Genomic DNA, 56,492 nt, shown 5'->3' on the forward strand with positions numbered 1-56,492 from the left:
GTACCCCGGGATCCTCCCGGGTACGGCGGCGCCGGCGCTCGCGACGCGTATTCGGTCGCCTGTGGATCCACCTGGTGCGTGGCGCGGACACGCTGCTGTCCGCAGGAGCGGACCGCGGCGAGGGCAGCCACGGGTTCGGGGGGATGGCGACGACAGGCGGGAGCGGAGGGTCACAAGCGACCGAACAGCCGGTGACCTCGGCGCCACCCGAACGTGAAACTGTCCAGGTGACCAATCACGCCTCCCGCCCGGGATGGCAGCCGGAACACCGGGGCGACGAGCCGACGTACCGGGACGAGCCGTACCCCACGCTTCCGCTGCACCTGCCGGTGCCGCTGTCACCGGACCCCGGCCCCGATCCGACCCTGTCGTTTCCGGTCACCGCCGCGTACCCGCTCGCCGCGTATCCACCGTCGGATCCGCCGCTGCGCGGGGAACTCATGCCGGCGCCCGTGCCGCCGGTACCGATCGTGGTGGTCGTACCGCAGAAGTCCGCCGGCGCGGCGGTCGTCCTCGAGTTGGTCCTCGGATTCTTCGGCATCTTCGGCGTCGGCAACCTGTACGCCGGGCGAATCGCCACCGGGTTCCTGCTGATGATCTCGTTCTGGGTGCTCTTCTGGCTCAACGTGGTGCTGGTGTTCCTGGTCGTCGGCCTGGTAACCCTCCCCCTCACCTGGCTCACCTACCTGGTCATGGCACCGCTGCTCGCCGCCGGCGGCGTCAGTTCGCACAACGCCCGGGTCCTCGCCGGCCTCCGTCCCTGAGCGTCACCGCCACCGTGCGGTCAGGCCGGGCCGAGCAGGTCCCAACGGTTGCCGGCGATGTCCCGGAACACCGCCACCCGGCCGTACGCCTCGACCCGGGGCGCGGTAACGAACTCGACACCGGCGGCGACCATCCGGGCGTACGCGGCGGTGAAGTCGTCGACCCGGAGGAAAAACCCGACCCGGCCGGCCGCCTGTTCACCGACCGCGTCCTGCTGCCGCCGCCCGTCGGCGCGGGCCAGCAGGATCCCGGTCTGTCCGCCGGGCGGCCGGACCACCACCCACCGCTTGGGGCGGCCGTCGTTGGTGACCGACGGCGAGTCCTCGACCAGTTCGAATCCGAGGACGGTGGTGAAGAACTCGATCGCGGGGTCGTACTCCTCGACGATCACGGTCACCAGGTCGATCCGCATCTGACGCAGGTTACGCCGGTCGCGGAGTGGACGACACGGTGGGCCGGGACGGACCTCGGCGATAGGGATAGCCGAGGAGCCCCTCCGTCCCGGCCCTGTTGATCAGAGCGCTCCGGGGAGGCCCGGCGTTACACCTGACCGTCGGTCAGGCCTTGACCACGCACCGCACCAACCACCGGGACGGCCGCGATCGGCGATCCGCCGACGGTCCCGCCGGACCACAGCCGGCCACCCGGCCGGCGTCAGCCGGTCAGAGGCGGCAGGCGTGGATGTCGGTGACCAGGATCGCCCGGGCGCCGACCTCGTACAACTCGTCCATGATCCGGTGTACGTCGCGACGCAGGACCATCGCCTCGACCGCGACCCACCCCTCCCGGTGCAGCGGCGAGATCGTCGGGGACTCCATCCCCGGGGTCAACGCGCTCGCCTTCTCCAGCAGGTCGGCCCGGACGTCGTAGGCCAGCATGACGTACCGGCGGGCCACCAGCACGCCCTGCAACCGGCGGACGAGCTGGTCTACCCGGCTGTTGACCGGGGCACCGGCGCGGCGGATCAGCACCGCCGACGAGCGCAGGATCGGCTCACCGATGATCGCCAGGCCGGCCTGGCGCAGGGTGGCCCCGGTGGAGACCACGTCGGCGACCACGTCGGCGACGCCGAGGCGTACGGCGTTCTCCACCGCGCCGTCGAGCCGGATCACCTCGGCGTCGATCCCGTGCTCGGCGAGGTGCCGCTCCACCACCCCGGGGTAGGCGGTGGCGATCCGACGGCCGGCGATCTTGTCGACCGACGCCACCGTCTCCGGCCGGGCGGCGAACCAGAAGGTCGACCCGCCGAAGTCCAGGTCGAGCATCTCCTCGGCCGGGCTGGCCGAGTCGACCAGCAGGTCCCGGCCGGTGATCCCGAGGTCGAGGTCGCCGGAGCCGACGTAGGTGGCGATGTCCCGGGGACGCAGGTAGAAGAACTCGACGTCGTTGGCCTCGTCCCGGCAGACCAGGTCACGGTCGTCGCCGCGTTGGCGGTAGCCCGCCTCACGCAGCATCTGGGCGGCGGGCCCGGAGAGGGTCCCCTTGTTGGGTATGGCGATGCGCAGCATGTCTGGGTGCTCCTCGCGGTCAGCGGAATGGACTGCCGGTCGACTGGTTCGGACTACGGTCAGCGGAATCGGACTGACGCACGCGTTCCCGGCAACGGGAGGCGGCGGGGCACTCACAGATGTCGGTACACGTCCTTGAGCTCCAGACCGGTGGCGAGCATCAGCACCTGAGCCTGGTAGAGCAGTTGGGAGATCTCCTCGGCGGCCCGTTCCGGGCCCTCGTGCTCGGCGGCCATCCACGCTTCGGCCGCCTCCTCGACGACCTTCTTGCCGATCGCGTGCACACCGCGCTCCAGCGCGGCCACCGTCGCCGAGCCGGGGGTGCCGGCCGCGGCCTTGGCCTGCAGCTCGGCGAACAGCTCCTCGAACGTCTTCACGACATCGGATTCTCGCAGCCGGCCGGCCCGGCCCCGGCCGCCGGGTCCGGGTTCCGCCCACCAGGTGGACCGGCGGAGCGGGTCAGGCCCCGTCCACCGGTCCACCGCCGGCCGGCTCAGCGGACCGTCACCAGGTGGTCGTCGTGGTGCTGCTCGCTCCCGTCGGCCAGCGAGGTGGCGTACGCGGTCAGCGTGTAGCGCCCCGGCGGCAGGCTGATCCGCACCCGCTTCTCCCCCTGGGCCGGCCCGGCGACCGACAACGTGACGACCTGCTCGTGGACGGTCCGGCCGTCCTGCGAAACGCGCAGCTGGGCGGTCGCCTCCGGCAGGATGCCCGCCAGGTGCACCTCGAAGCTGCCCGCGACGGTGTCCCCGTGCTGCGGGGAGACCACCCACACCGGGGCAAGTACGTCGACCGCCGGCGCCCGGCGCAGCACCCCGGAGACGTCGACCCGGTTCCAGAGCCGGTCGACCGCGGCGCCGTCGAGTCGCAGCCGTACCCCGGTCACCCCGCGCACTGCGGTGACCGTCCAGACCAGCTGCTGTACGGCGAGCCGCGCCCCGACCCCGTCGGTCGGGTGCCGGGACACCCCGGCCAGGTCGACGGTGGCGACGCCGGAGCGGACCGTCACCGCGCGCAGGTCGGTTCCGACCGGCCAGCCCGTGCGGTAGTCCGGGTCGATGCCGGACGGACCGTCGAGCATGTTCCGCACCGCCGCGGTGACCCGGTCCCGGGCCGAACCGTCCCGCACCCAGAGCCGGTGGAACTCCCGGTAGAGCCGGGGCCGGTCGGCGGGGCCGCCCAGGTAGTAGACGGCGAGGTCGGCGCGGCGCCGGTCGGGTGTCGTACCGCTGCTCGGTGGCGCCGACGGCGTGACCGGTTCCACGGTGGCCGGATCCGACGGTGCCGGGGCCGGGTCGGCGGCGCCGGGCGGGCTCGGCGGCGGCTGCGGGGTGGCCGGGCCGGCGACCGGCGCGACGGTCCGCTCCGGCGGGAGCCCGACGGCGAGTCCGACCGCCAGCGCGGCCACGGTCACCGCGGCGACCGTCAGCACCCCGGCGGCCAGCGGTGACCAGCGCCGCCCGGCGACCGGTGCCCGCAGCCGGTCCGGTACCGGCCACCAGCCGGCTCGGCCGCCGCGGCGGCCGGCGCGGATCCGACGCTGGATCTCCGGCAGCGCGGTCGGCGCCGGCTCGATCCGCTCGGCGTGTGCGGCGAGGATGCGCCGCAGCACCTCCTCGTCGGCGGGTCGCCAACCGTCGACCGCCGGCCGGTCGCCGGCCGCCAGCCCGTTGTCGGGCCACCGGTTGTCGGCCGGTACTGTCCGGAACCCGTCCACCGGCCGTCCCGCTCCGTCGGCGCCGTCGGTGCCACCACCTGCTCGGATGTTCATCGCTGCGCTCCCAGGCTCTGTTTCAGCGCGGCCAGGCCGCGGAAGGTGTGGCTTTTCACCGCGCCCCGGCTGACCCGCATCAACTCGGCGGTCTCCGCCTCGGAGAGCTCGACGTAGTAGCGCAGGACGACCGCCTCCCGTTGCCGGGGCGGCAGGGCCCGCAACGCGGTGATCACCTCGTCGTGCCGGAGCAGGTCGAGCGCGCCGCTCTCCGCGCTGGGCATGTCGGCCCCGGGCCGGTTCGTCGCGACGTACACGGCGGCGACCCGGCGGTGCCGCAGCGCCGACCGGCACCGGTTGACCACGCTGGTCCGTAGGTAGCCCAGCGCCCGGTCCGGATCCCGCAGCCGGGACCACCGGTCGTGCAGCGCCACGTAGCCGTCCTGCACGATCTCCTCGGCCGCGCCCTGGTCGTGCAGGAGCAGGGTGGCGAGACGTACCAGCGGCCGGTAGTGGGCGACGAAGAGCCGGGTGACGGCCTCGTCCGCCGTCCACCCCGACGGAGGTCCGGGATGCGTCATGGTCCTCCCGCCGAGCGGGTCGGAGACCAGGTGGGTTGTCACGCAGAGGTGACGCACCAACACCCGTGGTGGTTTACCGCCCGCCGTGTCGTCTTCCGGTCCGCGCCGTCCTTCCGACCGGTGCGCTGCCGATGTCCTCCGGTGTACCGCCGTCGGTCAGCCGACACCACCGCACGGGCCGATACCCGACTAAACCCGGCCCCGTCCGGCAGATCACCCAGGTCTGCGAATATCAGGGATGAACCGATGAGGATCTATGGATGACCTCGACGTGTGCCTATGCTGTCGGCCATGGCTCGCCGATCTACGTCGCTCGCGTTCGCGACCGCCACCCTCCTGCTCGCGGCCCTCGCCGGCTGCGCGCCCGTGGTCGACCCCGCCCCGCCGCCCGCACAGCACAACGCCTGTACGAAGGAGAACCTGACAACCAAGACCCCCGGCAAACTCACCGTCGCCACCGACGAACCCGCGCACGCGCCCTGGTTCAGCGAGAACATGCCGTCCAACGGCAAGGGCTTCGAGTCCGCGATCGCCTACGAGGTGGCGGAGCGGCTCGGCTTCGCCCGGATCGACGTGCAGTGGATCCGGGTCAAGTTCAACAACGCGATCGCCCCCGGCCCGAAGGACTTCGACTTCACCGTCAACCAGTTCTCCATCAGCGACGAACGCCAGCAGGCGGTCGACTTCTCCTCGCCGTACTACCTGGTCCGGCAGGCGGTGATCGCGACCGGCGACTCGCCGATCGCCGGTGCGACCACCCTCGCCGGCTTGAAGGGTGCCAAGCTCGGCGCCCAGGTCGGCAGCACCAGCTACCAGGCGATCACCGACATCATCCAGCCGAGCGCGAAGGCGCAGGTCTACGACAACAACGACGACGCGAAGAAAGCCCTGCAGAACGGTCAGATCGACGGTCTGGTGGTCGACCTGCCCACCGCCTTCTACATCACGTCCGCCCAGCTCAAGGACGCGGTCATCGTCGGTCAACTGCCCCAGGTGGGGTTGCCGGAGACGTTCGGTCTGGTCCTGGACAAGGACTCGCCGCTGACCGGCTGCGTCAGCAACGCGGTCAACGCGCTCCGCGAGGCCGGCACCCTCGCCGAACTGGAGAAGACCTGGCTCGCCGACGTGGCGGGCGCCCGCGAACTCACGTGAGGTCGACCGACCACCCCCTGTCCCCGGTCGCACTGGAGCGGGCCGCCTACCGGAAACGGCAGACGGTCCGCTCCGTGCTGGTCGCCGCCGCCTCGACCGGCGTGCTCGGCACGCTGCTCGTGGTGACGGTGACCGGCGCCCCCGGCTGGGACCGGGTCCGGCAGTCCTTCCTCGACCTCCGGATCGCCCGGGCGGCGCTGCCGGAGATCGTCACCGGGCTGTGGCTCAACCTCCGGCTGCTGGTCTTCTGCGCCGTCGGCGCACTCGCCGTCGGACTGGTCGTGGCACTGCTGCGTACCCTTCGCGGCCCGGTCTTCTTCCCGCTACGGACGCTGGCCGCCGGCTACACCTACACGTTCCGTGGCCTGCCGCTGATCATCGTGCTCTACGTCTTCACCCTCGGGGTGCCCGGACTGCGGCTGCAGGGCATGCCGTCGGTGTTGGTGCTCGGCGCCGCCGCCCTGGTCCTCACCTACGGCGGCTACCTGGCCGAGGTCTTCCGGGCCGGCATCGAGTCGGTGCACCCGAGCCAGCTCGCCGCCGCCCGGTCGCTGGGCCTGACCCACCGGCAGACCATGCGGTACGTCGTCCTGCCCCAGGCGGTCCGCCGGGTCACCCCGCCCATGCTCAACGACGTCGTGGCGCTGCAGAAGGACGTCGGCCTCGTCTCGCTGGCCGGGCCGATCGACGCGGTACGGGCAGCCCAGATCGCGACCGCCGAAACCTTCAACTACACGCCGTACATCGTCGCGGGGGTGCTCTTCGTGCTGCTCGCCGTACCGTTGATCGCCGTCACCGACTGGGTGACGCTGCGCGCCGCCCGTCGGCAGGCGGCCCGATGACACCGCCGGTGCTGAGCTGCCGCAACCTGCGCAAGGTCTACGCCGGCCAGGTGGTGCTCGACGGGCTCGACCTCGACGTCGACGAACACGAGGTGGTGGCGCTGATCGGCGCCTCGGGGTCCGGCAAGTCCACCCTGCTGCGCTGCGTCAACCTGCTGGAGGAACCCGACGACGGCACCGTGCACCTCGACGGCGAGCACATCACCGCGCCCGGCATCGACCCCGACCTGGTACGACGTCGGATCGGCATCGTCTTCCAGGCGTACAACCTGTTTCCGCACCTGCGGGTGCTGGACAACATCACCCTGGCTCCGGTGCGGGTGCACCGGCGGCCCCGCGCCGAGGCCGAGGCGCAGGCCCGGGAACTGCTCGCCCGGGTCGGCCTGGCGGAGCGGGCCGACAGCTACCCGGACCGGCTCTCCGGGGGCCAGCAGCAGCGGGTGGCGATCGTCCGGGCCCTGGTCAACTCGCCCCGGCTGCTGCTGCTCGACGAGGTGACCTCGGCACTCGACCCGGAACTGGTCGGCGAGGTGCTGACAATGATCCGGTCTCTGAAGGCGGAGGGCATGACGATGGTGCTGGCCACCCACGAGATGGGTTTCGCCCGGGAGGTCGCCGACCGGGTCTGCTTCCTCGACGGTGGCCGGGTCCTCGAGCAGGGGCCGCCGGAACAGGTGCTCGGTGAGCCGACGCAGCCGCGAACCCGGCGGTTCCTCCGCCGGATCATCGAGGCCGGCCGGCTCTGACCGGCAGGCCCGAAGCTATCCCGCCCGCTCGACGGTGAAGGTGTAACAGCCCCAGGCGACGTTGCGGCTGTGCAGTTGGACGATCGCCGGGTCGCTGAACAGGTCGGCGATCGCCGTCTCCGGGTCGCCGCCGTCGTGCACCCGGGCGGTCCGGATCCAGCCCCGGTTGTCGTACGCGCGCAGGACCTGCTGGCGGCCGCGGAAGGCGGCGGGATAGCCGTCGCCGCCCGGGCCCGGACACGGCTCGGCGTGGGTGTACACCGCTCCGGTTTCCCGGTACGGGCTGGCCGGCATCGGTGGCCGGTAGCCGAACAACAGGATCGGCTCGTCCGGTTCGGCCAGCCGCAGGCAGCAGCGCAACTGTTCGCCGCCCTCGGCGGTCTGCCGCTCGACCGGGTGGCCGGAGGCGTCCCGCCCGCTGGTCCGTACCCGGTCCAGCTCGATTCCGGCGATGGCCCGCACCCTGAACGTGGTGGTGGTCGTGGTGGTCATGTTCCCGATCCTGCTCCGGCCGCCGACCGGATGCTGGCGGGAATCGGTCCTGGCGTCGGCTGTCCGCCCCGGCTGGTAGAACCGTCGCGTGATTCAGGTGACCGACCCGTTGGCTGGACTCGACGAGGTCGGGTGGGATTCGCTGTACCACGCGTACGGGCCGGCGGTCGACGTACCGGACCAGCTGCGGGGGCTGCGCTCGGCGGAGTCGGCGGTCCGGCACGCGGCGCTGTCGGAACTGTACGGCAACGTCTACCACCAGGGCACCCGGTGGGGAGCGAGTCGGTACGTGGTGCCGTTCCTGGTGGCCCTGGTCGACGACCCGGCCACCCCGGACCGGGCGGCGGTGGTCGGCCTGCTCCGTGCGGTGGTCCTCGGCGACCAGCGCGACGACGCGCTGCCGTTCGAGGCCCGCCGGGTCTTCGCCGCCGCCGAGGGGATCACCGACGAGCAGACGGCGCTTGTCGATCGGCATCTGCAGGCGGAGGACCTGTTCGACCACGAGGAGGTGGCGGAACTCGCCGACGGTGTGGCGGTGCGCTGGGCGGCCGACGCCTACGCCGCCGGGGCCCGGCACCTGGACCGGTACGTCGTCTGGCTCACCGACCCGGACGACCTGGTCGCCGCCCTCGCGGCCGAACTGGTCGCCTGGTTTCCGCCCACCGGCCCCGGGCTGGCCGCGCTCCTGGCCGTGCCCGGGACCCGCCGCGACGTGCGGGCCAGCGCGAACCTGACGCTGGCCCGCTGGCCGGCCGGCTCCATACCGGCCGGTCGGCCGCCCGCCGGATCGACGCCGGACACCCGACCCGACGGGTCACCACGGGTCGACTCCGTCCTCGAGGAACTGCTGACGGCCACCGAGCCGGTCGTCCGGGTCACGGCCGCGGTGGCGTTGGCCCTGCGCCTGGCCCGGCGGGACACCGACCGACTGCCCGACCTCGCGCTCGACGCGCTGACCGGAGCCCACGTCGACGACTACGACGCCGACGTACCCGGTTGGGACCGGCCGGTACGCGGCTTCGTCGCGATCGCCCTGCACACGCTCGGCCTCAACTGAGCCACCCCGGTCGACGCGACGGCCAATCAGGGCCGGACGTTGATCTCCCGGATCGCCACGGCGGCCTCCAGGGCCGCGACGGTCGCGGCCCAACCCTTGTCCTCGGCGGAGCCGGGCAGCCCCGCCCGGTCCCGGGCCTGCTCCAGGTTGTTGACCGTGAGTACGCCGTGCGCGACCGGGGTCGAGGTGTCCAACGCGATCCGGGTGAGCCCCTCGGTCACCGACTGGCAGACGTAGTCGAAGTGCGCGGTCGCGCCCCTGATCACCACGCCGAGCGCCACCACCGCGTCACAACGCCGGGCCAGCGCCTGGGCCACCACCGGCAGCTCCACCGAGCCGGCGACCCGGGCCACCACCACGTCGTCCACGCCGCACGCCTTCGCCGCGGTGACCGCCCGGTCCAGCATGTGGTCGGTGAGTTCACCGTGCCAGCGGGACGCCACCACCCCGATCGTGAGCCCCGACGCGTCCACCGTCGAGGCGTCCGGCTCTCCGAAACCCGCCATCGTCACGCCAACCTTTCCGTAACCTCGGTCAGTCCCGCCAGCCGCGCCGGACCGGCGGCCTGCCCCGCCAACTCCTCCACCGGCCGGGTCGACTGCTCCCCGTGCCGGGTCCGTTCCGCCGGTCGTACCGCGTCGGCCAGCCCGTTGCGCCCCTCCACCCTGACCGGCCCGTCCAGCTCGTCCAGCAGATGCCCCATCCGGTCCCGCTTGGTCCGCAGGTAGCGGAGGTTCTCCGGGGTGGCCCGGACCGGCATCGGCTCCCGCCCGGCCACGGTCAGCCCGTACCCCTCCAACCCGGCCCGCTTGGCCGGGTTGTTGGTCAGCAGCCGCATCGACCGGACCCCGAGGTCGTAGAGGATCTGCGCGCCGGTGCCGTAGTCGCGGGCGTCGGCGGGCAGCCCCAGGTCGAGGTTCGCGTCGACGGTGTCCCGGCCCTGGTCCTGCAACTGGTACGCCTGCAGCTTGTGCAGCAGGCCGATGCCGCGTCCCTCGTGTCCGCGCATGTAGAGGACCACGCCGCGCCCCTCGGCGGCGACCCGGGCCAGCGCGGCGTCGAGCTGCGGCCCGCAGTCGCAGCGCAGCGACCCGAAGACGTCACCGGTCAGGCACTCCGAGTGCACCCGGACGAGGATGTCCCGTCCGTCGCCGACCTCGCCGTAGACCATCGCGATGTGCTCGGCGGACTCGAACTCGGCGCGGTAACCGACGGCCCGGAACTCGCCGTACCGGGTTGGCAGCCGGGTCTCCACGACCCGCTCGACCTGCCGCTCGGTCCGGCGGCGGTACGCGATCAGGTCCGCGATGCTGATCAGCGTCAGCCCGTGCTCGGCGGAGAACTTCTCCAGGTCCGGCAGCCGCATCATGGTGCCGTCGTCGTTGACCAGTTCGCAGAGCACGCCGGCCGGCCGGAGCCCGGCGAGCTGGGCGAGGTCGAGGGCGGCCTCGGTGTGCCCGGCCCGGCGCAGCACCCCGCCCGGCTTGGCCCGCAGCGGTACGACGTGTCCCGGCCGGGTCAGGTCGGTCGGGTCGGTGGCCGGGTCGGCGAGCAGCCGGATGGTGTGCGCCCGGTCCGCTGCCGAGATGCCGGTGCTGACCCCCTCCCGGGCGTCCACCGCCACCGTGTACGCCGTACCGCGCCGGTCCTGGTTGGTGTGGTACATCGGCGGCAGTTCGAGCCGGTCCGCCTCCTCCTCGGTGATCGGCGCGCAGATGTAGCCGGAGGTGTGCCGGACCATGAAGGCCAGCAGTTCGGGCGTGGCCTTCTCGGCCGCGAAGATCAGGTCTCCCTCGTTCTCCCGGCTCTCGTCGTCGACGACCACCACCGGGCGGCCGGCCGCGATGTCGGCCAGGGCCTGTTCGATGCTGCCGAATCCCGTTGTCATGCCACGGCCTCCAGTCCGTCGGCCGGCAGTCGTCCACCGGTCGTCAGCAGTCGCTCCACGTACTTGGCGAGCACGTCCACCTCCAGGTTGACCGGCTCGCCGACCTGCTTGGCGCCGAGCGTGGTCGCCTTGAGGGTGGTCGGGATCAGCCCGACCGAGAACGTCTCCGCGTCCAGCGCGGCCACCGTCAACGAGATCCCGTCGACGGTGATCGAACCCTTCTCCACGACGTACCGGGCGAGACCGGCGGGCAGGGTGAAGGTCACCGTCTCCCACTGCTCGGCCGGTTCCCGCCGGACGATCGCGGCCACCCCGTCGACGTGTCCCTGCACCAGGTGTCCACCGAGCCGACTGCCCAGCGTGGCGGCCCGTTCCAGGTTGACCGGGTCGCCCGGACGCAGCGCCCCCAGCGCGGTACGCCGGAACGTCTCACCCATCACGTCGGCGGTGAAGACGTCGCCCTCGACGTCGACCACGGTCAGACAGACCCCGTTGACCGAGATCGAGTCGCCGTGCCGGGCGTCGGAGACGACCAGCGGACCACGGATGGCGACCAGGGCGGAGTCGCCGCCCGTGTCGGTCCGTCGTACCAGTTCGCCCAACTCCTCCACGATTCCGGTGAACATTCGCTCAGCCCTCCGTCTTCCGGGGAAACGCGGTGACCCGCAGATCGGGTCCAACCGGGGTGATGTCGGTGAACTCCAGGTCGATAACCTCGGAGATGGTCGTGGGGCCGGCGTCGGCCAGGGCGGCGGGGCCGGCGCCGAGCAGCTTCGGCGCCAGGTAGCCGACGACCTTGTCGACCAGGCCGGCGGCGAGGAACGCGCCGGCCAGGATCGGCCCGCCCTCCAGCAGGGCCGCGCGGACCCCGCGCTGGTAGAGGGCGGCGAGCAGGGCGGGCAGGTCGACCTTCCCGTCCGCGCCGGCGCCGACCTCGTCGGCGGTCGCCACCCAGGTGGGGGCGGCGGCGTCCCGGACCCGGGCGTCGGCCGGGGTACGTCCCTCGCTGTCCACCACGACCCGCAGCGGCTGGCGGATGGCGAGGCTGCCGTCGCGCAGGTTCCGGACGGTCAGCCGTGGGTCGTCGGCGAGAACCGTGCCGACCCCGACGATCACCGCGTCGACGGTGCCGCGCAGCGCGTGCACGTCGATCCGGGCCGCCTCGGACGTGATCCACATGCTGGTGCCGTCGGCCGCCGCGATCCGCCCGTCCAGGGTCGCCGCGTACTTCCAGATCAGGTAGGGGCGGTTCCGTCGTACCGCGGTCAGCCAGGCCAGGTTGCCGGCCTCCGCCTCGGCGGCCCGGACCCCGAGCTCGACCTCGACCCCGGCGGCCCGGAGCGTCTCGGCGCCGCCGGCGGCGACCGGGTTGGGGTCGGTGACCCCGACCACGACCCGGCGGACACCGGCCCGGATCAGTGCCTCGGTGCAGGGCCCCGTGCGACCGGTGTGGTTGCAGGGCTCCAGGGTGACCACCGCGGTGCCGCCCCGGGCCCGCTCACCGGCCTGGGCGAGCGCCACGATCTCGGCGTGCGGGCCACCGGCGTAGGCGTGGAAGCCCTCTCCCACGATCTCGCCACCCGAGTCGAGCAGCACGCACCCGACCAGCGGATTGGGACTTGTCGTACCCAGACCGCGGGCCGCCAGCACGATCGCCCGGCGCATCGCCTCGTCGGTGGAGACACTCCCCATGCCGATCCTTCTCCCTCTCCCTCGCGCGGTTTCCCGGTGCGCGCGGGCGGGGCGGGGAGGCTGCCGGCCGGTGGGCCGGGCGAACGGAGACGGGCAGGGGACGGCAGCAGCCGACCCCGGCGGACCACGATGGTCGGCGCGGCGAAGCCGCCCGACCGGGCCCGTCCGTCCCGCGCGCTGTCTCCCATCCGGACTGTCTGGGCGTGGGCGGATGCCCGCGCCCAACCGTCGGCCCCGGAGTCTCACCAGGTCCACCGGTCGGCCGTACGGCCGACCGGGTCGCGGGCTTACCGGGAGCTGTCGCCCCGGATCACCGCCGGTTCGGAATTTCACCGAGTCCCGCCAGCGCGTGGTGGGTACCGGTCGAGTGTTACACGAAACGGGGCGGCAAAGGTCAACGAGGCGACGGACTTCACAGCACAGTGACCCCGGTCACGTTCGCCCCGGGGCCGTCCAGGGCGGGACGACTCAGCTGAGTTCGCCACCACCGCGGGTCTTCGAGCCGCGCCGTCGGTCCATCGCGACGAAGGAGCCGGGCTGGCTCTTCGCCACCGTCTTCATCTCGGACGCGGCCGCGATCACCTCGAGCGGGTCGGTGAACCGACGCTCGGGCACCGAGAGCGAGACCCCGATGGAGAGGGTGACCAGGTGGGCCCGCTGGATGTTGCCCCGCCGGTCCTTGAGCTCGACGTAGCCGCGCTTGGCGTCCTCCGGGTCGTACAGTTCGTCGGCGGTCTTCTCGAAGTCGACGACGGCCCGTTCGGTGAGCGGCCGGACCTGCTCCGGGGCGCAGACGATGACAAAGTCGTCGCCGCCGATGTGTCCGAGGAAGGCCGGGGGCAGCCCCACCGAGACGACCGCCCGGTGCAGGCTGCGGGCCAGGGCGCTGATGAACTCGTCGCCCCGGACGAAGCCGTACCGGTCGTTGACGCTCTTGAACCGGTCGATGTCGATGTAACCGACCGCGTAGTCGACGCCGCTGCGTACCCGGTCGCCGATCTCCCGCCGGACCCGGGTGTTGCCGGGCAGCCCGGTCAACGGGGAAACCTCCCGGGCCTCCTTGTTGCGCCGCAGCGTGGAACTGACCCGGGCCACGAGTTCCGCGGTGTCGAAGGGCTTGACCACGTAGTCGTCCGCGCCGGCGGTGAGCCCGTGAACCTTGTCCACGGTCAGCCCCTTGGCAGTCAACATGATCACCGGCAGCGCGGAGGTCATCGGGTTGGCCCGCAGCCGCCGGGTCAGCTCCAGCCCGTCGATCCGGGGCATCCGCAGGTCGACGACGGCGAGGTCGGGACGGCGACGCTCGATCAACTCGAGTGCCTCCTGGCCGTCTCTGGCCTGCATCACCTCGAAACCGTGCAACTTTAGATTGAACGAGACGAACCGGACAATGTCCTCGTCGTCATCGACAACCAGGATCAGGTCGGGCCGCTCCTCGGTCTCGTCGACGCTCATGCCGGCACCCCGACACCGCACCAGCCGATTCGCTCGCTCCGCTCGCTCATGCCCGGGAGGCGGCGGTTTCGGCCAGCTGCCGCAGCCGGGTCACCGCCGCGGCGGGATCCGCGGCGCCGTAGACCGCGGTGCCGGCGACGAACGCGTCCGCGCCGGCCTCCGCCGCCTGCCCGATGGTGTCGGCCGCGATCCCGCCGTCGACCTCGATCCGCAGCTCCAGATGGCCGGCCGCGACGTGGCGGCGGGCGGTCCGGACCTTGTCGAGCAGTTCGGGGATGAACCGCTGCCCCCCGAAACCCGCCTTGATAGTCATGATCAGCAATGTATCGAAGCTGGGCAACAGGTCAAGGTACGGTTCGATCGGAGTGTCCCGGTCGATCGCCAGCCCCGCCTTGGCTCCGGCCGACCGCAGGTCCTTCGCGAGCGCCACCGGGTCGTCGCACGCCTCGGCGTGGAACGTGACGTTGTACGCCCCGGCGTCGGCGTAACTCGGCGCCCAGCGCCGCGGATCCTCGATCATGAGGTGCACGTCGAACGGCAGATCCGTCGCCGCCAGCAGGCTCTGCACCACCGGCAGCCCGACGGTCAGGTTCGGCACGAAGTGGTTGTCCATCACGTCGACGTGCAACCAGTCCGCGGCGGACTCCACCGCCCGGACCTCGTCGGCCAGCCGGGCGAAGTCGGCGGCGAGGATGCTGGGCGCGACGATCGGCGCTGCTACGGTCACCGCGCCAGTGTACGAATGTCGACTGCCCCGACGATCGCCGGATTCACCACCTGACCGAACGGAACCACCCGCTCACCGCACGCCGACCGCGGCTCGTGATGGCCCGCGAGGCCCCGCTCACCGCCCGCTCGGCACCGCCCCGTCGAGGAAGTGGTCCAGGCTCACCGGCAGGTCCCGGACACGTACGCCGGTGGCATGGTGGGCGGCGTTCGCGATCGCCGCGGCGGTCCCGACGATGCCCAGCTCGCCAATGCCCTTCGAGCCCATCGGGTTGACGTACGGGTCGTCCTCGGGCAACAGGTGCACCTCGACCGAGCCGACGTCGGCGTTGGTGGCGATGTGGTATTCGGCGAGATCGTGGTTGACCACGTGCCCGAACCTCGGGTCGATCACCGCCTGCTCGTGCAACGCCATCGACAACCCCATGGTCATCCCGCCGAGCAGTTGTGAACGGCCGGTCTTCGGGTTGATGATCCGCCCGGCGGCGAAGACCCCGAGCAGCCGGGGCACCCGGATCTCGCCGGTCTCCTCGTGCACCCGCACCTCGGCGAACTGCGCGCCGAAGGCGTACATCGACAGGCGCGCCATCTCCGGGTTCTCCGGCATCTCCACGGTGACCTCGAGCCCTGAGGCCGGCACCGTCCCGCCGTACTCGTCGGCGAGCCGACGGGTCAACTGGTGGGCCGCCTCGACCACGGTGGAGCCCCACGAGGTCATCCCGGACGACCCGCCGGCCGCCATCGCCGACGGCAGGTCGGTGTCGCCGATCCGCAGGTCGATCCGGTCGACCGGCACCGCCAACGCGTCGGCGGCGATCTGGGTCAGGCTGGTCCAGGTGCCGGTGCCGAGGTCGGCCGCGCCGATCAGTACCGCGTAGCGGCCGTCCGGCCCCAACCGGATGGTGGCCACCGAACCCGGCAGCCGGTAGACCGGGTACATCGAGGCGGCGACGCCGGTGCCGATCAGCCAGCCCGCCTCCCGCCGGCTGCGCGGCGCCGGGTCGCGCCCGGCCCAGCCGAACCGGCGGGCCCCCTCCTCCAGACAGGCGACCAGGTTGCGGCTGGAGAACGGCCGGTCCAGTTCCGGGTCGACCGCCGGCTCGTTGATGATCCGGAACTCGACCGGATCCCGCCCACAGGCGATCGCCATCTCGTCCATCGCCGACTCCAGGGCGTACATGCCGGGGGTCTTGCCCGGCGCCCGCATGATCGTCGGCGTCGAGACGTCGAGCCTGACCATCCGGTGCGTGGTACGCCGGTTCGACGCCGCGTACATCACCCGGGTCGGCGTCACGGTCTGCTCGGCGAACTCCTTGTTCCGGGCGGTGACCTGGACGGACTCGTGGGTCACCGCGACCAGCCGACCGCTGTCGTCGGCGCCGAGCCGGACCCGCTGGATCGACGGCGTCCGGTAACCGACCTGGGAGAACATCTGCTGCCGGGTCAGTGCCAGTTTCACCGGCCGGCCCGGAACCGCCATCGCGGCCAGCACCGCCAGACTGACGTCGGCGTGCGCGTGCAGCTTCGACCCGAACGCCCCGCCGACGTGCGGCGACATCACCCGGACCCGCTCCTCGGCGAGCCCGAACAGTTCGGCGACCGAGGTACGCAGCCGGTGCACCCCCTGACTGCCGACGTGCAGGGTGAGCCGGTCGTCGGCCCAGAGCGCGGTGGTGGAGTGCGGCTCGATCGGGTTGTGGTGGTAACGCGGGGTGGTGTAGACGGCCTCGTGCCGGACTGCCGCCCCGGCCAGCGCCGCCTCCGGATCGCCGCGTTCACTGTCGGTCGCGAAGCCGCCGTTGACCACCTCCGGGGCGTACCGCTGCGGATGGTCGAAGCGCAGTTCGACGTCGTGCGGCACCGGCAGGTATTCGAACCGGACGAGCGCGGCGGCGTGCCGGGCGACCTCCGAGGTCTCCGCGACGACCGCCCCGACGAGCTGGCCCCGGAACGTCACCTCGTCGGTCTGCAGGAGCGCGATCTCCGGGTCGTCCGAGGAGGCGACCCGGGTCGCGTTCCGGTACGTCAGCACCGCCAGCACGCCGGGCACCGCCTCCGCCTCGTCGGTCCGCACCCCGACGATCCGGCCGGCCGCGATGGTCGACTGCAGCGGGTACACGTAGGCGGGACTCTCCACCGGCTGTTCGAAGGCGTACCGGGCGGTGCCGGTGACCTTCGCCGGCCCGTCGAAGCGGTCCAACGGCGTACCGATGGCCCGCGCCTGCAGCGTCATCGTCGCCCTCCTCCGCCTCGACCGCCCGTCCCATCCCAGCTTTGCGCACGGAAGGGCCCCTTATGAACGTTTTCGGTAGAGGGCGCGCGCCTTCCTCACGTCTGCGCTCAGCCGCGCACCCGCACGCGCGCAGACACGCAGGCGCGCGCACGAACGGGCGGACGGGCGAACAGGCGTACGGACAGCCGTCCGGGCCGGTCGTCGACCCGGGAGTACGGCGACCCGGCTGCGACGGGGGACGGCTCAGTTGCGACGGAGTACGGCGAGGAACATCGCGTCGGTGCCGTGCCGGTGCGGCCACAACTGCACCGTCGGGCCGTCACCCAGACCCGGCATGCCGGCCGGCAGCAGCGGCCGGGCGTCGACGAAGTCGGCCGGTACCCCGGAACGTCGGGCCGCCTCGGTGACCGAGACGTGGGTCTCCACCACGTGCGGCGAGCAGGTCACGTAGCCGACCACCCCGCCGGGGCGTACCGCCCGCAGCGCGGCGCCGAGCAGTTCCCGCTGCAGCCGGGTCAGCGCCGGCAGGTCGGAGGGTTGGCGGCGCCAGCGGGACTCCGGCCGGCGGCGCAGCGCGCCGAGACCGGTGCACGGCGCGTCGACGAGGACCCGGTCGAACGCCTGCTCCGGCAGGTCGGAATCGCTGCCGACGGTCCGGCCGTCGGTGTGCAGCACGGTGACCGGCAGTCCCCGGGTCGCCTGCTCGACCAGCCGGGCCCGGTGCTCGGCGACCTCCACCGCGGTCAGCTTCGCGCCCCGCATCGCCGCCATCGCGCCGAGCAGCCCGGACTTGCCACCCGGGCCGGCGCACAGGTCGAGCCAACGCTCGTCCGGACCGTCCAGCTCGGCGGCGACAAGCGCGGCGGCGACAAGCTGGGACCCCTCGTCCTGGACGTGGGCCCGGCCGTCCTGCACCGCGGTCAGCTCGCCCGGCGCGCCACCGCCGGAGAGGTAGACCGCGTACGGGGAGAACGCCCCCGGGGCGCCGTCCACCTGCTCGGCCACCTTGACCGCGTCGGCCCGCCCGGGCCGGACGCAGAGGTGCACCGACGGGGGCTGGTTGTCCTCGATCAGCAGCCGGGTCGTCTCGCCGAGGTCGCCACCGAGTGCCTCGCTGAACGCCCGCACGATCCACTCGGGATGGCTGTAGGTGACCGCGAGGTGCCCGATCGGGTCGGTGTCGTAGGAGGGCGCCAATTCGGTCAGCCAGGTGTCGGCGTCCTTGCCGGCGACCTCCCGCAGCACCGCGTTGGCGAACCCGGCCGCGCCCGGGGCCAGCGAGCGCACCAGGTCGACGGTCGAGGAGACCGCCGCGTGCGCCGGGACCCTGGTGTACAGCAGTTGGTAGGCGCCGAGCCGCAGGGCGTCCCGGGGTTGCGGGTCGATCCGGGCGACGTCCCGGCCGGCCGCGGCCGACAGGATCGCGTCGAGGGTGCCCCGCAGCCGCAGGGTGCCGTACGTCAGCTCGGTGGCGAACGCCGCGTCCCGGCCGTGCAGCCGTCGGTCCCGCAGGATGCCGGGCAGGACGAGGTTCGCGTACGCGTCGTCCCGGTGCACCGCCTCGATCGCCTCGTACGCCGCGTGCCGGGGCAGGTCGACGGCGAGACGCCCGGGGCGGGGTGCCCGCCCGGCCCGGTCCCGACCGTCCCGACCGTCCCCGCGGCTCCGGTCCCGGCCGTCCCGGTCGGACCGGCCGCGGTCGACGCCGCGACTCCGGTCGGCGCCGCCCCGGGCCGCAGGGCCCCGATCCCGGTCGGACCGGCGCCGGTCGTCGCCCTGGTTACCGCCGACTGTCCGCATCCGTCCGCTGTCCTCGCTCACTCGAATCGCTCTCCGGCCGCCACCCGCAGCCCACGTGCCCAGTCCGGGGCCGGCATGGCTTTCTTGCCGGCAGCCCGAACCTCGCCCAGGACGACCGGGGTGGTCGCCGTCCCGACGAGTACCCGGGTACGTTCCACCAGCAGTTCGCCGGGTTTGAGTTCGGGTCCGTCGGCAACCGGCCGGACCGGGCCGAGCTTGACCCGGGCATCCCGGAACAGGGTCCACGCCCCTGGTGCCGGCGTCGCCGCCCGGATCCGCCGGTCGACGGCGAAAGCCGGGTCGGTCCAGCGGACCTGACCGTCGGTGGCGGTGAGTTTGGGTGCCACCGACACGCCCTCGGCGGGCTGCGGCACCGCCTCGGCGGTGCCCCGCCCGATCGCGTCGAGGACGGCGACGAGCAGCCCCGCCCCGGCCGCGGCCAGCCGCTCCAGCAGGTCGCCGGAGGTGTCGGTGGGCCGGATCTCCTCGGTCAGGGTGCCGAAAACCGGGCCGGTGTCCAGCCCTTCCTCGAGCTGGAAGACGCTCGCCCCGGTGAGTTGGTCACCGTGCAGCACCGCATGCTGCACGGGTGCCGCCCCGCGCCACGCCGGAAGAAGTGAGAAGTGCAGGTTGACCCAACCGTGGGTGGGGATCGCCAGGGCGACCGGCGGCACCAGGGCCCCGTAGGCGACCACCGGGACGCAGTCCGGTGCGAGGTCACGCAGCCGGTCGAGGAACTCCGGCTCCCGGGGGCGGGCCGGGGTCAGTACCTCGATGCCGCGCTCGTCGGCCCAGGTGCCTACCGGGGAGCGGACCAGTCCCCGCCCCCGCCCCGCCGGCGCGTCGGGTCGGGTGACGACGGCCAGCAGCTCGTGCGACGAGGCGGCGATCGCGTCCAGCGCGGGTAGGGCGACCGCCGGCGTACCGGCGAAGATCAGACGCACTCCGTCGTCACCGACCCAGGCCGAACGGGTTCGCCGAGCGGTCGGAGCCGAGCCCGAACCGGCTGGCCAGCGACTGGCGCCGGCCGGGCGGGGCGTCGTGCGGGCTCACCTTGACCACCGGCGGCGCGGCCTCGTCGTACCAGTCGGCCTGCCGGATGGCCTTCATCGCCTCCTTGCGCGCCTCCGGGTCCAGCCGGTCCAGGAAGAGGACCCCGTCGAGGTGGTCGGTCTCGTGCTGCACACAGCGGGCCATCAGGCCGGTGCCGACGATCTGCAGCGGGTCGCCGTGCTCGTTGAAGCCCTTGGCGATCACGTTGAGCCGGCGTTTGGTGTCGAAGTACAGCCCGGGGATGGAGAGACAGCCTTCCTGGCCGTCCTGTTCCTCCTCGTCCGGGAAGTGCAGTACCGGGTTGACCAGGTGCCCGACCACGTCGTCGACGTCGAAGGTGAAGACCCGCAGGCCGACGCCGAGCTGCGGCGCGGCGAGCCCGGCGCCGTTCTGCTCGCGCATCGTGTCGGTCAGGTCGGCGACCAGCTTGCGCAGCTCAACGTCGAAGTCGACGACCGGTTCGGCCGGGGTGCGCAGCACCGGGTCGCCGAAGAGACGGATGGGCTGGACGGTCACGCGGGGTGGCTCCTTCACGGGTGGCGGAAAACGGCGGTGCCGTACCAGTCTACGGGCGGGACGGCGGTGACCAGGTCACCGCCCGACGCCAAGCGGCGACCGCCGGGACCGCGGCTCCGGGCCGCGCGACCCCGGCCTGGAGATCCGGGTACGACCGCCGGCGCGCCCGGTCACGCCGAGGGAGCGGCTCCGGGCTACGCCGAGGGGCAGCCGGGGTCGCCGGCCAGTACGGTGTCGGTACGGTCCAGGATGTGCTCGGGAAGCGGCAGCTGGGTGCCGTGGGCGGCGTCCCAGTCGTAGATCACGCTCAGCCCGACCTCGGCCCGGAAGTAGTCGATCGCGCTGAGTCCACCGACCACGGTCTCGTCGCACTCGGCGACCAGCCGACCGGGGACCAGTTTGAAGCCGTTGCGGAGCGCCGCGCTGAGCCGTCGGTGGCCGTCGACCACGAAGAACCGCTCGCCGGTGTACCCGATGCTCAGCGGCTCGAGGGCCTCCTCGCCGGCCTGCCCGACCTGGGTGACGAACTCGTCGGAGTCCCAGAGGCCGCGCAGCGACTGGATCTCCACGGTGGGGTAGATCCGGCTTGGGTCGAGCAGCAGCAGCGGGGGCGACTCGCGGAGGATCTCCTGGCCGAAGGTGCCGTCGTACGCGGCGATGACGTGCTCCACCACCTCGAGCGCGGACGCCTTGGTGGTGTCGCAGATCAGGTCGTAGTTGCGCAGCTTCGCCTTGTCGACGCCGTACCGGACGAGGAAGCGGTTCCGTTCGCTGTCGCTGCGCTCCTGGAGTTTGTCCCTCGCCTCCTCGATCGACGAGTAGCTCTCGGCCGGGCCGGACGGCCGGGCGAGGACCCGGCGGGCCGCCTCGGTCGGCTCGGTGATCATGTGGATCTTGAGAGCGTGTTTGAAGAAGTGCCAGGCGAGCCGGCTGTCGACGATCAACTGTTCACCGGAGTCGGCGATGTCCTGCTGGAGTTGGTCGACGTAGCCGTCGACCGCCTGGTCGAGTTCCGCGTGCAGGTTGAGCTGCAGCGCGGTCATCTGCCGCTGTTGTGCCATTTCCCGGTAGAGATCACCGACACTCACCCGCCGCAGGCCCAGCCGCTTGGCGAGTTCGATCGAAACGGTGCTCTTGCCGCTACCAAGATCGCCATTCAGGACGATCGACTGCCGACCGGTCACGACCTACCCACTCCTGATCCCGGGCTCGTCAAGATCAATAGCTTGAGCGCCGAACCGGCGCGATCACTCACCGTTACGCAACCCCGCGTGCAGCATGAGGGGCGATGGTATCACCCGTATCCTGGCCATCCGGTCGGACACCAAGTCCGTCCCCCCTCGGATACCCCGGATCACCCACAGAGAAAACAACTCTCCGTGAGGGAGATCTCGCAACAGGTGAACCTGATTCAGACCCCGGGGGGGTCGGCGACGACGCCGGCTCCGGGATGACAGCCGGTCAGAAGATGGCGTTCGGGTCGACCTGGACGCGTACCGGCTGGTTCGCCTTCCGGGCCGTACGCACCGCCGCCGCGATGTGCAACGCGGCGGCGAGGGCGGCGGCGCGGGACCGGGGCACCCGGACCAGCATCCGTTCCTGCCCGTCGCCGGCCGGCACCGGACCGAGCAGTTCCGCCCCCTCGGGCAGCCGGGCCGCCTCGAGCAACTCCGCCACCGCCGGTGCCGTACCGGTCAGACTCGCCATCCGGGCCGCTGGCGGGAAGCCCAGCTCACGTCGTTCGGTCAGCTCGCGGGCGGCGAACCAGACCGGATCCCAGCGCAGCAGCGCCTGCACCGGCGCCAGCCCGCCGTCGGCGACCACCACCACCCGGCCACCGGCCGGACCGGGCCGGGCCAGCGCCGCCGCCGCCAGCCAACGCCGCAACGCCTCCTCCCCGGCCCGCAGGTCGGCCCGGGTGAGCAACGCCCAGGAGTCGAGCAGCAGGACGGCACCGAACCCGCCCGCGGCGACCGGCTCGGCCCCGGGAGTGGAGATCACCAGTCCCGCGCCACCGGGTACCTCGTCCAGCACCTCCTCCCGGCCCGAGGTCCGCACCGGCACTCCGGGGAACGCCCGGCCGAGTTCCTCGGCGGTACGTCGGGCGCCCACCACCGCCGCCCGCAGCCGCCGACCTCCGCAGTGCGGACAGGCGTACCCGGCGGCGACCCGGGCGCACCACCGGCAGGCGGGGGGCGCACCCGCCGACCGCAGTCCGAGCGGACCGGCGCAGTGCGGACACCGGGCCGGCGCACGGCACTCGGCGCAGGCCACCGACGGCAGGTAACCGCGTCGGGGCACCTGGACCAGGACCGGGGTGTCGGCCTTCAACGCCGTCCGGGCCGCCTCCCAGGCGAGACTGGGCAGACGGGCGGATGCGGCGGCGGGGTCGCGGGCCAGCTGCGGATCGTCCCCGGTCGGCGTCACCCGGGGCGTACGGGACCGCAGGGTCGACCGGTCGGCGACGATCTCCCTCGCCCATCCGGTCTCCACCAGCAGTTGCCCCTCCACCGTCCGGGCGTGCCCGGCCACCAGGGCGGCGGCGTTGCCGAGCTGGGCACGGGTCAGCAGCACCTCCCGGGCGTGCGGGTACGGTGCCCTCGGCTCGGCGTGCAGATCGTCCCCGTCGTCCCAGATCGCCACCAGTCCGAGGTCCGCGACCGGGGCGAACATCGCCGCCCGGGTCCCGATGACCACCGGCACCCGGCCTCGGCAGGCGGCCAGGAAGGCCCGGTACCGCCGGGCCGGGCCGAGCGCCGCGGAGAGCGTGACGTGCCGGCCGGGACCGAGCTGTCGGGTCAGCGCGGCGTCGAGTCGTCCGAGGTCGCGCGCGTCGGCGACCACGGCGACCACGCCCCGCCCGCTGCCCACGGTGGCTGCGGCGGCCTCCGCGAACCGTTCCGCCCACGCCTCGCCGGGCAGGGCGTTCCACACCGCCCGTGGGGCCCGCCCGTCGGCGAGGGCGCGCAGGAACCCCGGGCCGGCCGGATAGTTCCGCCAGCCCGCCCCGTCGCCACCGGACTCCCCGACGCCCACCGGCCCACCCGGCTCCCCGACGCCGGCGGTCACGTCGGCAACCGCCCCGCCCACCGGCCCACCGGGCTCGCTGGCACCGGCATCGACCGCGGCAGCGCCGCCGGACACCGGCCCACCGTCGACCGCCGGCGCGTCAGGAACGTCGGCGACGTCCCCGGCGGCAGCGGCGGGACCGGGATCCGGCGCCTCGCGTTCCACCCGGGCGTGCCGCGGCGGCACCGCCAGTCGTAGGACGTCGGCGAGGTTGCCGGCGTACCGGTCGGCGACCGCCCGGGCCAACCGGGCGACCTCCGGGGTCAGTACCGGCTCCGGGGAGACCAGCCGCTCGAGATAGCTCAGCCGGCCGTCGTGCGCCGACACGTCGGCGCGCTCGATCAGCCAGCCGTCCACCAGCTGGCCGGCGAACCGGACCCGGACCCGGGTGCCGGGCCGGGCCTGCGCGGACAGTTCCTCCGGCACCAGGTAGTCGAAGAGCCGGTCGAGGTGGGCCAGCGGCACATCCACACAGACGCGAGCGACCGGCAGCCCGCTGGCGGGCTGCCGGTCGCTGCGCTTGCCGCTGGTCAGGCTCCCGCGGCCGACTTGAGGTCGGCGGCGCGGTCCGTGCTCTCCCAGGTCAGGTCGGGCAGCTCACGGCCGAAGTGGCCGTACGCCGCGGTCTGCCGGTAGATCGGGCGGAGTAGGTGCAGGTCCCGGATGATCGCGGCGGGGCGCAGGTCGAAGACCTCACGCACGGCGTGCTCGATCCGGTCGACCGGGACGTTCTCGGTGCCGAAGGTCTCGATGAAGAGGCTGACCGGGTGTGCCTTGCCGATCGCGTACGCGACCTGCACCTCGCAGCGCTCGGCGAGCCCGGCCGCGACCACGTTCTTCGCCACCCAGCGGGTCGCGTACGCCGCCGACCGGTCCACCTTCGACGGGTCCTTGCCGGAGAAGGCGCCGCCGCCGTGCCGGGCGTACCCGCCGTAGGTGTCGACAATGATCTTCCGACCGGTCAGCCCGGCGTCGCCCATCGGGCCGCCGATCTCGAACCGGCCGGTCGGGTTCACCAGCAGCCGGTAGCCCTCGACCTGCAGGCCCAGTTCCTCCAGCTCCGGCTCGATGACGTGCTCACGGATGTCCGGGGTGAGCAGCGACTCCAGCGAGATGTCGGCGGCGTGCTGGCTGGAGACCACCACCGTGTCCAGCCGGACCGGGCGCAGGCCGTCGTACTCGATGGTGACCTGGGTCTTGCCGTCCGGGCGCAGGTACGGGATCGTGCCGTCCTTGCGGGTGGCGGCCAGCCGGCGGGCCAGCCGGTGCGCCAGCGCGATCGGCAGCGGCATCAGCTCGGGCGTCTCCGAGCAGGCGAAGCCGAACATCATCCCCTGGTCACCGGCACCCTGCGCGTCCAGCGCACTCTCCGACGAGCCGGAGCGCAGCTCCAGGGCGCTGTCCACACCCTGGGCGATGTCCGGCGACTGGGAGCCGATCGAGACACTGACCCCGCAGGAGGCCCCGTCGAAACCCTTCTTCGACGAGTCGTAGCCGATGCCGAGGATCGTCTCCCGGACGATCGCCGGAATGTCGGCGTACGCCTTTGTGGTCACCTCGCCCGCGACGTGCACCTGGCCGGTGGTGATGAGCGTTTCGACCGCGACCCGGCTACGCGGGTCCTGGTCCAGCAGCGCGTCGAGGATTCCGTCGCTGATCTGGTCAGCGATCTTGTCCGGGTGGCCTTCCGTGACCGACTCGGATGTGAACAGGCGGCGTACCACGGTGCTCCTAAAAGGCTCGAATACACGTTTCGCGGCAGTTTAGTCACCCGCCGCCCTGACCAGTGCACTACAACGTCGCGCCGCGACGTGACGATCCGGTTAAGCGCGTTGTTACCAGATCCCAGACGGCATCGGCGAGATCTTCCTTGGATTGCTCGGAAAAAGCTGTCGTCGACCCGTCAGCGCCCAGTACGACCGCCGTATTGGTGTCGGCCCCGAAGACCTTGTCCGGCCCGACCTCGTTGACGACGATCAGGTCGGCCTTCTTCCGGGCCAGCTTGCCCCGGGCGTTGGCCTCGGCGTCACTGGTCTCGGCGGCGAAGGCGACCAGTACCTGCTCCGGCCGTCGACGCTCGCCGAGCTCGGCGGCGATGTCGGGGTTGGCCACCAGCTCGACGGTGAGCGTGTCGCCCCGGTCCGACTTCTTGATCTTATCGGAGGCGTACGTCGCCGGCCGGAAGTCCGCCGGCGCCGCCGCCATCACCACCGCGTCGGCCGTCTCGGCCGCCTCGAGGGTCGCCTTGCGCAGTTCCTCGGTGGTGCCGACCCGGACCACGTCCGCGCCGGCCGGATCCGGCAGGGAAACGTTCGCGGCGATCAGGGTGACCCGGGCTCCCCGGGCCAGCGCGGTACGGGCAAACGCGTAACCCTGCTTGCCGGACGACCGGTTGCCGAGGAACCGCACCGGGTCCAGCGGCTCGCGGGTGCCACCGGCGGTGACCACCACCCGTCGACCGGCCAGGTCCCGGGGGGCATCCACTCCCCGGGCCAACACCCGGCGGGCGACCGCGAAGATCTCGGCCGGGTCGGGCAGCCGGCCCTTGCCGGTGTCCACCCCGGTCAGCCGGCCGGTCGCCGGTTCGAGCACCAGGACGCCACGCCGACGCAGGGTCGCCACGTTCTCCACGGTGGCCGGGTGCTCCCACATCTCGGTGTGCATCGCCGGCGCGAGCACCACCGGGCAGCGGGCGGTGAGCAGGGTGTTGGTCAGCAGGTCGTCGGCGAGACCGTGCGCGGCCCGGGCCATCAGGTCGGCCGTGGCCGGGGCCACGACCACCAGGTCGGCGCCCTGACCGAGGCGGACGTGCGGCACCTCCTGCACGTCGGCCCAGACGTCGTCGGCGACCGGCTGCCCGCTCAGCGCCGCCCAGGTCGGGGCCCCGACGAACCGCAGCGCGGCGGCGGTCGGCACGACCCGGACCCGGTGGCCCGACTCGGTGAACAGCCGCAGCAGTTCGCACGCCTTGTAGGCGGCGATCCCACCGCCGACCCCGAGTACGACCGAGGTCATCTCCGACGTCCCGGCCGCCGCTACGGCTGGTCGGTCGGCTCTGCGGTGAGCAGACCCGCGTTGATCTCCCGCATCGCGATCGACAGCGGCTTCTCCTGCGGGGTGGTCTCCACCAGCGGGCCGACGTACTCCAGCAGGCCCTCGCCGAGCTGGCTGTAGTAGGCGTTGACCTGGCGGGCCCGCTTGGCGGCGAAGATCACCAGGGCGTACTTGGAGGTGGTCTTCTCGAGCAGCTCGTCGATCGGCGGGTTGGTGATGCCTTCGGGACTGGCGATGGATCCCACGGGAGAAACCTCTGTGTCTGCGCGACCACCCGAGGGCGGTCAGGTCGGAGTCGTTCTGGAGAGCGGTCGTGCGGGACTGCGGTCGTTCTGACGTTCGGTGTCCTGAAGTTCGGTGGTGCTGAAGTTCGGGGTCCGTTCAACGTTGCGTCAGCTCGACGTCAAGTGGCACGAACCGAGCAAGCCTACCAGTTCGTCGGCGGCCCGCTCGATGACGTGGTTGACGACCGTTACGTCGAATTCCCGACCAACGGCGCGGACGTCGACTCCCGGCGGGGCGAGGTACACCAACCGGGCCTCCGGCATCGCCGCCCGGACCTGGCGGGCACCTCGGAGGTCGATCGTCAGCAGCACCGGGCGGCCGGCGGAGAGCCGCATCCGTACCGGACCGCTCGGCGTACCGTAGCGGTGAACGCCTATTTCCGACCACTCCAGCAACTGTCCGTCATCGAGCAGACGGGCGAATTCCGCCCGGTCGACGAAACGGTGGTGCACGCCGTCGATCTCGTGTTCCCGACGGGGGCGGGTGGTCAGCGGGACCGATCGCCACAGCCCCGGCGATCGCGTCCGGACAAGTTCCGTCACGCTGTCCTTGCCGACCCCGGAGGGGCCGGCAAGGACCGTGAGACGAGCCGACTGGCGGACATCGTCATGCGTACTCACTGCTTGTTTCTACACGGCGACTGGAACTAGTTCGCCGAGAACTCTCCAAGCAGTGCCTTGCGCTGCTGCTCACCGAGGCCACGCAGGCGACGGCTGTCGGCAATCTTGAGCTTCTCCATGATCTGGGTAGCCCGGATCTTGCCGATTCCCGGCATCGCCTGAAGGACGGCGGAGACCTTCAGCTTGCCGACGACATCGTCCGCCTCCGCCCGGTCGAGGACGGCGGCCAGGGTGGTCTTGCCCTGCTTCAGCTCTTCCTTGAGCTTGGCACGGGCTTTGCGGATCTCCGCAGCCTTTTCCAGCGCGGCGGCACGCTGCTCGGGGCTCAGTTGGGGGAGCGGCACCAGTTCTCCTCAGGTCCCTATCGCGACGGGCGGAACGCACCGCCGCATCTGTGAAACGTGGTGTGCCTGGGAACCAAAGGGGTACGTGGTTCCCAGCGCCGGGAAAACTAGCGGTCAACGGAGCTTTCGGCAACGTGGGCGCGCCATGATCATGTCAGCGTGACCACAAGATCACTGACCGGCGGCGGTCAGCGCGGACCGGCAGTCGACCAGAACACGGTCCGCCGCGGCCCGCAACGCGGCCGGATCCGGGCCCGCGCCGAGCACCTCCCGGGAGTACGACGGGAGCACCGTGGAGAGCTCGTCGCCGAAGACCGTACGCAGGTCGGCGGCCCGTCCGCCCTGCGCGCCGAGGCCCGGCGCGAGCAGTGGCCCATTGACCTTGGACAGGTCGTGGCCGGTCTCCCCGATCGTGGCGCCGACCACGAGACCGAAGCTGCCCAGCGGCCGCGCACCCTCGTTGAGCTGGGAAATCTCGTCGATGACGGTCTGCGCCACGGTCCGGCCGTCCGCACTGCGGGCGCGCTGCACGCTCGCGCCCTCCGGGTTCGAGGTGAGCGCGAGCACAAAAACGCCGCCGCCGTGCGCGCGCGCCGCGTCGAACATCGGAGCGAGCGCGCCGACCCCCAGGAACGGGCTCGCGGTCACCGCGTCGACATGGAGAGGACTCGATGGATCAAGGTACGCGTCGGCGTACGCGGCGACCGTCGAGCCGATGTCGCCGCGCTTGACGTCGAGCAGAACGAGGGCACCGGCGGTCCGCAACTGTCGGATAATTGACTCAAGTACCGCGAGTCCCTGCGACCCGAACCGCTCGAAGAACGCGGACTGCGGCTTGACCACCGCGACCCGGTCGCCGAGCGCGTCGACCACGGTCCGGCTGAACCGGGTCAGCCCGGCCAGGTCGTCCGAGAGGCCCCACCGGGCCAACAGGGCCGGGTGGGGATCGATGCCCACGCAGAGTGGTCCCCGCTCCGCCATGGCCCGGTGCAACCGGCTGCCGAAGGTCTCCATCGTCTTCTCCTCTCCCCCGGGCCGCCCGGATGGCGACCCGTCAGCCGGCCGCGGCGGCGGCGCCGATCGCCGTACAGATCCGGGCCAGGTCCTCGTCGTCGGTGACGTACGGCGGCATCGTGTAGATCAGGTCCCGGAACGGCCGCAGCCACACCCCGTGCGCAACCGCAGCGGCGGTCGCCGCCACCATGTCGACCTCGTGGTCGAGCTGCACCACTCCGATCGCGCCCAGCACCCGGACGTCCGCGACCCCGGCAGCGGCCCGCAACGGCGTCAGACCGGCTTCCAGCCCCGCCCGCACCCTGGACACCTCCCCTGCCCAGTTTCCGGCCCGTAGCAGCCCGATGGAGGCGTTTGCGGCCGCGCAGGCGAGCGGGTTGCCCATGAACGTCGGGCCGTGGGCGAGCACGCCGGTCGCCGAGATGCCGTCGGCAATCGCCGGGGTGCAGAGCGTGGCGGCCATGCTCAGATAACCGCCGGTGAGCGCCTTGCCGACGCAGAGGACGTCCGGCGTCACCCCGGCGTGGTCCGCCGCGAAGAGCTCACCGGTCCGGCCGAACCCGGTGGCGATCTCGTCGAAGATCAGCACGATGTCGTGCGCGGCGGTGACCTCGCGCAGCACCCGCAGGTAGGCCGGATTGTGGAAACGCATCCCGCCGGCCCCCTGCACCACCGGCTCGACGATCACCGCGGCGATCTCGTCGGCGTGCCGCCGCACCGCGTCCACCAGGGACGCCGCGTACGCCTCGTCGACCGGGGCGTCGAAGCCGGCGGGGGGCAGGTCGGCGAAGACCTGCCGGGGCAGCACGCCGGTCCAGAGCGAGTGCATCCCGCCCACCGGGTCACAGACGCTCATCGGGTGGAACGTGTCGCCGTGGTAGCCGCCCCGCCAGGTGGCCAGCCGGTGCCGCCCCGGTCGACCCCGGCCCCGCTGGTACTGCAACGCCATCTTGACCGCGACCTCGACCCCGACCGAGCCGGAGTCGCAGAGGAAGACGTGCTCCAGACCGGACGGGGTGATCTCGACCAGGGTCCGGGCCAGTTCGACCGCCGGCTCGTGGGTGAGCCCGCCGAACATGACGTGGCTCATCCGGCCCAGCTGGTCGGTGACCGCCGCGTCCAGCGCCGGATGCCGGTAGCCGTGGATCGCCGCCCACCACGACGACATCCCGTCGACCAGTTCCCGGCCGTCGGCCAGGCGCAGCCGTACCCCGGCCGCGCTGTCCACCACGTACGGGTCGGTACGGGCCGGCATCGGGGCGTACGGGTGCCAGACGTGCGCCCGGTCCGCCGCGACGATCTCCTCGGGCGTCATGCCCGCCCGGCCCGGCGCCACCGTCTCCACGCCCATCGCCGTCCGCCTTCCGTGGTCAGTTCCGCGCCGCCCTGGCGAGTCCGCGGACCAGCCCCGGCCCGCGGTAGACGAACCCGGTGTAGAGCTGCACCAGCTCGGCGCCGGCGTCCAGCAGGGCGGTGCCGTCGGCCGGGTCGAGGATGCCGCCGACCCCGATCACCGGCAGCCGTCCCCCGGTCTCCCGGTGCACGAACGAGACCACCTGTCGGGCCCGGGCGGTCAGTGGTCGGCCGGAGAGCCCGCCCGCCTCGCCGGCCCGGGGCAGGTCGACCGGGGCCAGCCCGTCCCGTGCCAGCGTGGTGTTGGTGGCGATCACCCCGGCCGCGCCCCGGTCCAGGCAGACCTCCAGCAGCTCGGCGACCGCCGCGTCGGTCAGGTCCGGTGCGATCTTCACCAGCACCGGCTTCTCCCCCACCAGGGCGGTCAGCAGCGCGTCCAGGTGCGACCGGTCCTGCAGGGTCCGCAGCCCCGGCGTGTTCGGCGACGACACGTTGACCGCGAAGTAGTCGCCGTACGCGTACAGCGCCCGGTAGGAGGCGAGGTAGTCCTCGACCGCCTCCTCGATCGGGGTCACCTTGGACTTGCCGAGCGAGATGCCCAGCGGCACCCCCAGCGGCCGGTCCAGGACGGCCAGCCGGGCCGCCAGCGCCGCCGCGCCGGCGTTGTTGAAACCCATCCGGTTGATCACGGCGCCGCTGCTCGGCAACCGGAACAGCCGGGGCCGGGGGTTTCCCGGTTGCGCGTGCGCGGTGACCGTGCCGACCTCGACGAAACCGAAGCCGAGGGCCGGCCAGGCAGGCAGCGCCCGGCCGTCCTTGTCCATTCCGGCGGCCAACCCGACCGGGTTGGGGAAGTCGAGCCCGAAGACGGTACGCGGGGCGTGCACCGCGTACCGGGCCCGGAGCGCGGCCAACAGCGCCGGCCGCCGGGAGACCCCGGCGAGCCGGCGCAGCGTCCACTCGTGCGCCGCCTCGGCGTCCCCGCCGCCGATCCGGAACAGCGCCGGCCGGACGACCCGGTCGAACAGGGTCGGCGCCGCACCGGCCGGGCCGCCGGGCGTGGTGGTCGGCGCGGTCACTCGCCGGCCCGCAGCACCGCGTGCAGCTGCTGCAGCGGTCGGACCGTCATGTCGCCCCGGATCAGGGCCTCGATCCCCATCACCGCCGCCGCCGCACCCGGCACGGTGGTGATGCACGGGACGTCGGCGCCGACCGCCGCACTGCGGATCTCGTACCCGTCGGACCGGGCGCTGGCCCCCGAACCCTGCGGAGTGTTGATCACCAACCCGACCTCGCCGGCCGCGATCAGCGACACCGCGTCCGGGCCGTCGCCGTCCTCCTCGTAGTGCTTGCGGATCAGCTCGCAGGAGATGCCGTACCGGCGCAGCACCTCACCGGTGCCGACCGTGGCGACGATCTCGAAGCCGAGGTCGGCGAGACGCTTGATCGGGAAGATCATCCCCCGCTTGTCGCGGTTCGCGACGGAGACGAAGACCTTGCCCCGGGTCGGCAGCGAACCGTAGACCGCCGCCTGCGACTTGGCGAAGGCGTGCCCGAAGGCGGTGTCGATCCCCATCACCTCGCCGGTCGACTTCATCTCCGGTCCGAGCAGCGAGTCGATGCCCTTGCCGGTCGGGGTACGGAACCGCTTGAACGGCAGCACCGCCTCCTTCACCGCGACCGGCGCGTCGACCGGCAGTGAACCACCGTCCCCGGTCGGCGGCAGCAACCGCTCGGCCCGCAGCTCGGCGACCGTGGCACCGAGCATGATCCGGGCCGCCGCCTTGGCCAACGGCACGGCGGTCGCCTTCGAGACGAACGGCACGGTCCTGGAGGCCCGGGGATTGGCCTCCAGGACGTAGAGGACGTCGTCCTTGAGCGCGTACTGGACGTTCAGCAGACCGCGTACCCCGACACCGCGGGCGATCTCCACCGTGTAGCGGCGGACCGCCTCCAGGTGGGAGCTGGCCAGGGTGATCGGCGGCAGCGCGCAGGACGAGTCGCCGGAGTGGATGCCGGCCTCCTCGATGTGCTCCATCACGCCGCCGATGTAGACCTCACCGTCGGCGTCGCAGAGCGCGTCCACGTCGATCTCGATCGCGTCGTCGAGGAACCGGTCGACCAGGACCGGGTGGTCCGGCGAGATGTCGGTGGCCCGGGCGATGTAGTCGCGCAGCGTCGGGTCGTCGTAGACGATCTCCATGCCCCGGCCGCCGAGCACGTACGAGGGCCGGACCAGCACCGGGTAGCCGATCTCCTCGGCGATCGCCCGCGCCTCCTCGTACGAGGTGGCGGTGCCGTGCGCCGGCGAGCGCAGCCCGGCCGCGTCGAGCAGCGCGCCGAACGCGCCCCGGTCCTCGGCCAGGTGGATCGACTCCGGCGAGGTGCCGACGATCGGCACCCCGGCGTCCTTGAGCCGCTGGGCCAGCCCGAGCGGGGTCTGCCCGCCGAGCTGGACGACCACCCCGATCACGCCCGGCCCGCCGGCCGCCTTGCCGGAGCTGTCCTCGGCGTGCCAGACCTCCAGCACGTCCTCGAAGGTGAGCGGCTCGAAGTAGAGCCGGTCGGCGGTGTCGTAGTCGGTGGAGACGGTCTCCGGGTTGCAGTTGACCATCACCGTCTCGTACCCGGCGCTTCGCAGCGCCTGTACGGCGTGCACGCACGAGTAGTCGAACTCGATGCCCTGTCCGATCCGGTTCGGTCCGGAGCCGAGGATCAGCACCTTCGGCCGGTCCGACCCGGTCACCTCGGTCTCGTCGTCGTAGCTGCTGTAGTGGTACGGCGTACCGGCGGCGAACTCGGCGGCGCAGGTGTCCACGGTCTTGTAGACCGGGCGCAGCCCGAGCCGGTGCCGCAGGGTCCGGACCCCGTCCTCGGCGGCGAGTTCCGGGCGGAGCGCGGCGAGCTGCCGGTCGGAGATCCCGGCCCGCTTCGCCCGGCGCAGCAGTTCCTCGTCGAGGACGGCCGCGCCGACGATCTCGGCGCGCAACTCGACCAGGCCGGCGATCTGGTCGACGAACCACGGGTCGATGCCGCCGGAGGCGGCCGACACCTCGGCCACCGAGGCGCCGAGCCGCAGTGCCCGCTCCAGCGTGTAGAGCCGCCCGTCGTGCGGGGTGGCCAACGCGGCCAGGGTGCGCTCCAGGGTGACGCCGTCGGGGTCCGGCGTCGTCCAGAAGCCGGCCTCCTTCGTCTCCATCGAGCGCATCGCCTTGTTCAACGCCTCGGTGAAGTTGCGGCCCAGGCTCATCGCCTCACCGACCGACTTCATCGTGGTGGTCAGTTCCCGGTCGGCGGCCGGGAACTTCTCGAAGGCGAACCGGGGGATCTTCACCACCACGTAGTCCAGGGTCGGCTCGAACGCCGCCGGGGTCTGCAGGGTGATGTCGTTCGGGATCTCGTCCAGGGTGTAGCCGATGGCAAGCTTGGCGGCGATCTTCGCGATCGGGAAGCCGGTCGCCTTGGAGGCCAGCGCGGACGACCGGGAGACCCGGGGGTTCATCTCGATCACGACCAGCCGGCCGTCGCGCGGGTTCACGGCGAACTGGATGTTGCAGCCGCCGGTGTCCACGCCGACCTCGCGGAGCACCGCGATGCCGAGGTCACGCAGCCGCTGGTACTCCCGGTCGGTGAGGGTCATCGCCGGGGCGACCGTGACGCTGTCGCCCGTGTGCACACCCATCGGGTCGACGTTCTCGATCGAGCAGACCACCACGACGTTGTCGTTGCGGTCCCGCATCAGCTCGAGCTCGTACTCCTTCCAGCCGAGCACACTCTCCTCGATGAGGACCTCGTGCACCGGGCTCTCGGCCAGACCGGCGCCGGCGATCCGCTCCAGGTCCTCGTCGGTGTGCGCCATCCCGGAACCGAGGCCACCCATCGTGAACGACGGCCGGATCACCACCGGCAGGCCCAGCTCGGCCACGGTCTCCCGGACCTCGTCCATCGAGTGGCATACCCGGCTGCGCGGGGTCTCGCCGCCGGCCCGGGCGACGATCTCCTTGAACAGCTGGCGGTCCTCGCCCCGGCGGATCGCGTCGATGTCCGCGCCGATCAGCTCCACGCCGTACTTGGCGAGCACCCCGGACTCGTGCAGCGCGACCGCGGTGTTCAGCGCGGTCTGCCCACCGAGCGTGGGCAGCAGCGCGTCCGGGCGTTCCTTGGCGATGACCAGCTCGACGAACTCCGGGGTGATCGGCTCGACGTACGTCGCGTCGGCGAACTCCGGGTCGGTCATGATGGTCGCCGGGTTGGAGTTGACCAGGCTGACCCGCAGCCCCTCGCTGCGCAGCACCCGGCAGGCCTGGGTGCCGGAGTAGTCGAACTCGCAGGCCTGCCCGATGACGATCGGGCCGGAGCCGATCACCATCACGTGCTTCAGGTCGCTCCGCTTAGGCATGCTTGCCGCCTTCGATCAGTTCGGCGCCGCGTTGGCCCCTTCGTTCCACAAGTTCCACGAAACGGTCGAACAGGTAGTCCGCGTCATGCGGGCCGGCCGCCGCCTCGGGGTGGTACTGCACGGTGAACGCCGGCACGTCCTTGGCCCGCAGGCCCTCGACCACGTTGTCGTTGAGGCAGACGTGGCTGACCTCGACCCCGCCGAAGTCGGTGTCGATCACCTGGTCCGGCACCACCAGCCCCGCACCGGCGCCCGGCACCTCGACCGCGAAGCCGTGGTTGTGGCTGGTCACCTCGACCTTGCCGGTGGTCCGGTCCAGCACCGGCTGGTTGATGCCGCGGTGGCCGTACCCCAGCTTGTAGGTGCCGAAGCCGAGCGCGCGGCCGAGGATCTGGCTGCCGAAGCAGATGCCGAAGAGCGGGATCTGCCGCCGCATCACCTCCCGGGCCAGCCCGACCGGGTGGTCGGCGGTGGCCGGGTCACCGGGACCGGGCGAGAAGAAGACCGCGTCCGCGCCGGTGGCGACCAGGTCGTCGATGCTGGAGTTCGCCGGCAGCACGTGGGTCGTGACGCCGCGTGCGGCGAGCCGGCGCGGGACGTTCCGCTTGATGCCGAGGTCCAGGGCGGCGACGGTGAACCGGTGCTCCCCCTCGGCCTCGACCGTGTACGGCTTGGCCGTGCTCACCTCGGCCGACAGGTCCGCGCCGACCATCTTCGGCGCCTCGCGTACCCGGGCCAGCAGCGCCGCCGGGTCGACGTCGAGGCTGGAGACCCCGACCCGCATCGCGCCGCGGTCCCGCAGGTGCCGGGTCAGGGCGCGGGTGTCGACCCCGCTGATCCCGACCACACCCTCGCTGGCGAGCCGGTCCTCCAGACCGCCGGTGGCCCGCCAGTTCGAGCCGACCCGGGCCGGGTCCCGGACCACGTAGCCGGCGACCCAGATCCGGCCGGACTCGTCGTCCTCGTGGTTGACCCCGGTGTTGCCGATGTGCGGCGCGGTCTGCACCACCACCTGCCGGTGGTACGACGGGTCGGTGAGCGTCTCCTGGTAGCCGGTCATCCCGGTGTTGAAGACCGCCTCGCCGAAGGTCTCCCCGACACTGCCGTACGACTCGCCGCGGAAGGTCCGCCCGTCCTCCAGGACCAGGATCGCTGGTCGCCTTCTGTTGCTCACCACAGGCCTCCGATCCGGGTCGTGGGGTTGCGGAACTCGGTTCGGATCACTTCACGGCCTTTCCGTCCAGCACCGTCGGCTCGCCGCGCAGGAAGGTGGCGACGATCCGACCGGGCAGTGTGATTCCCGCGTACGGGGTGTTGCGGCTGCGGCTGGCCGTCTCGTTCGGGTCGATCGTCCGGCGGGCCGCCGGGTCGACCAGGGTCAGGTTGGCCGCCACGCCCGGCGCCGGGTCCCGACCGTGCTCGGTCAGGCCGGCGATCCGGGCCGGGGTACGGGACATCCGCTCGGCGATCAGGTCCCACCGCTCGCCGACGACGCTGAGCAGCACCGACAGCGCGGTCTCCAGGCCGAGCATGCCGGGCCGGGCGTACGCCCACTCGCACTCCTTGTCCTCCAGCGCGTGCGGGGCGTGGTCGGTGGCGACGATGTCGATGACCCCCTCGACCAGTGCCTCGCGCAGCGCGGTGACGTCGGCGGCGGTACGCAGCGGCGGGTTGACCTTGAAGACCGGGTCGTACGTCTCGGCGCGGGTGTCGGTGAGCAGCAGGTGGTGCGGGGTGACCTCGGCGGTGACCCGTACCCCACGGGCCCTGGCGTGCCGGAGCACCTCGACGCTGCCGGCGGTGGAGACGTGGCAGACGTGCAGCCGGCTGCCGACGTGTTCGGCGAGCAGCACGTCCCGGGCGATGATCGCCTCCTCGGCCACCGCCGGCCAGCCGGTGAGGCCGAGCCGGGTGGAGACCTCACCCTCGTGCATCTGGGCGCCCTCGGTCAGCCGGGGCTCCTCGGCGTGCTGGGCGATGACACCGTCGAACGCCTTGACGTACTCCAGCGCCCGGCGCATCAGCCGGGGGTCGGCGACGCAGTGCCCGTCGTCGGAGAAGATCCGGACCCGGGCGGCGGAGGAGGCCATCGCGCCGAGTTCGGCGAGTCGCTCGCCAGCCAGTCCGACGGTGACCGCGCCGATCGGCTGCACGTCGACCAGGCCGGCCTCGCGGCCGAGCCGCCACACCTGCTCGACCACGCCCGCGGTGTCGGCGACCGGGGAGGTGTTCGCCATCGCGCAGACGGCGGTGTAGCCGCCGAGCGCGGCGGCCCGGGATCCGGACTCGACGGTCTCGGCGTCCTCCCGGCCCGGTTCGCGCAGGTGGGTGTGGAGGTCGACCAGGCCGGGCAGGGCGACCAGCCCGTCGCCGTCGACCACGGCGGCGCCCCGGGTGTCCAGGCCGCGGCCGACCTCGGCCACCACGCCGTCGCGCAGCAGCAGGTCGGTCGGCTCGGCGCCGAGCACCCGGACCCCCCGGATCAGGTACGACTCGCTCATCGGTTCATTCCCCCCAGCAGCAGGTACAGGCAGGCCATCCGGACGGAGACCCCGTTGGTGACCTGTTCGACGATGGTGGACCGGGGTGAGTCGGCGACCTCCGGAGCGATCTCCATGCCCCGGTTCATCGGCCCGGGGTGCATCACGATCGCGTGGTCCGGCAGCCGGCGCATCCGGGGTCCGTCCAGCCCGTAGCGGCGGGCGTACTCCCGGGCCGACGGGAAGTAGGAGTCGGCCATCCGTTCCCGCTGCACCCGCAGCATCATCACCACGTCGGCGGTCGGCAGCACGGCGTCCAGGTCGTACGAGACCTCGGTGCCCGGGGCCAGTGCCGGCCCGATGTCGACCGGGATCAGGGTCGGCGGCCCGACCAGGGTGACCTTGGCCCCGAGGGTGGCCAGCAGCAGCACGTTCGAGCGGGCCACCCGGCTGTGCAGCACGTCCCCGACGACCGCGACGTGCAGGCCGGCGATCCGGCCGAGCCGGGACCGCATCGTGTACGCGTCGAGCAGCGCCTGGGTCGGGTGCTCGTGGGTGCCGTCGCCGGCGTTGAGCACCGAACCGTCCACCCAGTTGGCGAGCCGGTGCGGGGCCCCGGAGGCGGGGTGGCGGACCACCACCGCGTCGGCCCCCATCGCCTGCAGGGTCAGCGCGGTGTCCTTGAGGCTCTCGCCCTTGGAGACGCTGGAGCCCTTCGCCGAAAAGTTGATCACGTCGGCGGAGAGCCGCTTGGCCGCCGCCTCGAACGAGATCCGGGTCCGGGTGGAGTCCTCGTAGAAGAGGTTGACCACGGTCCGACCGCGCAGCGCGGGAAGCTTCTTCACCTCGCGGCCGGCGACGGTGGCCATCTCGGCCGCGGTGTCGAGGATCCGGGTGGCGGTGGCCGCGTCGAGGTCGGCTCCGGAAAGTAGGTGTTTCATTGGGGTGCGGTACCTCCGATGAGCCGGACCTCGTCGCCGCCGTCAGTCTCGGCGAGGGTCACCTTGACGCTCTCGGAGAGCGCCGTCGGGATGTTCTTGCCCACGTAGTCGGCCCGGATCGGCAGTTCGCGGTGTCCCCGGTCGACGAGGACGGCGAGCTGGACCGAGCTCGGCCGGCCGATGTCGTTCAGCGCGTCCAGGGCGGCCCGGGCGCTGCGGCCGGAGAAGAGGACGTCGTCGACGAGGATGACCCGCTTGCCGTCGATGCCACCGGAGGGCACCTCGGTCGGGCCGACCGCCCGGACGGCGTGCCGCCGGAGGTCGTCACGGTAGAGAGTGATATCGAGCACACCCACCGGTACGTCGATTCCCTCGAAGGCACTGATCCGCGCCGCCAGTCGGCGGGCCAACGGGGCTCCCCGGGTCGGGATACCGAGCAGTACGGTGTCGGCGGCGCCCTGGGTCTTCTCCAGGATCTGGTGGGCGATCCGGTCCACCACCCGGGCCAGCTCGACGCTGGTCAGGATCACCTTCACGGACGGTGGTGGGGCTGGCTGCGGCTGGGCAGCCTGCGGGTACGCCACGGCGGACCCCCTTCCCCGCCTCACGGGACGGGTCGTTAAAGGACGTCGGATTTCCGGCGCTCGCCATGGCGGCACGGGCCGGGGCTCCAGCCACGTTACCACTGGCCACGGGGCCGACCACGACCGGTGGCTGACCGGGCGGTCAGCTGACCGAAACCGGCACTTGGAACAGGATCTTTGGAATAGGTAGGTAACTAGCACTTGACCCCGTGTCGCATTCCCCGTACCGTCACGCTCCGTAGCGATCGCTGGGGAGATCCCCGACCAGCAACCAGCACTGGGAGTGCCGAATGCCCTCTGAATACGCCAAGTCGTTGGGCGCGCGTCTGCGCTCGATCCGTCAGCAGCAGGGACTCTCCCTGCAGGGGGTGGAGGAGAAGTCGAACGGGCGGTGGAAAGCCGTTGTCGTCGGCTCGTACGAGCGGGGCGACCGGGCCGTCACGGTGTCGCGCCTCGCCGAACTTGCCGACTTCTACCGGGTGCCCGTATCGGAGCTGCTGCCCGACGGCAGCGGGGTTCGTCATGAGCCGACGAACAAGATCGTTCTCGACCTGGAGCGGCTGTACGACGAGGCCTCCGAGGACCTCGCCTACGTCGCCCGCTATGCCCGGGCCATCCAGCAGCAGCGGGGTGACTACAACGGGCGGGTGCTGTCGATTCGCGCGGACGACCTGCGGGCGCTCGCGATCGTGTACGACTCGTCCCCCTCCGGTCTGATCGAGCGGCTCACCGAGCACGGTGTGCTCGTCGCCGACCCCCGGGCGCTCTTCGCGTCCTGATCCGCCCCTGACGCGGGGCCCGTACCTTCCGGTACGGGCCCCGCGTTCGTATCCGGAGTCGACCGGTCTGGGCCGACGGTGCCCTGCTGGGCGGGGATGACCGGATCACGGCCGGCCCCGGCTGCGGCGGGCAGCCGGGGCGGAAGAAGGGCCCTGACCCGTCAGCGGGTCGCGTACTCGGCGATCCGGCCCAGGATGCCGTTGAGGAAGCGCGGCGAGTCGTCGGTCGACATCTGCCGGGCCAGCTCGACCGCCTCGCTGATCGCCACCGCGTCGTCGATCTCGTCGACGTGGAGCAGTTCGTAGATGGCGATCCGGGCGAGGTTGCGGTCGACGACCGGCATCCGGTCCAGCGTCCAGCCCTCGGCGTAGCTGTCGATCAGCTCGTCGATCCGGGCCTGGTGTGCCGCGACGCCCTCGACCAGCCCGATCGCGTAGCCCATGTGCTCCGGACGGGGTTGTTCGAGCCGCTGCAGATAGCCGGCCAGCACCTCGACCGCCGGGCGGGACCGCAGGTCCGCCTCGTAGAGGACGTCCAGTGCCCGTTTGCGCGCCTTACGGCGGGCCGGCATCTGCTGCTTGGGGCCCTCGGCCATCAGGCTCGGCCGAGGTAACGACCGTCGCGGGTGTCGACCTTGATCTTCTCACCCGTGGTGATGAAGAGCGGCACCTGTACGGTCGCACCGGTCTCGACGGTCGCCGGCTTGTTGCCGCCGGTGGACCGGTCGCCCTGCAGGCCCGGCTCGGTGTAGGTGACCTCCAGCACGACGCTGGTCGGCAGCTCGATGTAGAGCGGCACGCTCTCGTGGGTGGCGACGATCGCCTCCGCCTCGGGCAGCAGGTAGTTGGCGGCCTCGCCAACGGTGCCGCCGGGGACGGTGATCTGGTCGTACGTCTCCAGGTCCATGAAGACGTAGTCCTCGCCGTCGGCGTAGAGGTACTGCATGTTGCGCTTGTCGACGGTGGCCGTGTCGACCTTGGTGCCCGCGTTGAAGGTCTTGTCGACGACCTTGCCGGAAAGCACGTTCTTGAGCGTGGTACGGACGAACGCGCCACCCTTGCCGGGCTTGACGTGCTGGAACTCGACGACGGCCCAGAGTTCACCGTCGAGGTTGAGAACCAGGCCGTTCTTGAGGTCGTTGGTGGTGGCCATTTCCTGCCTTGATCTTCAGGTCGGCGGACAGACCCGGCAAGTCTACAAGCCGCGTCCAGTTGATCTTGTCCTGGTGCGTCCGACCACCTGATGAGGCAAACCGCGACCGGGCGAAACGCGACCCTCCGTGGCGGCCGAAGATCAGCTCCACCTGGCGGCCCGGCGGCCGGAGATCAGCCCCGCCGGCCCGCCAGGTGGAGCAGGGCCAGCCGGTAGCCGTCCACGCCGAGGCCACAGATCACCCCGGTGGCGATCGCGGAGACCACCGAGTGGTGCCGGAACTCCTCCCGGGCGTGGATGTTGGAGATGTGCACCTCGACCAGCGGGCCGCGCAGCATCGCGCAGGCGTCCCGGACCGCGTACGAGTAGTGCGACCAGGCGCCCGGGTTCAGCACCACCGCCGCCTCCTCGTCGGCGGCGGCGTGCAACCAGCCGAGCATCTCGTGCTCGGCGTCGGTCTGCCGCACCTCGACGTCCAGCCCGAGTTCCCTGCCGGTCGCCTCGCAGCCCGCCACCAGGTCGGCGTAGCTGGTCACCCCGTACACGTCGACCTGGCGGGAGCCGAGGCGGCCCAGGTTGGGCCCGTTCAGCACGTACACCCTCACGCGACGACCTCCTCCGCGACCGCCGCGTACGCCTCGCGCAGCAGGGTGTCGTCCGGGCCGTCCAGGATGGCGGTCCGGGCCAGCCCGTCGAGCACCACGAACCGCAGCCGGTCGCCCCGGGCCTTCTTGTCCACCCGCATCGCGGCCAGCAGGTCCGGCCAGGCGTCCGCCCGGTACGAGGTCGGCAGACCGAGGATCGTCAGCAGGCGGCGGTGCCGATCGGCGGTCGGCTCGTCCAGCCGTCCGGCCCGGCTGGCCAGCGCGGCGGCGTAGACCATCCCGACCGAGATCGCGTGCCCGTGCCGCCAGCGATAGCCCTCGACCTTCTCGATGGCGTGCCCGAGGGTGTGCCCGTAGTTGAGGATCTCCCGCTGGCCGGCCTCGCGCAGGTCACCGGCGACCACGTCGGCCTTCACCCGGATCGCGCGCTCGACCAGTTCCCGGACCACCGGGCCGGCCGGGTCGACCGCCGCCGTCGGATCCGCCTCGATCAGCTCCAGGATCACCGGGTCGGCGATGAAGCCGCACTTGACCACCTCGGCCAGCCCGGCGGTCAGGTCGACCGCCGGCAGCGAGTCGAGCATCGCCAGGTCGCAGATCACCCCGGCGGGCGGGTGGAAGGCGCCGACCAGGTTCTTGCCGGCGGCGGTGTTGATCCCGGTCTTGCCGCCGACGGCGGCGTCGACCATGCCGAGCAGCGAGGTCGAGACCGGCACCCAGCGGACCCCGCGCAGCCAGCAGGCGGCGACAAAACCGGCCACGTCGGTGACGGCGCCGCCGCCGATCCCGACCACCGCGTCGGTACGGGTGAAGCCGGCCGCGCCGAGCTGCTCCCAGCAGCGGGCGGCGACCTCGACGTTCTTGCCGGCCTCAGCGTCGGGCACCTCGACCGTCAACGGTCGGATGCCGGCGGCGCCGAGCCGTTCGGCCAGGTCCTCGGCGTGCGCCTTGAGCGGCGGGGCGTGCAGCACCGCGACACGGTCGGCGCCGTCCAGCAGCGGCGGCAGGCCGGCCAGCAGGTCACGCCCGACGAGTACGTCGTACGGCCGCTCGCCACCAACGGGAATGCGGGTCAGCTCGGTCATCGATGCAGAGCCTAGAGGATTTCCGGCACGTCCCCGCACACCCGGGCCGGTGATACCGGGGACCGGTCAGGGGCGGCCGGCGTCGACCTCGGCCTGGACCAGGTGGATCAGCTCGACGATCGTGGTGGCGACCCGTTCCCCGAACGGGGTGAGGCTGTACTCCACGTGCGGCGGGATGGTGGTCTGCACGTCGCGGCGGACCAGTCCGTCGCGTTCCAGCCCCTGCAGGGTCTGGGCGAGCATCTTCTCGCTGACCCCGTCGACCCTGCGCCGCAGGGCGTTGAACCGGTACGACCCCTCGTGCAGGGCGGCCAGGGCGAGCATGCCCCACTTGCCGGCGATGTTCTCGACGATCCGACGGGACGAGCAGTCCTTGGCGAAGACGTCCGCGACCATCGTGTCGTCGCCGTCGTACCCGTCTGCCGGGATCCCCTCCGCCATGGCCCTTACGGTATCCGGCACCGCCATACTTACCGTTGTGATGGCACTCACCATAGCGTTGCACTTTCGAAAAGTTAGTGCAGTCTTGGCGGAAAGCGCGGAGAACCGCCGAAGGAGCTGAGCATGATCGTCGTCACCGGAGCGACCGGCCACTACGGGCCGCTGGCCATCGAGGAACTCCTGGCCCGGGGCGTACCCGCCGGTCAGATCGTCGCCATCGCCCGCGACCCGGGCAAGGCCGCCGGCCTCGCCGAGCGGGGTGTCCAGGTGCGCCAGGCCGACTACACCGACCCGGAGAGCCTGGCCGCCGCCTTCGCCGGCGCCGAGAAGCTGCTCTTCGTCTCCGGCAGCGAAGCCGGCCAGCGGATCCCCCAGCACCGCAACGTCGTCGACGCCGCCCGCGCCGCCGGGGTCCGGCTGATCGCCTACACCGGCATCCTCAACGCGGACACCACCACCATGGTCCTGGCCGGCGAGCACAAGGCCACCGAGGCGATGATCCGCGAGTCGGGGCTGCCCTACGTGTTCCTGCGCAACACCTTCTACCTCGAGGTCTACACGGCCAACCTGGGCCAGGCGGTCGAGCACGGCGCGATCGTCGACGCCGTCGGCGACGGCCGGATCTCCGGCGCCACCCGGGCCGACCTCGCCGCCGCCGGCGCGGTCGTGCTGACCACCGAGGGACACGAGAACCAGGCGTACGAGCTGGGCGGCGAGCCGGCCTTCACGCTGACCGAACTGGCCGAGGAGGTGAGCCGGCAGTCCGGCCGGACGGTCGCCTACCGCAACCTCTCCCAGCCCGAGTACACCGACTTCCTCACCAGCGTCGGCCTGCCCCGGCCGGTGGCCGAGATCTTCGCCGACGCCAGTGTCGGGGCAAGCCGGGATGAACTCTTCACCGACAGCGGCGACCTGCCGCGCCTGCTCGGCCGCCCCACCACCCCGCTCGCCGACGCGGTCGCCGCCGCCCTCAAGGGCTGACCGCCGGGTCTGCTGCGTACCCACGTTCCCCGGTCCGTCCCGGTGCTCGGGACGGACCGAAAACAGGCCGGCCAGACCGGGAACAGGCCAGACCGGGAACAGGCCGTCAGGCGATCGCCTCTCCGGGAGCGGCGTCGCGAACCGCGTCCGGCACCGGGTCAGCGCCGGTCCGCGTAGCCGGCGAGCCGGGCGGCGTACGCGCTGACGGCGTCGCGCAGTTCGCCGGGGCGTACGACGGTGAACGCCCAGCCGAGTCCGGCGAGCATCTGTGCCATCCCGGTCAGCTCCTCGGCCCGGGTCCGCAGCAGGACGCCGTCGGCGGTGCCGGTCAGCTCGGCGACGCTCGGCGGGATCCGCTGCCGGGCCTGGGCGAGATCGGTTTCCAGCAGCACCTCCACCTCCCAGCGGTACGCCACGCCGGCCAGTGACCGGGTGACGTGCCCGACCGGGTCGAAGTCCTCGGGTGCCTCGAAGGTCACCGAGCCGGGCGTGACCGAGGTGATCCGGTCGAGCCGGAAGGTCCGCACCTCGCCTCGCCGGTGGTCGTGGCCGGCGACGTACCACCGGCCGGAGTGGAACACCAGCCCGTACGGGTCGACGTCGCGCACCGACGCCTCACCGGCCCACGATCGGTAGCCGACGGTGACCCGGCGTCGCGCCCGGGTCGCCTCGCCGAGCGCCAGCAGGGTGGCGGTGGCCGGCCGGGGCGCCTCGGCCCGGGGCCGCAGGCTGAACCCGAGGGTCTGCTGTACGGCGGCGAGCCGCTCGGCGAGGGGCGCGGGCAGCACCCGACGGATCTTCGCCTCGGCGAGTCCGGCGGCTGGCGCGGCGGTGCCGAGCCCGAGCTGCTCGGCGGCGACCAGGCCGAGCATCACCGCCACCGCCTCGTCGTCGGTGAGCATCAACGGCGGGAGTTTGTAGCCGGGCTGGAGTCGGTAGCCACCGTACCGGCCCCGGGTGGCGAGCACCGGAATGCCGAGGTCGACCAGGGTGGTCGCGTACCGCCGTACGGTCCGTTCGTCGACGCCGAGCCGGGCGGCGAGGTCGGCGCCGGTGAGCCGGCGGTGGGCCTGCAGCAGTTCGAGCAGACCGAGCACCCGAGTGGCCGGATGTGGCACGGGTCACCATTCCAATCCGGGCGGAAGCTGTCCGGATTCAACCCTACCGTTCACGGCACATCGGCACGACGGAGGAAAACAGATGGCCACGTACGTACTCGTTCCCGGATTCTGGCTCGGCGCCTGGGCCTGGCAGGAGGTGACGGCCGGGCTGCGGGCGGCCGGTCACGAGGTCCACCCGGTCACCCTCACCGGACTCGCCGACCGGGCGCACCTGGCCGGTCCGGACGTCGGCCTGGAAACCCACACCACCGACATCGTGCGGCTGGTCGAGGAGGCGGACCTGCGGGACGTGGTACTGGTCGGACACTCCGGCGGGGCGATGCCGGTCCAGCAGGCGGCGGAGCGGATCCCGGACCGACTGTCCCGGGTGGTCTATCTGGACAGTGGGCCGCTGCCGGACGGCATGGCGCAGTTCGACACCCACCCGCCCGAGGAGCAGGAACGGCTCCGGAAGTTGATCGGTGACGGGCACCTGCTGCCGCCGCCGGCCTGGGATCCGGCCGAGGATCCGGCCAACCTCGCCGGACTGGACGACGAACTGCTCGACGTGCTGCGGACCCGGACCACCGGTCAACCGCTGCGCACCGCCACCGACCCGGTCCGGGTCGGCGGGGGCCGGGCAGTGCCGACCGCACTGGTCGTCTGCACGTTTCCGGTGGAGTTCGTCCGGGACATGGTGGCCCGGGGCAACCCGTTCTTCGCCGGGCTGGCCGGGGCCGAGCTCCACGGCCTGCCGACCGGACACTGGCCGATGCTCAGCGAGCCGAGGGCGCTGACCGACCTGCTGGACCGGCTCGGCCGGAAAGCCGTGCCGGTCGGCTGATCCGGTCGGAGCTATCCCGCGTCGCTGGCGAGACCCGCGAGGATCTCGTCGGCGACCTGCTCGGGGGTCCGGCCGTCGGTGGAGACCGTCCAGGTGGCCACCTCCGCGTAGAGCGGCCGGCGTTGGTCGAGCAACTGCTTGAGGGTGGCCCGGGGGTTGAGCGCGAGCAGTGGGCGTCCGGCGCCGAGGCCGACCCGCCGCACCGCGTCCGACAACTCCACCGACAGGTGGATCACCCGGTGCCCGGCCAGCGCCGCCCGGGTCTCCTCGGCCAGGATCGCACCGCCGCCGAGGGCGAGCACCCCGTCGAACGACGCCAGCGCCGCCGCCACCGCGGTCCGCTCCAGGGTACGGAAGTACGCCTCCCCCTCGTCGATGAAGATCTCGGGGATGCTCTTCCCGGCCGTCGCCTCGATGTCGCCGTCGGTGTCCCGGAAATCGACGCCGAGCCCCTTGGCGACCAGCAGCCCGGTGCTCGTCTTACCGGCCCCCGGAGCACCCACCAGTACGCAGACCGGCGCCATCAGTGGATCACCAGGTTGTCGAGGTAGCCGGCGAGGTTGCGGCGGATCTCGGCGACCGAGTCGCCACCGAACTTCTCCGTCGCCGCCTCGGCCAGCACCAGCGCGACCATCGTCTCGGCGACGATCGCGGCGGCCGGTACGGCACAGACGTCGGACCGCTGGTTGATCGCGGTCGCCGGCTCACCGGTCGTCACGTCCACCGTGGAGAGGGCGCGGTTCAGCGAGGAGATCGGCTTCATCGCGGCCCGGACCCGGAGCGGCTCGCCGGTGGTGATGCCACCCTCGAGGCCACCCGCCCGGTCGGTGACCCGACGCACCCCGGTCGCGGTCGGGACGATCTCGTCGTGCGCGACCGAGCCACGGGACCGGGCCTGCTGCCAGGCGTCACCGATCTCCACACCCTTGATCGCCTGGATCGACATCAGCGCGGCGGCGAGCCGGGCGTCGAGTTTGCGGTCCCACTGGACGTGACTGCCCAGACCCGGCGGAACCCCGTACGCCAGCACCTCGACGATGCCGCCGAGGGTGTCGGCGTCGGACTTGGCGGCGTCGACCTCGGCGACCATCCGGGCGCTCGCCTCCGGGTCGAGGCAGCGCAGCGGGTCGGCGTCGATCCGTTCGGCGTCCTCCGGGCGGGGCTGCAGGCCGGGCTTGGCGGCCACCGACCCGAGTTCGACCACGTGCGAGACGATCTCGATGCCGAGCGCCTGCTGGAGGAACGCCCGGGCGACGGTGCCGACGGCGACCCGGGCGGCGGTCTCCCGCGCGCTGGCCCGTTCCAGGATGGGCCGGGCGTCGGTGTGGCCGTACTTCTGCATGCCGGCGAGGTCGGCGTGCCCGGGTCGGGGCCGGGTCAGCGGGGCGTTGCGGGCCTGTCCGGCCAGCACCTCGGGGTCGACCGGATCGGCGGACATCACCGTCTGCCACTTGGGCCACTCGGAGTTGCCGACCCGGATCGCCACCGGGCTGCCCAGGGTGACGCCGTGCCGGAGCCCGCCGACGATCTCGACCTCGTCCCGTTCGAAGGACATCCGGGCGCCCCGGCCGTAGCCGAGCCGACGCCGGGCCAACTGTCGGACGATCTCCTCGCTGGTCACCTCGATCCCGGCGGGCACCCCCTCCAGGAGCGCGACGAGGGCGGGACCATGGGACTCTCCTGCGGTCAACCAGCGCAACACGAACCTAACCCTCTCCTCGCCGCGGCCGGGTCGGCCGGTCGCGGGTCAAGTTTGGCACGGACCGGGTCGGTCACCCCGCCCCGCCCGCACCGTCCCGCTCTGCGGACCCGGACTGGTCGCCGGGTTCGGGTTCGGCAAGCAGGTCGGCGAGCCGCCGCAGGTGCGGTGCGGCCCCGATGATCTCCCGGCGGGCCGGCCCGTCGAGCCGGTCCAGGGCCCGCAGCAGCAGGTCGCGACGTGCCGCGGTGACCTCGGCGATCCGCTCGTGCGCGGCCGGGGTGAGTCGGAGCCGGACCAGGCGCCGGTTGTCTGGGTCCCGCTCGCGCTCCAGCAGACCGGCGGTGACCAGGTCACCGACGAGGGTGCTGACCGTGTTGGCGGCGGTGCACAGCCGCTCGGCCGTCTCCTTGACGCTGATCCCGGGACGCCGCTCGACCAGCCGCAGCACCTCCACCTGCGCGTCGGGCAGCGGCGGACGGCCGAGCCGTCGGCTCATCGAGCGACGCAGAACCCGCTGCACCTCGGCCAGGCCGGTGCCGAGCACGGCGACCGCCTCGGACGTCGCCTCGTCCGCCATCTCGTCTCCCCTGTCCTGTCGACCGCCGGGTCCGCGCTGTCGTGGGTCCCTCACGCTGTCGGTGGTCCGACCGGCGCACCACCCCGGCTTGCCTTCCCCCGGCGCGACGGCGTCTACTTCACATCGCAATAGCTCTGCCAACAGAGCTAATGTCTCCGTTCGATGACAGAGCCTAGGGGGACGTCGTGGACGCACCACGCCCGGTAGCGCCGACCGGTCGGGCCGCCGTCGGCCTGCTGGTACTGCTCGGCATCCTCACCGCGGTGGGTCCACTCTCGCTGGACATGTACCTGCCGGCGTTTCCCGCGATGACCGGCGCGCTCGACGCCGCCCCGGCACAGGTACAGCTCTCCCTCACCACCTTCCTGCTCGGCCTGGCACTGGGCCAACTCGTCACCGGGCCGGTCAGCGACCGCTGGGGGCGGCGGCGGCCCATCCTGGTGGGGGTCGCCGCCTACACGGTCTGCAGCCTGCTCTGCGCGTTCGCGCCGTCCGCCGGCGCACTCGCGGCGCTGCGGCTGGCCCAGGGCATCGCCAGCGGCATGGGCGTGGTGGTGGCCCGCGCCATCGTCCGGGACCTCTACTCCGGACGGGCCGCCGCCAAATACTTCTCCCAACTGATCCTGATCTTCGGGGTCGCACCGGCGGTCGCCCCCGCCCTCGGCAACCTGGTACTGCAGTTCGGCGACTGGCGGCTGACCTTCGTCGCCCTGACCGGCATCGGGGTGCTGCTCCTCGTCGCGGTGGTGTGCTGGCTGCCGGAGACGCTGCCCGCGCCGCACCGCGCCGTCGGAGGCCTGCCGACCACCCTGCGGGTGCTGCGGACCCTGCTCACCGACCGGATCTACCTCGGCTACGTCCTCGCCCAGGGCCTGGCCTTCTCCGCCCTGTTCGCCTACATCTCCGGGTCGTCGTTCGTGCTCCAGGAGGTCTTCGCCGTCTCCGCCGGCTGGTTCAGCCTGCTCTTCGGCCTCAACTCCGTCGGGATGACCGCGGTCGGCCAACTCAACGCCCGACTGCTCGACCGGTTCCCCACCCGCCGGTTGCTCACCGTCGGCCTGCTCGGTGGCATCCTGGCTGGGGCGGTGCTGCTGACCGGCGCGACGACCCGCAACCTGCCGGCCGTCGCGCTGGCGCTGCTCGTCTTCGTCTCCAGCATCGGCATGACCCTGCCGAACGGACTGGCCCTGGCGCTCGACCGGCACCCCGGGTACGCGGGCACCGCCGCCGCCCTGCTCGGCTCCCTTCAGCAGGGCATCGCGTCGGTGGTCGCCCCGCTCGCCGGGCTCGGACCGGACAACAGTGCCGTCCCGATGGCCGTGGTGGTGCTCGGCACCACGGTGCTCTCGTTGGTCGCGGTCCGCACCCTCACCCGGGACCGACGGACCGGCGCCCCGGGAGCGAAGGCCACCGGAGATCTCAGCGGGTCGGACGGCCCCGACCGTGGGGCCGGAAACCTCAGCGGGCCGCCCAGGCCGCGGTCAGCGCGGAACGCATCGCCGACACCGGGGCGGCCACCCCGGTGAACTGCTCGAACTGCCCGACCGCCTGGGCCAGCAGCAGGTCGAGGCCGGAGACGATGCGACAGCCGGCGGACGCGGCGCCCGCCGCGAGCGGGGTCGGCCACGGGTCGTAGACGACGTCGAATACCACCGTCCCGGGTTGCCAGGACCGGGCCGCGTCCGCGAGATGGTCGGCGGCGCCCTTCGGCACCGTGGAGACCAGCACGTCGGTCCGGCCGACGTCGGCCGGGTCGGCCCAGTCCTGGACCTCGAACCGCAGCCCGAGCGAGTCGGCCAGCCCGGCCAACTCCTCGCCGGCCGCCCGGCGGCGGACCCGACAGCTGACCCGGCCCGCCCGCAACCGGGCCGCCGCGGCGAGCGCCGCCCGGGCGGTGCCGCCGGCGCCGAGCAACGTCACCTCGGCCCCCTCGGTCACCCCCGCCCCGGTCAGTACCTCGACCATGCCCGGCACGTCGGTGTTGTCGGCGTACCAGGAGCCGTCGGCACGACGTACCAGGGTGTTGGCGGCGCCGATCGCGGCGGCGACCGGCGAGACCTCACCGGCCACCGCGAGCGCCGCCTCTTTCAACGGCATGGTCAGCGACAGGCCGGCCCACTCGGGGCCGAGGCCGGCCACCCGGTCGGGCAGCTCGGCCTCGGCACACTCGATCGCCGTGTACGACCAGCCGATCAAACCGGCGGCGGCGTAGCCGGCATTGTGGATCACCGGTGACAGCGAGTGGGCGATCGGCTTGCCCAGCACCGCTGCGCGGATTCCTTCACTCTGAGGAGCCGTGGAGCCACTCATATACCACCATCACTGTTTATCATCAAGATCTTGTGCGCTACACAGTCGCCTAAAAGCATTGAGTTATCACCAATTCGTTCGGGGAGGCCACCTTTGCGGCAAATCAAACCAACAATCACTGCGGGGCTCGCACTCGCGGCACTCGCCACCGGGATCGGGGTCGTAGCCGCGACTCCCGCGAGTGCCGACACTCTCTACGCCGGCGCCACCCCGAGGTCCGGCAACTCGGCGGTGAAGGTCCGGACCGGGCCAGGAGCCAGCTACACCGCGGTCGGGCAGGTCGGGACCGGACAGTACGTCCCGTGCTGGTATCCGGTCACGGCCGACTGCAACTCGGGCGGCAGCGGTGTATCCACCGGCAGTTCCTACACCTGTAACGGCGCGACCAGCAACAGGTGGCTGAAGGTCAGCTGGGCCGGCACCATGCGATACGCCGCCCTCGGGTGCCTCAACATCAGGCAGATACCCAACGGCGCGGACATCGTCCCGTGAGCTTGCGGGGGCCGTCCGGTCGGACGGTCCCCCGCAAGCCTCCGCTCAGCGATCAGAGGACGCCGTTCTCGCGGGCCTTGGCCTCGTTGCGCAGCTGATCGTTGTAGTTGTCCGCGAACGCCGAGTTGCCGTCCTTGTCGATGGCGACGAAGTACAGCCAGTTGCCCTTCGGCGGATCCATCGCGCCCTCCAGGGCGTCCTTGCCCGGATTGTCGATCGGCGTCGGGGGCAGCCCGGCATGGGCGTGGGTGCTGTACGGGTTCTTTTCGTCGTACATCTCGTCCCGGTTGAGGTCCCCCGACTTCTTGGTCTCCTCCCCCGTCAGCTCCCAGTAGTAGTTGAGCGTCACGTCGAACTGGAGACAGTTGCAGGGAAAGTCCCCGTAGAGCCGGTTGTAGGCAACCCGGGAGATCTTGCCGAGGTCCTTCTTCACACCAGCCTCGGCCTGAGCCAACGACGCCACGATCAACGCCTCGTACGGGGTGATGCCACCACGCTTGGTCTCGACCGTCTTGACAAAGTCGATCTCCTCGGCGGTGTTGAGGAAGCCCTGCACCATCTTCTTGAGAACACCCTCGGCCGTGGAGTTCGGCGGGAAGTCGTAGGTGTCCGGGAAGAGGAAGCCCTCGATCGACTTGGTGGCCTTCTTGCCGTCGCTGCGCTTGAACCAGAAGTCCGGTACGCCGAGTTCCTCCGGGTCCTTCGCCGCCGCCTCGAAGTCCTTGATCGGAATCTTCGTGTGCTCGGAGAGCTTCTTGAAGATCCACTTGGCGGTGTGACCCTCCGGGATGGTGAGCAGGTTCGTCACCTTGTTCTTCGGGTCGAGCAGGGCGGTCAGCGCCAGGGCCGCACTCATCTCCTTGCGGACCTTGTAGAGACCCGGCTGGATGTTCTGGCTGCGGGAGTTCTCGTCGGCCGCCTCGATGAACGCCTTCGTGCTCTTGACGACACCGGCCTCGACCAGGGTGCCGGCGATCTGGGCCAGGCTCTCGCCCTCGGCGATCTGGATCCGGACCTCACCGCTGCCGTTGCCGTCGTAGTCCGGCGTGATGAAGTAGCCCTGGACCCGGTCGAAGCCGTACCAGCCGACCCCGCCGAGCACGCCCAGCAGGACAAAAGCCATCAGCAGCGCGGCCACCGTCCGGCCACGACTGCTCTTCCGCTTTTTCTTCTTCTTGCCGTTCCGCTTGCGCTGTGCGCCAGGCCGGTGCCGTCCCTTCTCCATGTCCTCGTCGAACGCGAAATCGTCGATCATCCCGTCCGCCTCCGCTGCCTCTCCAGCCAGCTCTGCAGAATCTCCACCGCGGCCGCCTGATCGACCACCGCCCGTTGACGCCGACCTCGGACGCCCCGCTCGGCCAGCCTACGAGACGCCACGACCGTCGACATCCTCTCATCCACGAGTTCCACCGGCACCGGTGCGACCGCCTCGGCCAGCCGCGTGGCGTACGCCTGCACGTGTGCCGCCGCGGGACCGTGCCCACCGGCCAGGTTCACCGGCAGACCGACCACCACCGTCACGACCTCGTGAAGTTCGACGAGTCGTGCGACTTCCGAGATATCGGTCGGCACCTGGTCCGTACCGGTCCGTACGTCCCGGGCCAGGGTGACCAGGGGGGTGGCGAGGATGCCGTCCGGATCGGAGAGCGCGATGCCCACCCGCACCTGGCCGACGTCCACGCCGAGTCGCACACCACGGGACCATTCGGTCATCCGAATCCTCCGCGTGGCCCGTCCGTCGGTAGGCCTGCCCCGCTGCGGGGGCGGGCCGTCGTGGCTGGAAATCCAACCACAACGGCCCAACCCCGGGCAACCGAACCCGGCGTGGCGCCACGGTCACCGGAGCACACCGTCACGACCGTCTCTCCCGGCGTATCCGGCATCAGGCCTCGGCCAGCGACTTCTCGACCGCGAGCAGCAACGCGGGCGCCTCGCCGGCCGGCAGTCCGCCGCCCTGCGCCAGGTCCGCGTTGCCGCCGCCCCGACCGGAGAGCGCACCCTTGACCAGGGTCGCCGCCGAGACACCCCGCTCCTTGGCGGCCGGGTTCACCGCGACCACCAACGACGCCTTGCCACCGGACCGGGCGGCCACCGCCACCACCGCCGGACGCGCCGGGTCGATCTTGCCCCGGATCTCCTGGGCGAGGGTACGCACGTCGTTGCCGGCCGCGCCCTCCGGCGCCTCGGTGCCGACGTAGGCGACACCCCGGATGTCCCGGGCCTGCTGGGCCAGGGCCGCCGCGCCGCCGAGCACCAGTTGCGCCCGGAGCTTCTCCAGCTCCCGCTCGGCGTCCCGCAGCTGGGCCACGGTCTGCTCCACCCGGTCCGCAACCTGCTCGCTCGGCACCCGGTACAGCTCGGCGAGCCGGGAGACCAGCAGGTGCTCCTTGGCCAGGAACCGGAACGCGTCGAGGCCGACCAGCGCCTCGACCCGGCGTACCCCGGAGCCGATCGACGACTCGGAGAGGATCTTGACCAGGCCGAGCTGCGCCGAACGGGCCACGTGCGTACCGCCGCACAGCTCACGGGCGTAGTCGCCGACCTCGACGACCCGCACCTCGTCGCCGTACTTCTCGCCGAACAGGGCCATCGCGCCGAGCCGGCGCGCCTCCTCCTGCGAGGTGATGAATGCCCGCACCTCCAGGTCGGCGAGAAGCACCTCGTTGATCTGCTGCTCGACGTCGGTGAGCACACTCGGCGCCACCCCGGTCGGGGTGTTGAAGTCGAACCGCAGCCGGCCCGGCGCGTTCAGCGAACCCGCCTGGGTCGCCGACTCGCCGAGGAAGTTCCGCATCGTCTGGTGCACGAGGTGGGTGGCGGTGTGCGAGCGGGAGATCGCCCGACGCCGGGTGATGTCGATCTCGGCCAGCCCGGCCTCGCCCCGGCGCACCTCGCCCCGGACCACCCGGGCCCGGTGCACGATCAGGCCCGGGATCGGCTGCTGCACGTCGAGCACCTCGACCTGCCCACCACCGACCGTGATCAGGCCGACGTCCGGCTGCTGGCCACCGCCCTCGGCGTAGAACGGGGTGGCGTCCAGCACCAGCTCGATCGTCTCCCCCTCACCGGCCGCCTCGACCGGGGTGCCACCGGTGCCGAGCAGCGCCCGTACCGCCGACTCCCGGGAGACCTCGGTGTAGCCGGTGAACTGGACCGGGCCACCCGCGTCGAGCACCGACCGGTACGCCGACAGGTCCACGTGCCCGGTCTTGCGTGCCTGCGCGTCCGCCTTGGCCCGGGCCCGCTGGTCGGCCATCAGCCGACGGAAGCCGTCCTCGTCGACCTGCAGCCCCTGCTCGGCGGCGATCTCCAGGGTCAGGTCGATCGGGAAGCCGTACGTGTCGTGCAGCTGGAACGCCTTGTCACCGGAGAGCCGGGCACCGCCCGCCGACCGGGTCTGCTCGATCGCGGTGTCCAGGATCGTCGTCCCCGCCCGCAGGGTGGAGAGGAACGCGTCCTCCTCCGCGTACGCGTACGACGAGATCCGGTCGAACTCCTCGGCCAGCTCCGGATAGGACGGGGACATGCAGTCCCGGGCCACCGGCAGCAGCTCGGGCAGGGCCCGCTCCTGCCAGCCGAGCAGCCGGATCGCCCGGATCGCCCGCCGCATGATCCGGCGCAGCACGTAGCCCCGGCCCTCGTTGGACGGGGTCACCCCGTCACCGATCAGCATCAGCGAGGTCCGCACGTGGTCGGCGATCACCCGCAGCCGTACGTCGTCCGGGTGCGACTCCGACGCGGCGTGCCCGGAGTGCGCGCCGTACCGCTTGCCGGTCAGTTCCGCCGCCCGGTCCAGGATCGGCCGCACCTCGTCGATCTCGTACAGGTTGTCGACACCCTGCAGGATCGAGGCCATCCGCTCCAGGCCCATGCCGGTGTCGATGTTCTTCGCCGGCAGCTCGCCGAGGATCCGGAACTCCTCCTTGCTGCGCACGTCGCCGATGTCGTACTGCATGAAGACGAGGTTCCAGAACTCGAGGTAGCGGTCCTCGTCGACCTCCGGGCCACCCTCGCGGCCGTAGGCCGGGCCACGGTCGTAGTAGAGCTCGGAACACGGGCCGGCCGGGCCGGGGATGCCCATCGACCAGAAGTTGTCCTTCTTGCCCCGCCGCACGATCCGCTCGGCCGGCACCCCGGTCCGGCGCCAGATCGCCTCGGCCTCGTCGTCGTCGAGGTAGACCGTCACCCAGATCCGCTCCGGGTCCAGCCCGAAGCCGCCCTGGTCCACCGACTTCGTCACCAGGTCCCAGGCGAACGGGATCGCCCCGGCCTTGAAGTAGTCACCGAAGGAGAAGTTGCCGTTCATCTGGAAGAACGTGCCGTGCCGGGAGGTCTTGCCGACCTCGTCGATGTCCGGCGTACGGATGCACTTCTGCACCGACACCGCCCGCTGGTACGGCGGCGTCTGCTGACCGAGGAAGTACGGTACGAACTGCACCATGCCGGCGTTGACGAACAACAGGTTCGGGTCGTTGATCGCCGGCAGCGGAGCGGACGGCACCACCGTGTGGCCGTTGGCCTCGAAGTGCGCCAGGTAGCGCCGCTTGACTTCCGCCGTTCTCATCTGGTGCCTTCCTCCGGAAATAGCTCACGGTCGCCGAGCCGGGGGTCTTCCCGCAGCTCGGCGAACTGGTCGTCGAACGCCACGCCCTCGGCGAACGCCTCATGGATCTGTTGCTCCCGCTCGGCCATGCCGTCGCGGACGTCGTCCGCGAAGTCCCGCAGCGCCTGGACCAGGCCACCGGCGGACTCGGTCAGCGAGTGGGCTATCCCGCCCGGGGTGTACGCCTGTGCCGTCCGGGTCACCTTGCGGACGACCAGCGCACCGACGGCGAGCCCGATGCCCAACCAGAGCAGTCGCTTCATGGCCCCATCCTCTCTCCGTGCCGGGGTGCCGCACCCGGCGGGTCCACCGCCGGCCACGGCTGGTCCAGGTGCGGGCCCCCGGTCACCGCCCGCCGCGCCGGCTGGCCCGACGCTGCTGCTTCAACGTGGCCCGGACCTCACGCTCGGTCTCGGCGTTGCGGCGGGCGGCGGCGGCCCGGCGCACGCCGTACCCGAACGCCGCGACCTTGACCAGTGGGTTCGCCGCGGCGGCGGAGATCACGGTGGCCAGGTTCGCGACGTTGGCGGTGACGTTCTGGGCGTGCCCGGTCATCGTGTCGATCTTGGCGAGCTGGATGTTGACCCCGTCGAGCGAGGTGTGCACCTGTCCCAGTGCCGTGTTCACGTTCTCGATGGTGACGTTCATGTTCGTGAGCAGTGGCGCCGTACGCTCGTTGATGTCGTTGATCGTCCGGGTCGCCGCGTCGACGGTCCGGCCCAACTTCCAGATCGGCCTGGCCATCACCAGCACCAGCATCAAGAACGCCCCGGCCGCGACGAGCGCGGCGATCTGGCCGATCTCTCCAGCGTCCACCCGTGTCCTCCTCCATGCACCGTCTCGAAACGCGCGACCGTCTCACTCGGACACCGGCGGGTCACCGCTTCACCACGGCCACCCGCCGGAACGCCCATCGGAGTATCAACCGCCAACCCTACCGTCGGTGACGACCGCCGGCCTCACGACGGGGTCGCCGTGGGAATCAGGTCGTCCGGCAACGGCAGGTCGGGGTCGACACCGGGCAGTGACGGCGCCGGGTTCGGCTTCGGGCCGAGCCGGTCGTCCGCGATCGCGTTGCGTACCTTGATCGAGATCCTTGACCCCTGGCAGTCCTCGCCCGTGGTGCCGCCGGCCGCCGGATCGCCGGGCTCGGCGCCCTCCACCGGTGGCACCTCCGGGGACTCGCCCGGCAGCACCTCCGGACAGGCTGGTGGGCGGACCCAGAGGTCGAGGGTCAGCTCGTCCCGCCGCCAGCAGCTGTAGTGCTGGTTCTCCACCGGCTGCTCCGGGCAGAGCGCCACCTTCCAGGGCTGCCAGCCCTCGCCGGTCAACGCGGACTCGTAGGTCCGGGCGGTCTCCTCCCAGGGCCGGTCGGACGCCATGGTCCGTTCCCGGAACCGACACTCGAGCAGGCACCACCGGCTGCCGCTGACCCCGTCCACGATGTCCTGCTCGGCCCA

54 protein-coding genes and 3 pseudogenes (1 of these 57 running past the window's edge) are annotated in these 56,492 nt (G+C 72.0%); 10 read left to right on the top strand and 47 right to left on the bottom strand.

From position 1 onward, the window contains the following. The first annotated feature begins 227 nt into the window (after positions 1-227). Entirely contained in the window at positions 228-764 is a 537-nt protein-coding gene (locus ABGB05_RS20345) for a TM2 domain-containing protein (protein ID WP_347655032.1), read from the top strand. A 20-nt stretch (positions 765-784) separates the two neighbouring features. Here ABGB05_RS20345 and ABGB05_RS20350 read toward each other — a convergent pair whose 3' ends face one another. The 5 genes from ABGB05_RS20350 to ABGB05_RS20370 all read right to left on the bottom strand — a co-directional run bounded on the left by ABGB05_RS20350 (position 785) and on the right by ABGB05_RS20370 (position 4,628). Beyond that, entirely contained in the window at positions 785-1,177 is a 393-nt protein-coding gene (locus ABGB05_RS20350) for a VOC family protein (RefSeq protein WP_347655033.1), read from the bottom strand. Between the two features lie 250 nt (positions 1,178-1,427). Further along, on the bottom strand, positions 1,428-2,273 hold the full coding sequence (gene hisG / locus ABGB05_RS20355) for an ATP phosphoribosyltransferase (protein ID WP_347655035.1): 846 nt from the start codon (positions 2,271-2,273) through the stop codon (positions 1,428-1,430). Positions 2,274-2,386: 113 nt separating this feature from the next. Then, positions 2,387-2,650: a phosphoribosyl-ATP diphosphatase gene (locus ABGB05_RS20360; RefSeq protein ID WP_101366712.1), complete on the bottom strand. Its 264-nt coding sequence runs from the start codon at positions 2,648-2,650 to the stop codon at positions 2,387-2,389. A 116-nt stretch (positions 2,651-2,766) separates the two neighbouring features. Then, positions 2,767-4,044, bottom strand: coding sequence for a GerMN domain-containing protein (locus ABGB05_RS20365; protein WP_347655036.1), 1,278 nt, complete (start codon positions 4,042-4,044; stop codon positions 2,767-2,769). Continuing rightward, positions 4,041-4,628: a SigE family RNA polymerase sigma factor gene (locus tag ABGB05_RS20370; RefSeq protein ID WP_347655037.1), complete on the bottom strand. Its 588-nt coding sequence runs from the start codon at positions 4,626-4,628 to the stop codon at positions 4,041-4,043. Before ABGB05_RS20370 ends, ABGB05_RS20365 begins: the two co-directional genes overlap by 4 nt. A 228-nt stretch (positions 4,629-4,856) precedes the next feature. Here ABGB05_RS20370 and ABGB05_RS20375 point away from each other — a divergent pair, with 228 nt between their 5' ends. Genes ABGB05_RS20375 through ABGB05_RS20385 form a run of 3 tightly spaced genes read left to right on the top strand, consistent with a single transcriptional unit; the run spans position 4,857 to position 7,305 of the window. Further along, positions 4,857-5,717 (top strand): ABC transporter substrate-binding protein, encoded by an 861-nt coding sequence (locus ABGB05_RS20375; RefSeq protein WP_347655038.1) that lies wholly within the window; start codon positions 4,857-4,859, stop codon positions 5,715-5,717. Continuing rightward, on the top strand, positions 5,714-6,559 hold the full coding sequence (locus ABGB05_RS20380) for an amino acid ABC transporter permease (RefSeq protein WP_347655039.1): 846 nt from the start codon (positions 5,714-5,716) through the stop codon (positions 6,557-6,559). Before ABGB05_RS20375 ends, ABGB05_RS20380 begins: the two co-directional genes overlap by 4 nt. Next, a complete protein-coding gene (locus tag ABGB05_RS20385) occupies positions 6,556-7,305 on the top strand; it encodes an amino acid ABC transporter ATP-binding protein (RefSeq protein WP_347655040.1) in 750 nt (249 codons plus the stop codon). Before ABGB05_RS20380 ends, ABGB05_RS20385 begins: the two co-directional genes overlap by 4 nt. Positions 7,306-7,320: 15 nt before the next feature. Here the strand turns inward: ABGB05_RS20385 and ABGB05_RS20390 are convergent, their stop codons facing one another. Continuing rightward, positions 7,321-7,797 (bottom strand): DUF1203 domain-containing protein, encoded by a 477-nt coding sequence (locus tag ABGB05_RS20390; RefSeq protein ID WP_347655041.1) that lies wholly within the window; start codon positions 7,795-7,797, stop codon positions 7,321-7,323. Positions 7,798-7,885: 88 nt separating this feature from the next. On the opposite strand from ABGB05_RS20390, the gene ABGB05_RS20395 reads away from it, so the two are divergent. Then, entirely contained in the window at positions 7,886-8,854 is a 969-nt protein-coding gene (locus ABGB05_RS20395) for a hypothetical protein (protein WP_347655042.1), read from the top strand. Between the two features lie 26 nt (positions 8,855-8,880). Here the strand turns inward: ABGB05_RS20395 and ribH are convergent, their stop codons facing one another. The 25 genes and pseudogenes from ribH to pyrR all read right to left on the bottom strand — a co-directional run bounded on the left by ribH (position 8,881) and on the right by pyrR (position 38,360). Next, on the bottom strand, positions 8,881-9,360 hold the full coding sequence (ribH, locus tag ABGB05_RS20400; protein WP_347655043.1) for a 6,7-dimethyl-8-ribityllumazine synthase: 480 nt from the start codon (positions 9,358-9,360) through the stop codon (positions 8,881-8,883). 182 nt (positions 9,361-9,542) lie between these two features. Then, positions 9,543-10,742 (bottom strand): annotated as a pseudogene (locus ABGB05_RS20405) (bifunctional 3,4-dihydroxy-2-butanone-4-phosphate synthase/GTP cyclohydrolase II); the annotation flags it as partial. Beyond that, positions 10,739-11,368: a riboflavin synthase gene (locus ABGB05_RS20410; RefSeq protein ID WP_347655044.1), complete on the bottom strand. Its 630-nt coding sequence runs from the start codon at positions 11,366-11,368 to the stop codon at positions 10,739-10,741. The pseudogene ABGB05_RS20405 and the gene ABGB05_RS20410, both read right to left, overlap by 4 nt. Positions 11,369-11,372: 4 nt before the next feature. Further along, positions 11,373-12,434: a bifunctional diaminohydroxyphosphoribosylaminopyrimidine deaminase/5-amino-6-(5-phosphoribosylamino)uracil reductase RibD gene (ribD, locus tag ABGB05_RS20415; protein WP_347655045.1), complete on the bottom strand. Its 1,062-nt coding sequence runs from the start codon at positions 12,432-12,434 to the stop codon at positions 11,373-11,375. Between the two features lie 468 nt (positions 12,435-12,902). Further along, entirely contained in the window at positions 12,903-13,889 is a 987-nt protein-coding gene (locus ABGB05_RS20420; protein WP_347655046.1) for a response regulator, read from the bottom strand. Between the two features lie 46 nt (positions 13,890-13,935). After that, positions 13,936-14,616: a ribulose-phosphate 3-epimerase gene (gene rpe, locus ABGB05_RS20425; protein WP_347655047.1), complete on the bottom strand. Its 681-nt coding sequence runs from the start codon at positions 14,614-14,616 to the stop codon at positions 13,936-13,938. A gap of 117 nt (positions 14,617-14,733) precedes the next feature. Further along, positions 14,734-16,848, bottom strand: coding sequence for a xanthine dehydrogenase family protein molybdopterin-binding subunit (locus tag ABGB05_RS20430; RefSeq protein WP_347655048.1), 2,115 nt, complete (start codon positions 16,846-16,848; stop codon positions 14,734-14,736). Between the two features lie 243 nt (positions 16,849-17,091). Then, the gene (locus ABGB05_RS20435) at positions 17,092-18,648 is read right to left on the bottom strand and encodes a transcription antitermination factor NusB (protein ID WP_347655049.1); all 1,557 of its coding nucleotides are present in this window, start codon (positions 18,646-18,648) and stop codon (positions 17,092-17,094) included. Between the two features lie 17 nt (positions 18,649-18,665). Next, the gene (gene fmt / locus ABGB05_RS20440) at positions 18,666-19,592 is read right to left on the bottom strand and encodes a methionyl-tRNA formyltransferase (protein WP_347655050.1); all 927 of its coding nucleotides are present in this window, start codon (positions 19,590-19,592) and stop codon (positions 18,666-18,668) included. 97 nt (positions 19,593-19,689) lie between these two features. Next, positions 19,690-20,217 (bottom strand): annotated as a pseudogene (def, locus tag ABGB05_RS20445) (peptide deformylase); the annotation flags it as partial. Between the two features lie 194 nt (positions 20,218-20,411). Then, positions 20,412-21,401 carry an AAA family ATPase gene (locus ABGB05_RS20450; RefSeq protein ID WP_347655051.1) on the bottom strand — a complete coding sequence of 330 codons (990 nt, stop codon included), beginning with the start codon at positions 21,399-21,401 and terminating at the stop codon, positions 20,412-20,414. Between the two features lie 277 nt (positions 21,402-21,678). Beyond that, complete coding sequence (locus ABGB05_RS20455) at positions 21,679-23,757, bottom strand: primosomal protein N' (RefSeq protein ID WP_347655052.1); 2,079 nt, start codon at positions 23,755-23,757, stop codon at positions 21,679-21,681. A gap of 59 nt (positions 23,758-23,816) precedes the next feature. After that, complete coding sequence (metK, locus tag ABGB05_RS20460; RefSeq protein ID WP_347655053.1) at positions 23,817-25,010, bottom strand: methionine adenosyltransferase; 1,194 nt, start codon at positions 25,008-25,010, stop codon at positions 23,817-23,819. Positions 25,011-25,077: 67 nt separating this feature from the next. Beyond that, positions 25,078-26,301, bottom strand: coding sequence for a bifunctional phosphopantothenoylcysteine decarboxylase/phosphopantothenate--cysteine ligase CoaBC (gene coaBC, locus ABGB05_RS20465; protein WP_347655054.1), 1,224 nt, complete (start codon positions 26,299-26,301; stop codon positions 25,078-25,080). Positions 26,302-26,321: 20 nt separating this feature from the next. After that, complete coding sequence (gene rpoZ / locus ABGB05_RS20470; RefSeq protein WP_101366725.1) at positions 26,322-26,585, bottom strand: DNA-directed RNA polymerase subunit omega; 264 nt, start codon at positions 26,583-26,585, stop codon at positions 26,322-26,324. A gap of 147 nt (positions 26,586-26,732) precedes the next feature. Beyond that, positions 26,733-27,245: a guanylate kinase gene (locus tag ABGB05_RS20475; protein WP_347655055.1), complete on the bottom strand. Its 513-nt coding sequence runs from the start codon at positions 27,243-27,245 to the stop codon at positions 26,733-26,735. A 26-nt stretch (positions 27,246-27,271) separates the two neighbouring features. Then, positions 27,272-27,589, bottom strand: a complete 318-nt coding sequence (mihF, locus tag ABGB05_RS20480) for an integration host factor, actinobacterial type (protein ID WP_331216915.1) — start codon at positions 27,587-27,589, stop codon at positions 27,272-27,274. Positions 27,590-27,760: 171 nt separating this feature from the next. Then, complete coding sequence (pyrF, locus tag ABGB05_RS20485) at positions 27,761-28,603, bottom strand: orotidine-5'-phosphate decarboxylase (RefSeq protein ID WP_347655056.1); 843 nt, start codon at positions 28,601-28,603, stop codon at positions 27,761-27,763. Positions 28,604-28,643: 40 nt separating this feature from the next. Beyond that, the gene (locus ABGB05_RS20490) at positions 28,644-29,918 is read right to left on the bottom strand and encodes an adenosylmethionine--8-amino-7-oxononanoate transaminase (protein ID WP_347655132.1); all 1,275 of its coding nucleotides are present in this window, start codon (positions 29,916-29,918) and stop codon (positions 28,644-28,646) included. 55 nt (positions 29,919-29,973) lie between these two features. After that, positions 29,974-30,984 carry a quinone-dependent dihydroorotate dehydrogenase gene (locus tag ABGB05_RS20495; RefSeq protein ID WP_347655133.1) on the bottom strand — a complete coding sequence of 337 codons (1,011 nt, stop codon included), beginning with the start codon at positions 30,982-30,984 and terminating at the stop codon, positions 29,974-29,976. Positions 30,985-31,031: 47 nt separating this feature from the next. Next, a complete protein-coding gene (gene carB, locus ABGB05_RS20500) occupies positions 31,032-34,355 on the bottom strand; it encodes a carbamoyl-phosphate synthase large subunit (RefSeq protein ID WP_347655057.1) in 3,324 nt (1,107 codons plus the stop codon). Beyond that, positions 34,348-35,532 carry a glutamine-hydrolyzing carbamoyl-phosphate synthase small subunit gene (gene carA / locus ABGB05_RS20505; RefSeq protein ID WP_347655058.1) on the bottom strand — a complete coding sequence of 395 codons (1,185 nt, stop codon included), beginning with the start codon at positions 35,530-35,532 and terminating at the stop codon, positions 34,348-34,350. The genes carB and carA overlap by 8 nt, the downstream gene beginning before the upstream one ends. A 43-nt stretch (positions 35,533-35,575) precedes the next feature. Further along, positions 35,576-36,856, bottom strand: a complete 1,281-nt coding sequence (locus tag ABGB05_RS20510; RefSeq protein WP_347655059.1) for a dihydroorotase — start codon at positions 36,854-36,856, stop codon at positions 35,576-35,578. Continuing rightward, positions 36,853-37,776, bottom strand: coding sequence for an aspartate carbamoyltransferase catalytic subunit (locus ABGB05_RS20515; RefSeq protein ID WP_347655060.1), 924 nt, complete (start codon positions 37,774-37,776; stop codon positions 36,853-36,855). Before ABGB05_RS20515 ends, ABGB05_RS20510 begins: the two co-directional genes overlap by 4 nt. Beyond that, the gene (gene pyrR, locus ABGB05_RS20520; protein WP_347655061.1) at positions 37,773-38,360 is read right to left on the bottom strand and encodes a bifunctional pyr operon transcriptional regulator/uracil phosphoribosyltransferase PyrR; all 588 of its coding nucleotides are present in this window, start codon (positions 38,358-38,360) and stop codon (positions 37,773-37,775) included. Before pyrR ends, ABGB05_RS20515 begins: the two co-directional genes overlap by 4 nt. A gap of 290 nt (positions 38,361-38,650) precedes the next feature. Between pyrR and ABGB05_RS20525 the strand changes: the two genes are divergently transcribed. Continuing rightward, positions 38,651-39,139, top strand: coding sequence for a transcriptional regulator (locus ABGB05_RS20525; RefSeq protein ID WP_101366736.1), 489 nt, complete (start codon positions 38,651-38,653; stop codon positions 39,137-39,139). Between the two features lie 161 nt (positions 39,140-39,300). On the opposite strand, the gene nusB is transcribed toward ABGB05_RS20525, so the two are convergent. The 5 genes from nusB to ABGB05_RS20550 form a co-directional block, all read right to left on the bottom strand. Next, complete coding sequence (gene nusB / locus ABGB05_RS20530) at positions 39,301-39,711, bottom strand: transcription antitermination factor NusB (protein WP_347655134.1); 411 nt, start codon at positions 39,709-39,711, stop codon at positions 39,301-39,303. Positions 39,712-39,734: 23 nt separating this feature from the next. Next, positions 39,735-40,292, bottom strand: coding sequence for an elongation factor P (gene efp, locus ABGB05_RS20535; RefSeq protein WP_347655062.1), 558 nt, complete (start codon positions 40,290-40,292; stop codon positions 39,735-39,737). Positions 40,293-40,465: 173 nt separating this feature from the next. Further along, complete coding sequence (aroQ, locus tag ABGB05_RS20540) at positions 40,466-40,897, bottom strand: type II 3-dehydroquinate dehydratase (RefSeq protein WP_347655063.1); 432 nt, start codon at positions 40,895-40,897, stop codon at positions 40,466-40,468. Continuing rightward, positions 40,894-41,982 (bottom strand): 3-dehydroquinate synthase, encoded by a 1,089-nt coding sequence (gene aroB / locus ABGB05_RS20545; RefSeq protein WP_347655064.1) that lies wholly within the window; start codon positions 41,980-41,982, stop codon positions 40,894-40,896. Before aroB ends, aroQ begins: the two co-directional genes overlap by 4 nt. A 66-nt stretch (positions 41,983-42,048) precedes the next feature. Next, a complete protein-coding gene (locus ABGB05_RS20550) occupies positions 42,049-42,423 on the bottom strand; it encodes a helix-turn-helix domain-containing protein (protein WP_347655065.1) in 375 nt (124 codons plus the stop codon). A 123-nt stretch (positions 42,424-42,546) separates the two neighbouring features. Between ABGB05_RS20550 and ABGB05_RS20555 the strand changes: the two genes are divergently transcribed. Next, positions 42,547-43,404: an SDR family oxidoreductase gene (locus ABGB05_RS20555; protein WP_347655066.1), complete on the top strand. Its 858-nt coding sequence runs from the start codon at positions 42,547-42,549 to the stop codon at positions 43,402-43,404. A 158-nt stretch (positions 43,405-43,562) separates the two neighbouring features. Here ABGB05_RS20555 and ABGB05_RS20560 read toward each other — a convergent pair whose 3' ends face one another. Then, entirely contained in the window at positions 43,563-44,522 is a 960-nt protein-coding gene (locus ABGB05_RS20560; protein WP_347655067.1) for a YafY family protein, read from the bottom strand. Between the two features lie 82 nt (positions 44,523-44,604). Between ABGB05_RS20560 and ABGB05_RS20565 the strand changes: the two genes are divergently transcribed. After that, positions 44,605-45,348 carry an alpha/beta hydrolase gene (locus ABGB05_RS20565; protein WP_347655068.1) on the top strand — a complete coding sequence of 248 codons (744 nt, stop codon included), beginning with the start codon at positions 44,605-44,607 and terminating at the stop codon, positions 45,346-45,348. 11 nt (positions 45,349-45,359) lie between these two features. On the opposite strand, the gene ABGB05_RS20570 is transcribed toward ABGB05_RS20565, so the two are convergent. From ABGB05_RS20570 to ABGB05_RS20580, 3 genes are all read right to left on the bottom strand, one after another. After that, the gene (locus tag ABGB05_RS20570) at positions 45,360-45,872 is read right to left on the bottom strand and encodes a shikimate kinase (RefSeq protein ID WP_347655069.1); all 513 of its coding nucleotides are present in this window, start codon (positions 45,870-45,872) and stop codon (positions 45,360-45,362) included. Next, positions 45,872-47,050, bottom strand: a complete 1,179-nt coding sequence (aroC, locus tag ABGB05_RS20575) for a chorismate synthase (protein WP_347655070.1) — start codon at positions 47,048-47,050, stop codon at positions 45,872-45,874. The genes ABGB05_RS20570 and aroC overlap by 1 nt, the downstream gene beginning before the upstream one ends. 70 nt (positions 47,051-47,120) lie before the next feature. Further along, the gene (locus ABGB05_RS20580; protein WP_347655071.1) at positions 47,121-47,627 is read right to left on the bottom strand and encodes a MarR family transcriptional regulator; all 507 of its coding nucleotides are present in this window, start codon (positions 47,625-47,627) and stop codon (positions 47,121-47,123) included. 185 nt (positions 47,628-47,812) lie between these two features. Between ABGB05_RS20580 and ABGB05_RS20585 the strand changes: the two are divergent. Continuing rightward, a pseudogene (locus ABGB05_RS20585) lies at positions 47,813-49,012 on the top strand (multidrug effflux MFS transporter); the annotation flags it as partial. Positions 49,013-49,085: 73 nt separating this feature from the next. Here ABGB05_RS20585 and ABGB05_RS20590 read toward each other — a convergent pair. Next, entirely contained in the window at positions 49,086-49,937 is an 852-nt protein-coding gene (locus ABGB05_RS20590; protein ID WP_347655072.1) for a shikimate dehydrogenase, read from the bottom strand. 93 nt (positions 49,938-50,030) lie between these two features. Here ABGB05_RS20590 and ABGB05_RS20595 point away from each other — a divergent pair, with 93 nt between their 5' ends. After that, positions 50,031-50,429, top strand: a complete 399-nt coding sequence (locus ABGB05_RS20595) for a hypothetical protein (protein ID WP_347655073.1) — start codon at positions 50,031-50,033, stop codon at positions 50,427-50,429. Between the two features lie 52 nt (positions 50,430-50,481). Here the strand turns inward: ABGB05_RS20595 and mltG are convergent, their stop codons facing one another. The 6 genes from mltG to ABGB05_RS20625 all read right to left on the bottom strand — a co-directional run. Then, positions 50,482-51,684, bottom strand: a complete 1,203-nt coding sequence (gene mltG / locus ABGB05_RS20600) for an endolytic transglycosylase MltG (protein ID WP_347655074.1) — start codon at positions 51,682-51,684, stop codon at positions 50,482-50,484. After that, the gene (gene ruvX / locus ABGB05_RS20605) at positions 51,681-52,142 is read right to left on the bottom strand and encodes a Holliday junction resolvase RuvX (RefSeq protein ID WP_347655075.1); all 462 of its coding nucleotides are present in this window, start codon (positions 52,140-52,142) and stop codon (positions 51,681-51,683) included. The genes mltG and ruvX overlap by 4 nt, the downstream gene beginning before the upstream one ends. Positions 52,143-52,311: 169 nt before the next feature. Beyond that, entirely contained in the window at positions 52,312-54,993 is a 2,682-nt protein-coding gene (gene alaS / locus ABGB05_RS20610; RefSeq protein ID WP_347655076.1) for an alanine--tRNA ligase, read from the bottom strand. Continuing rightward, positions 54,990-55,295: a hypothetical protein gene (locus ABGB05_RS20615; protein ID WP_347655077.1), complete on the bottom strand. Its 306-nt coding sequence runs from the start codon at positions 55,293-55,295 to the stop codon at positions 54,990-54,992. The genes alaS and ABGB05_RS20615 overlap by 4 nt, the downstream gene beginning before the upstream one ends. An 82-nt stretch (positions 55,296-55,377) precedes the next feature. After that, the gene (locus ABGB05_RS20620; protein WP_347655078.1) at positions 55,378-55,848 is read right to left on the bottom strand and encodes a DUF948 domain-containing protein; all 471 of its coding nucleotides are present in this window, start codon (positions 55,846-55,848) and stop codon (positions 55,378-55,380) included. Between the two features lie 143 nt (positions 55,849-55,991). Continuing rightward, positions 55,992-56,492, bottom strand: partial view of a hypothetical protein gene (locus tag ABGB05_RS20625; protein WP_347655079.1) — the 3' portion only. 177 nt of this gene lie beyond the right edge of the window; 501 of the gene's 678 nt are visible here — the last part of the coding sequence; the start codon falls outside the window, past its right edge — the gene reads right to left on this strand; it ends in the stop codon at positions 55,992-55,994.

The sequence above is a fragment of the Plantactinospora sp. B5E13 genome, from assembly GCF_039871775.1.
In the GTDB taxonomy this organism is placed as follows: Bacteria; Actinomycetota; Actinomycetes; order Mycobacteriales; family Micromonosporaceae; genus Plantactinospora.

Coding starts and splice junctions, on each gene's coding strand:
- ABGB05_RS20350 (WP_347655033.1), bottom strand. CDS start 1,177: ATGCGGATCGACCTGGTGACCGTGATCGTCGAGGAGTACGACCCCGCG.
- hisG (WP_347655035.1), bottom strand. CDS start 2,273: ATGCTGCGCATCGCCATACCCAACAAGGGGACCCTCTCCGGGCCCGCC.
- ABGB05_RS20365 (WP_347655036.1), bottom strand. CDS start 4,044: ATGAACATCCGAGCAGGTGGTGGCACCGACGGCGCCGACGGAGCGGGA.
- ABGB05_RS20375 (WP_347655038.1), top strand. CDS start 4,857: ATGGCTCGCCGATCTACGTCGCTCGCGTTCGCGACCGCCACCCTCCTG.
- ABGB05_RS20385 (WP_347655040.1), top strand. CDS start 6,556: ATGACACCGCCGGTGCTGAGCTGCCGCAACCTGCGCAAGGTCTACGCC.
- ABGB05_RS20390 (WP_347655041.1), bottom strand. CDS start 7,797: ATGACCACCACGACCACCACCACGTTCAGGGTGCGGGCCATCGCCGGA.
- ribH (WP_347655043.1), bottom strand. CDS start 9,360: ATGGCGGGTTTCGGAGAGCCGGACGCCTCGACGGTGGACGCGTCGGGG.
- ABGB05_RS20410 (WP_347655044.1), bottom strand. CDS start 11,368: ATGTTCACCGGAATCGTGGAGGAGTTGGGCGAACTGGTACGACGGACC.
- ribD (WP_347655045.1), bottom strand. CDS start 12,434: ATGGGGAGTGTCTCCACCGACGAGGCGATGCGCCGGGCGATCGTGCTG.
- ABGB05_RS20420 (WP_347655046.1), bottom strand. CDS start 13,889: ATGAGCGTCGACGAGACCGAGGAGCGGCCCGACCTGATCCTGGTTGTC.
- ABGB05_RS20430 (WP_347655048.1), bottom strand. CDS start 16,848: ATGACGCTGCAGGCGCGGGCCATCGGTACGCCGTTGGACCGCTTCGAC.
- ABGB05_RS20435 (WP_347655049.1), bottom strand. CDS start 18,648: ATGCGGACAGTCGGCGGTAACCAGGGCGACGACCGGCGCCGGTCCGAC.
- coaBC (WP_347655054.1), bottom strand. CDS start 26,301: ATGACCTCGGTCGTACTCGGGGTCGGCGGTGGGATCGCCGCCTACAAG.
- pyrF (WP_347655056.1), bottom strand. CDS start 28,603: ATGGAGACCTTCGGCAGCCGGTTGCACCGGGCCATGGCGGAGCGGGGA.
- ABGB05_RS20490 (WP_347655132.1), bottom strand. CDS start 29,918: ATGACGCCCGAGGAGATCGTCGCGGCGGACCGGGCGCACGTCTGGCAC.
- carB (WP_347655057.1), bottom strand. CDS start 34,355: ATGCCTAAGCGGAGCGACCTGAAGCACGTGATGGTGATCGGCTCCGGC.
- ABGB05_RS20510 (WP_347655059.1), bottom strand. CDS start 36,856: ATGAGCGAGTCGTACCTGATCCGGGGGGTCCGGGTGCTCGGCGCCGAG.
- ABGB05_RS20515 (WP_347655060.1), bottom strand. CDS start 37,776: ATGAAACACCTACTTTCCGGAGCCGACCTCGACGCGGCCACCGCCACC.
- ABGB05_RS20525 (WP_101366736.1), top strand. CDS start 38,651: ATGCCCTCTGAATACGCCAAGTCGTTGGGCGCGCGTCTGCGCTCGATC.
- nusB (WP_347655134.1), bottom strand. CDS start 39,711: ATGCCGGCCCGCCGTAAGGCGCGCAAACGGGCACTGGACGTCCTCTAC.
- efp (WP_347655062.1), bottom strand. CDS start 40,292: ATGGCCACCACCAACGACCTCAAGAACGGCCTGGTTCTCAACCTCGAC.
- aroB (WP_347655064.1), bottom strand. CDS start 41,982: ATGACCGAGCTGACCCGCATTCCCGTTGGTGGCGAGCGGCCGTACGAC.
- ABGB05_RS20550 (WP_347655065.1), bottom strand. CDS start 42,423: ATGGCGGAGGGGATCCCGGCAGACGGGTACGACGGCGACGACACGATG.
- ABGB05_RS20555 (WP_347655066.1), top strand. CDS start 42,547: ATGATCGTCGTCACCGGAGCGACCGGCCACTACGGGCCGCTGGCCATC.
- ABGB05_RS20565 (WP_347655068.1), top strand. CDS start 44,605: ATGGCCACGTACGTACTCGTTCCCGGATTCTGGCTCGGCGCCTGGGCC.
- ABGB05_RS20570 (WP_347655069.1), bottom strand. CDS start 45,872: ATGGCGCCGGTCTGCGTACTGGTGGGTGCTCCGGGGGCCGGTAAGACG.
- ABGB05_RS20580 (WP_347655071.1), bottom strand. CDS start 47,627: ATGGCGGACGAGGCGACGTCCGAGGCGGTCGCCGTGCTCGGCACCGGC.
- ABGB05_RS20590 (WP_347655072.1), bottom strand. CDS start 49,937: ATGAGTGGCTCCACGGCTCCTCAGAGTGAAGGAATCCGCGCAGCGGTG.
- mltG (WP_347655074.1), bottom strand. CDS start 51,684: ATGATCGACGATTTCGCGTTCGACGAGGACATGGAGAAGGGACGGCAC.
- ruvX (WP_347655075.1), bottom strand. CDS start 52,142: ATGACCGAATGGTCCCGTGGTGTGCGACTCGGCGTGGACGTCGGCCAG.
- alaS (WP_347655076.1), bottom strand. CDS start 54,993: ATGAGAACGGCGGAAGTCAAGCGGCGCTACCTGGCGCACTTCGAGGCC.
- ABGB05_RS20615 (WP_347655077.1), bottom strand. CDS start 55,295: ATGAAGCGACTGCTCTGGTTGGGCATCGGGCTCGCCGTCGGTGCGCTG.